The organism is Luteimonas abyssi (assembly GCF_001482195.1).
In the GTDB taxonomy this organism is placed as follows: Bacteria; Pseudomonadota; Gammaproteobacteria; order Xanthomonadales; family Xanthomonadaceae; genus Luteimonas; species Luteimonas abyssi.
Map to the genome: position 1 here is coordinate 2,791,705 of NZ_KQ759763.1, position 57,671 is coordinate 2,849,375.

Sequence of the window (57,671 nt, forward strand, 5' to 3'; positions counted from 1 at the left end):
GCGCGCCGGACGATGGCGCCGACACCGGCCGCGACGCAACGGATCAGCCGTCGCCCCCGTCATCCCGACCGTGAGCCGCGGGCGACGGTCTCGCCCGCAGGGTTGGCCTGCGATCGGGGTGACGGCGACGACGCATCGCGATCGCCGACCGCGAAAGCGTCACGAACCGGTGACCGCTCCGCGTACCGTCCTCCGACCCGATCCAGGCGGACTGGATCCGCGCGTCCGGTAGCTCGCGGCCGGCAGGGCCGGCTGCGTTCAGCCCTTGCCGAACACCAGCGCACCGCCGTCGGCATCGACCCGGATCGTGTCGCCACCGACGAATTCGCCGGACAGGATCTTCTGCGCCAGCGGGTTCTCCAGTTGCTGCTGGATCGCGCGCTTGAGCGGCCGTGCGCCGTAGACCGGGTCGAAACCGACATTGCCCAGCAAGTCGAACGCCCGTTCGGCGATGTCCAGATGCAGGCCGCGCTCGAGCAGGCGTTGTTCCAGACCGCGCAGCTGGATCCTGGCGATCTCGCGGATCTGCGCCTTCTGCAGCGGGTGGAACACCACGATGTCGTCGAGCCGATTGATGAACTCCGGCCGGAAATGCGCCTGCACAACGCCCATCACGGCGGCCTTCATCTGGGTGTAGGCCTCCGCCGAGTCGTCCCCGCCCAGTTCCTGGATCATCTGCGAACCCAGGTTGGACGTCATGACGATGACGGTGTTGCGGAAGTCCACCGTGCGGCCCTGGCCGTCGGTGAGGCGGCCGTCGTCGAGCACCTGCAGCAGGATGTTGAACACGTCCGGGTGCGCTTTCTCGACCTCGTCGAGCAGGATCACGCTGTAGGGGCGCCTGCGCACCGCCTCGGTGAGGTAGCCGCCCTCCTCGTAACCGACGTAACCCGGGGGCGCACCGACCAGCCGCGACACCGCATGCTTCTCCATGAATTCGCTCATGTCGATGCGCACCATCGCATCGGCCGAGTCGAACAGGAACTCCGCCAGCGCCTTGCTGAGCTCGGTCTTGCCCACGCCCGTGGGCCCCAGGAACAGGAACGAGCCGCTGGGCCGGGCCGGATCGCTCAGGCCGGCGCGCGAACGGCGCACGGCATCCGACACGACCTTGATCGCCTCGTCCTGGCCGACCACGCGCCCGTGCAGCGCGTCCTCCATCTTGAGCAGTTTCTCGCGCTCGCCCTCGAGCATCTTGCTGACCGGGATGCCGGTCCAGCGCGCGACCACCTCGGCGATTTCCTCGTCGGTGACCTTGTCCTGCAGCAGGGTGAAGCCGGTCGTCTCGGCTTCCTGCGCGGCGGCCAATTGCTTTTCCAGCGCCGGCAGTGTGCCGTACTGGATCTCGCTCATCTTCGTGTAGTCCTGCGCGCGCTGCGCGGACTCGAGCTGCAGTTTGGCGGCCTCGATCTGCTCCTTGATCCGGGTCGCGCCCTGTACGGTCGCCTTCTCGGCCTTCCAGACCTCTTCGAGATCGTTGTACTCGCGTTCGAGCGTGGCGATTTCGGACTCCAGGTCGGCCAGGCGCTGCTTCGACGCGTCGTCCTTTTCCTTCTTCAGCGCCTCGCGCTGGATCTTGAGCTGGATGAGGCGGCGCTCGCGACGATCCAACGCCTCGGGTTTGGAGTCGATCTCCATGCGGATGCGGCTGGCCGCCTCGTCCATCAGATCGATGGCCTTGTCGGGCAACTGGCGATCCGCGATGTAGCGGTGCGACAGCGTCGCCGCGGCCACCACCGCGGGATCGGTGATCTCCACCCCGTGATGCACGGCGTACTTCTCCTTCAACCCGCGCAGGATGGCGATGGTGTCCTCCACGCTGGGCTCGCCCACGAACACCTTCTGGAAGCGACGCTCCAACGCGGCGTCCTTCTCCACGTACTTGCGGTACTCGTCGAGCGTGGTCGCGCCGATGCAGTGCAGTTCGCCGCGTGCGAGGGCCGGTTTCAGCATGTTGCCGGCGTCCATCGCGCCCTCGGCCTTGCCCGCACCGACCATGGTGTGCAGTTCGTCGATGAACAGGATGATTTGGCCTTCGTTCTTCGACAGGTCGTTGAGTACCGCCTTCAGCCGCTCCTCGAACTCGCCGCGGAACTTGGCGCCGGCGATCAGCGCGCCCATGTCCAGCGACAGCACGCGCTTGTCGCGCAGCCCCTCCGGGACCTCGCCGTTGACGATGCGCTGGGCGAGGCCCTCCACGATCGCGGTCTTGCCCACGCCGGGCTCGCCGATCAGCACCGGGTTGTTCTTGGTCCGGCGTTGCAGGACCTGGATGGTCCGGCGGATCTCCTCGTCGCGGCCGATCACCGGGTCGAGCTTGCCGCTCTCGGCGCGTGCGGTCAGGTCGACGGTGTACTTCTCCAGCGCCTGCCGCGCCTCTTCGGCGTTCTCGTCGGCGACCTTCTCGCCACCGCGCATGGCCTCGATGGCCGTTTCCAGCCGACGCTTGTCCGCACCGGCGGCCTTCAGCGCCCGGCCGGCGTCGCCGTCGTCGTCCAGGGCGGCCAGCAGGAACAGTTCGGAGGCGATGTAGGCATCGCCCTTCTGCTGGGCGAGCTTGTCGGTGACGTTGAGCAGGCGCGACAGACCGTTGCCGACCGACACGTTGCCGGCCTGCCCCGACACCTTGGGCAGGCGCTCCAGCGCCTCGCCCAGGCGCTCGCGCAGTACCGGCACATTGACGCCGGCCTGGGTCAGCAGCGGCCGGGTGCCGCCGCCGGCCTGGTCGAGCAGCGCCACCAGCAGGTGGACCGGTTCGATCAGATTATGGTCGCGCCCGACCGCCAGCGACTGCGCATCGGCGATCGCCTGCTGGAAGCGCGAGGTGAGCTTGTCCATCCGCATCGGAGAGTCCTCGAAAAAGGCGGGGCCGGCCGGGCCGGCACATACCTTTCACATGCGGTTGCGGGCGGGGGTTTCAAGCCCGCGGCCGATGTACGGTCGGCCGCGGGTCGCCGTGATGATGATCCGCAGTCGCCAGCAGCGCGTCCGTGCGGGGCGGCGGCACGACATCGCCTCAGTCGACCAGGAACCGGTGCCGTTCGGCGGGCGCCGGCAGGCGACACGCCTGTCGCCGCCCGAACCAGCGGTAGCGCCGGCGCGCGAACGCCCGGTAGACGCGGTCGCGCCAGCCGCGCGGCATCGCGCGTGCCAGCGCGACCAGACGCCAGACGCCCCCGAGCCCGGTGAGCACCCGGATGATCGCCTCGCTGTCGAGGTGTGGGCCGTCGTGGTCGAGCAGCAGCAAGGACACCGGCGCCTCCGGATCGAGCCCATGCGCCAGCGCCAGCCGGCGGCCCGCCGGTGCCTGCATCGCGGCGAATCGGTAACGGGCGTCGCGGTCGCGGGCGATCAGCGCGTCCACCCAGCCGTTGCACAGCACGCAAGTACCGTCGAAGACGAGCGTGGCGTGGTCGGCGCCGAGGTCCGCCCCCGACGCAGGCTCGTTGCCGGCGCGAGGATCGGCTGCCATCAGCGGAACGCCGCCGCGCGGGCGTGAGCACGCCAAGCGCGAGCGGCGGACACCATCGTCAGTCCAGCGGCGTGGGCTGGATGATCTCGACCCAGTAGCCGTCGGGATCCTTGATGAAGGCGAGTGAACGCATCCGACCGTCGGTCAGGCGCTTCTGGAAGTCCACTCCCAGCGTTTCGAAGCGTGCGCACGCGACCACGACATCGGGCACGCTGACGCAGAGGTGGCCGAAGCCACGCGGGTCGCTGTTGCCGTCGTGGTAGACCGGGCCGTCCTGATCCTCGGTGCCGTGGTTGTGGGTGAGTTCGAGGACCCCACGCTGGCGGGCGAGCCATTGCTTGCGGCCGGCATCGTCGTCGGGGATGTCGCTGTCGTCGTCGACCAACACCAGGAAGAACAGGCTGAACTTCGCCTCGGCGAAATCGACCTTGCGCACCAGGGTGAAGCCGAGCACGCGGGTGTAGAAGTCCAGCGAAGCCCGCGCATCCTTGACCCGCAGCATGGTGTGGTTGAAGACGAAATCGCGGGTGGCGGCGTCGCGCTCGCTGGCGACACCGGGCACCTGCGCCAGTGCGTCGCGGGTGGAAGCGGTCATGTGGCACTCCGGAAAAAGGGGCCGCCCATTATCGACGACGGCCGCGAAGACCGGGTCGGCGTCGCGCCCGGCGCAGAGGCCGCGGCATCGGGATCGTCCATGTCGGCCGCGAGGGGAGCGATGTCCGCTTCCGGCCGCAACCAGCCGCTGTACCGCACCACGGATCCGGCGAGCGGCATGCGCGCCTCGACCTGAAACCGGTAGATCCCTTCGATCTCGCGTTCCTCGCAACGCACCCGGCGGAACAGCGCGACGGGCATCGGCAACACGCCAAACAGGCGTGCACCGACGACGTTCCAGTAGATGGTCCCGTCGTGCGTGTGCAGGAGGAAATGAAGCTGCACGCCGCCGAGCCGCTCGCGCAGTTGTCCATCGTGATGCCAGAGCCGCGACTGCATCGGCCTGCCGCCGAAGTCGCGCCGCCACACCTCGCCGTTCGGCCCGCAGTCGATCTCGACCGTCGCCGGGGCGTCGTCCATCGCCTTCGGCAGACCGGCCACGCGGCCGCACAGGCGCGACAGCAGGCCACGCCCGCGGGTCAGGCTGACCCGCCCCACATAGCGCGTGTGGCCACCGGCACTGTGCATCGCGCGCAGCGAATCCGGCAGCCGGAAGAACGCCGCGCCGAGCAGGGTCTGATAGAGGGTCGGTGTCATCGGAACATGCGTGGGCGCCGGGCGTGCAGGATAGCGCCAAGCAGGCGCGTCCGGCGCCGGCGCACGGTCGCCATCGCTGCACGCCTGGCGTAGCGGCGTGCGCGCAACGGCGTGCGTGTGCTGATGGCGGCGGCCCTCCCACCGATTCCACGGGGCGGGCCGCCGGAAAGCGCCGCCGGTCAGTCTGCGCCGGATCGCTCGCCCGGGTCCGGCGCCGATGTCGCGCGGTACCGCCAGGCCAACCCGGTCGCCCACAGGGCCAGGAACGCATAGGCGCCGGCGAACTGGAGGGCGATCGCGCCACGCAGCCCCTCGAGCGTCCACGGCACGACCAGTGCGCCGGTGGGATGGACCGAATGGATGACACCGAACAGTGTCGCCACCGCCGCGATCGCCAGGGTGCCCGCCGCCAGCCCGTGGCGCCGGTCGACCAACGCCACCAGCGCGGTGGCCCACAGCATCGCGGTGATGATGAAGCCGTTGCCGAGCACCAGCAGCGCGGCCATCTCCGGCAGGCCATGGCCGGCGTCGATCTGCGCGTACAGTGCGGCCAGCCGCTCCGGGTCGACCCAGGCCGGGTTGCCGAGCTTGATCGCCAGCAGATAGGCAATGGCGGGCAGAAACGCCAGCGCCACCGCCATCGCGTGTTCGCGCCGGGTGCTCTGGAAGGCCTGCACGGCGATGTCGAGGCCGACGAACACGATGATCGGCGCCAGCACCGCCACCGGCAGCCACTGCACCAGGCCGGCCACGAGTCCGAGCATGCCGCCCAGGCCGACGAACAGCCCGGTCAGGAGGGTGTAACCGGTGCGCGCTCCCATGTGCTTGTAGGCGGGCTGGCCGATGTAGGGCGTGGTCTGCGCCACACCGCCGCACACACCGGCCACCAGCGTGGACACCGCCTCGACCAGCAGCACGTCGCGGGTGCGGTAATCGTCGCCCGCCGCACGCGCGCTCTCGCTGACGTTGATGCCGCCGACCACCATCAGCAGCCCGAACGGCAGCAGCAGCGACAGGTACGGCAGCGTCGCCGGCATGCCCTCGACGAAGCCGAGGCTCGGCCACGGCAATGCGGGCGCGGGCCAGGCGGCGTCCGGCACTGCGAACCCGGGCGCCCAGCCGGCGAGCCCGAACGCGTAGTAGAGCAGCAGCCCGACCAACAGGGCGAACGGCACGCCCGGCATGCCGAACGGCGCCCGTCCCCGTGCGGCCAGCACGTACAGCAACAAGCCGAGCGTCGCGAGACCGGCGACCGGGAAGCGCAGCGTCTCGATCAACGGAAGGAACCCGAGCAACATCAGCGCGGCACCGCCGATCGAGCCCAGCAGCGCCGCGCGCGGCACGACGCGGGTGATCCAGTCACCGGCGAACGACAACACCAGCTTGAGCACACCCATGACCACCAACGCAGCCATGCCGAGCTGCCAGGTGGCGATGCCCGCGGCCTCGGGATCCAGCCCCTGCTGCCGCAGTCCGGCGTACGCCGGACCGAGCACCAGCAGCGCCATGCCGATGCTGGTCGGCGCGTCCAGCCCGAGCGGCATCGCGGTGACGTCGTCACGTCCGGTACGTGCCGCCAGCCGTCGCCCCATCCAGGTATAGAGCAGGTTGCCGATCAGCACGCCCAGCGCAGTGCCGGGAAACATGCGCCCGAACACGATATCGGCCGGCATGCCGAAGATCCCGATGAGCGCGGCGGCGATGAAGCCGAGGATCGACAGGTTGTCGACGACCAGACCGAAGAAGCCGTTGAGATCGCCCGCGACGAACCAGCGCGGGGACATGCGGCGAGGAGAGGTCTGCGTGGAGGCGGGTCGGGACATGGGCGCTCTAAGGGGTGACGGCGATCAGGGGAGCGCGCCGGGCTGGGCGCAGGCCCTCATCGCCCTTCGGGCACCTTCTCCCGCGAGCGGGAGAAGGAACAGGCCGGGTCATGTCGGGGCAACTTCGCCCGCGTGCGGGAGACAGGCGTCGGACATGGCACGTCCGGGTTCAGAACCGAGCGGTGAACTCCACGCCCCACGTGCGCGGCTCGTTGATGAAGCCGGTGAGGTTGTTGAAGTCGATACCGCCGACGATCCGGGTGGTGTCGGTGATGTTGCGCCCGAACGCAGCCAGGTCGTAGTCGCCGTTGTTCCAGGCATAGCCGACACGCACGCCGCCTTCGAGCAGCGAACGTCCACGGAATTCCTCGGACTCGTACAGGAAGAAGTTGACCTCGCCGCGGTAGGCCCAGTCGGTGTAGACATAGACCTCGCCGCCGGCGGTGCCGACCGGGATGCCGTAGCGCGCGGTCAGGTTGTGGATCAGCTTCGGCGCCTGCGGAAGCGGATTGCCGTCGATCAGGGCCTGCGTCTGGCCGATGCCGATCAGGACCGGATCAGTGACGGTGCAGCCGCTGCCGCACACGGCCACGCCCAGATCGCTGTCGCGGATCTCGGTGTCGTTCCAGCTGCTGCCCCAGGTGACCAGCAGGTTGTCCGTCAGCCAGGCCTGCAGATCGAGCTCGATGCCCTGGCCCAGCGTCTTGTCGGCGTTGAGCAGGATCGCCTGGTTGGTCGCGCCACCGACCGCGATCAGCTGCTGTCCGTCGACGTCGTAGCGGAACAGGTTGAGACCGGCGCGGGCGCGGCCATCCCAGAAGTCGGTCTTGAAGCCGACCTCGTAGGAGATCACTTCCTCGGAATCGGCCGTGGAGACGCCACCGAAGGCGAGCCGGCCCTGGATCGACGGCGCGCGGAACCCCTTGGCGACGCGCGCATAGAGATTGGTGTCGTCGTTGACGGCGTAGACCGCGCTGGCGTCCCAGCTGATGTCGTCGACATCGGTATCGACCAGGAACGGACCGCCGACCGGGGTACCGCCCGGCACCGCCTGCAGCACGCTGGCGCTGAAGTCCTTGCGATCCTGGGTGTAACGCAGGCCACCGCGCAGGGTCAGCCGCTCGGTGACGTCGTACTGGCCCGAAGCGAACACGGCCCAGGCGGTGTTGCGCTGCTCCTGCACCGCGTGCCCGCTCTGCGGATTGCCCGGCGCGAGCGTGTCGTAGTTGAGGCTGTCGATGGTCAGGTCCTCGCGGAACCAGAACGCACCGGCCTGCCAGTTGAACGGTCCGGCGAGGTTCGACTCCAGGCGGATCTCCTGCGACAGCTGCTCGTGGTCGGAAATGCCGTCGGCCGACTCGGCGGGAAACGGAATGAAGCCCGGGCCGGAATCCGGCAGGAACGCGGCGCCGTAGCCACCGTCGATGTCGCCGCGATTGAGCGATTCCAGCGTTTCGTAGCCGGTGATCGAGTACAGGCTGTACTGGCCGAAATCCCAGCGCAGGCGCGCACTGCCTCCCCAGGTTTCGAGATCGGAGAAGTTCACTCCGTCGTTGGACACCACGTTGCGGTCGAAGCCGGGCACGAAGCGGTTGCTCCCCGGCTCGATGATGTTGGCGCGGAACAGGCGCGCGGTGCCGTTGAGTTCGCGACGATGTAGGTTGAACAGACCTTCGAAGCCGTCGCCCTCGTACAGGAACTGCACCCGGCCGGCGGTCTCGTCGTAGCCTTCGAAACCACGGTTGGGCGCGTCTTCCTGGGTATTGCGGACCCAGTCGTCGCGGCGCTGGTACAGCACCGAGGCGCGGGCCGACCAGCGCTCGCTGAGGGCACCGCCCACCGCGCCCTCCAGGTTCCACATGTCGTGGCTGCCGTAGGCCACCCGGCCGTAGCCGTCGAATTCCTGGCTCGGCCGCACCGAGTCGAACTTCACCACGCCGGCCGGGGTGTTGCGGCCGAACAGCGTGCCCTGCGGACCGCGCAGCACTTCCACCGCGGCGATGTCGAACACCGGGAAGCCCTTCAGCAACGGGTTCTCCAGCACCACGTCGTCGTAGATCAGCGACACCGGCTGCGAGGCGTTGAGATCGAAGTCCGTATTGCCCAGGCCACGGATGTAGAAACGCGGGAACGCGCGGCCGTAGGAGGATTCGATGTTGAGGCTCGGCACCCGCCCGGACAGGACGCGGATGTCGCCGCCGCCGCTGCCGAGCACGCCGAGCGTTTCGGCATCCAGGGTGGTGATGGAGATCGGCACGTCCTGGATGTTCTCCACCCGGCGCTGCGCGGTGACCTGGACCGCATCGAGCGTGGTCGCCGACGGCCTGCCCGCCTCCTCGCCGACAGGCGTCTGGGCGGTCGCCACGACTGGCAGGGCCAGGACGAGGGCGAGAGCGAGCGGCCGCAGTCGCGGCATGGGGCGGGGGGAACGGGGCATCGCGGGGCTCCTGGCGGGCGGGCGCTGGGGAAGGGTGAAGGGGAACGGCATCGTCAGAAGGATACGTCCGCGCGCAGCCGGGATCGCAGCACCGAACGGTGACCCGTTTCGCGCTTCCAGGCCAGGCGGATGGCCTCGATGGCCTCGTGGCGCTCGGGGGTGTCGGGATGCTGGATCACCAGCTCCTTGGAGCGCAGCCGCGTCGGCACGCTCGCGCCCGGCGGCAGCCATTGTCCGTAGGCGTCGATCACGCTCAGGCCCTCGGGGAAACGTGGCGTGACTTCACGGTCCAGGAAGTCGAGCCAGCGTTGCTCGGCGGCCTCGGCGGCGGCCGGGGCCGCGTCCCACTCGCCCGCGGCGAAGTAGAGCTCGGTGCGGACCCAGTCCAGCGCCTGCGCCGGGCGGGCCGCATCGCCGTGGTAGGCGGCCGTGACGGCCTCCGGGCGGGATACGGCGTCGCGCGCGGGCGTGGCGGCGCACGCCGCCAGCGCCAGCACAGGCAGGAGAACGAGAACAGGACGGAACGTCGACACGCGGACTCCGGACCGGACAACGGGAATGCATCGTAGTCAGCACGATGCCCGAATTTGTTGCAGTGCCGCAACACTGTATCGCTTCATCCCGATGGACGCACGTCCGCACGCCGGGCCCTAATGGCACGCGCTCCGTGCACCGCCATCATTCGTCCCGAGGCCTCTCCGCATGCCCCCGTCCGTTCCCGGCGCCTCCACCGCTTCCAGGCTCACGTGGTCCTTCGCGACACTCTTTGCCTTGGCGGCGACCCACGATGCGCGCGCCGACGACCGGGACGCCGGCACCACCTCGCTGGATGCGGTGATCGTGACCGGCACACGCGCACGCGACCGCACCGTGCTCGAGTCCACCTCGCCCATCGATGTGCTCGACCAGGAGGACCTGCGCAGGGCCGGCGCCGTCAACGGTGAGCTCGGCAGCGCACTGCAGGCGTTGCTGCCGTCGTTCAATATGCCCCGCCAGTCGAACTCCGGAGGCGCCGACCACGTCCGGGCCGCCCAGTTGCGCGGCCTGGCGCCCGACCAGGTGCTGGTCCTGGTCAACGGCAAGCGCCGTCACGTGTCGTCGCTGGTGAGCACCGGCGCGAAGATCGGACGCGGCAGCACGCCGGTGGACTTCAATGCGATTCCGATCTCGGCCATCCGCCGCATCGAGGTGCTGCGCGACGGCGCCGGTGCGCAGTACGGTGCCGATGCCGTCGCCGGCGTCATCAACGTGATCCTCGACGACGCTCCCGAGGGCGGCAGCCTGGATGCCAGCTACGGCGCCCACCACACCCGGCTCGACCCGATCGACCGCCGCTTGACCGACGGCCAGAGCGCGTTCGTGGCCGGCACCGTCGGCACGGGCTTCGGCGAGGATGGCTTCCTGCGCGTGGGCCTGGAGTACAAGCATCTCAGCCCCACCAACCGTGCCGGCTTCGACGAGATCCCGCCATGGGACCAGACCCCGGACAACCTCGCGCTCTAGGGCCGACGCAACTACCACCAGGGCAACGGCGAGGCCGAGGACCTCAACGGCTGGTTCAACACCGAGGTGGCCATCGGCCGGGCCGCCACCCTCTACGGCTTCGGCACCTGGCACCAGCGCGAAAGCGAGGGCGCGAACTACTTCCGCTATCCCGATGGCGAGGCCAACTGGCGCGAGGTGTATCCGGACGGGTTCCGCCCGGTGTCGATCGGCGAGAACCGCGACGTCGCGGTGGTGGCCGGTGTGCGCGGCCAGGCCGGCGCCTGGGACTACGACGCCAGCCTCAACCACGGCCGCAACGACTTCACCTTCCGCCTGCGCGATTCTCTCAACGCCTCGCTCGGCCCCGGCAGCCCCACCCGCTTCAGGACCGGGGACTACGCCTTCCGGCAAACCCTCGCCAACCTCGACCTCAGCCGCGGCTTCGAACGCGGCACTGCGTTCCACACCGCCGGAACCGGTCTGGAACTGCGTCGGGAGGATTACGAAACCGGTGCGGGCGACCCGGCCAGCTACGCCGCCGGCCCCTTCACGGACCGCCCCACCGGCTCGCAGGCCGGCGGCGGGCTGACGCCGCAGGACGAGGCCGACCTCGACCGCGATGTCGCCAGCGTCTACGTCAGCCTGTCGAGCGCCTTCGGCGAGCGGCTGACCACCGACGCGGCGCTGCGCTACGAGGACTACAGCGACTTCGGCGGCGAGGCCACCGGCAAGCTCGCCGCCCGCTACGAATTCGCGCCGGCGTTCGCGCTGCGCGGCGCGGTGTCGCGCAATTTTCGCGCACCGGCGCTGGCACAGTCGGGATACGAATCCACCGGCACCGGCTACGATGCCGCGGGCCGCCTGATCCAGAGCCGGCTGCTGTCGGTGAACAACCCGATCGCGCGCGCGCTCGGGGCCACCGATCTCGGACCCGAGCAGTCGACCAACGCCAGCTTCGGCTTCACCAGCCGCATCGGCGAACACTTCGACGTGTCGCTGGACCTGTTCCAGATCGAGATCGACGATCGCGTCGCATTGTCCGAGGCGATCACCGGTGGTGCGCTCACCGACTTCATCGATCGCGAGTTCGGCGTGCCCGGGGTGGAGAGTGTGAGCTTCTTCGTCAACGCCGCCGATACCCGCACCCGCGGCGCGGAACTGGTCGCGAACTGGCGCCGGCCGTTGGCCGGCGGGGACCTGCTGCTCAACGGCGCGTGGAGCTACGCCAAGACCGACCTGAGACGGATCGTCGAGACACCGGCCGAACTGGCCGCACTGGATCCGGACTACGTGCTGTTCGGGGTGGAGGAACGCAACACGCTCACCGATGCCGCGCCGCGCACGCGCGGCGTGCTGTCCGGCGCATGGCGCACCGATCGCCTGAACCTGCTGGCCCGCGCCACCCGCCACGGCAGCACGCGACGGGTGTTCGACTTCGGCGGCGGCTTCGAGCCGGAACAGACTTACGGCGCGAAGTGGCAGCTCGACCTGGAAGCGGAACTGCGTCTCGGCGACCGCTGGGCATTGGCGGTCGGCGGCCTGAACGTCGCCGACGCCTATGCCGACCGCTCCAACGAGGACATCCACTACTTCGGCAACCTGCCCTACGACGTGTTGTCAGGCGTCGGCAGCGGCGGCGCGTACTACTACTCGCGGGTCCGCTACCGCTTCTGAGCGGGCGCGTCGTCGTCCGGCGCACGGACCGCACACCGCAGAGAAGACGCACGCTCCGCGGCGACACGGTGCGGATCCGCACTCCGCGCGCGCCGAGATCGACATCGGGATCGCGGGCGATACGCTGCACTCGACGCGCGGCACCGCGCGTCGAGCAGTCATCACGCACGCTGCGGCAGAATGACCTCATGGCAGCCGAGTCCCCCACCCGACCGCCGCCGCCCGCAGTCGACGAGGCCTGGGCCTTGTTTCTCGACGTGGACGGCACTCTTCTGGAATTCGCCGCCGATCCCGCATCGGTCCAGGTGAGCGATGCGCTGCGCACCACGCTGGAGCGTCTGCACCGCCGGCTCGACGGGGCGCTCGCACTCGTGAGCGGGCGACCGCTCTCGGTACTGGACGGACTCTTCGCGCCATTGCGCCTGCCCTCGGCGGGTCTGCACGGCCTGGAACGCCGCAATGGCGCACGCCGGGCTCCGCCACCGCATGTCCCCCCGGCCCTGGCCCGCATCCGCGCCGAGGCGGAACGCCTCGTCGAGCGCCTGCCGGGCACCCTGGTCGAGGACAAGGGAGTCGGCATCGGCCTGCACTGGCGTCGCGCGCCGCGGCACGGTCCGGCGATGCGTACGTTCGCGGAGCGCGTGCTGCCAAGGCTGCCGGGCTACCGCCTGCAACACGGCGACCATGTCGTCGAACTGCGCCCCGGAGGCGCCGACAAGGGCGACGCGATCGCGGCGATGTTGCAGGAGCCGCCGTTCCAGGGGCGCACCCCCGTGTTCGTCGGCGACGATCTCACCGACGAACACGGCTTCGCCATCGTCAACGCCCGTCACGGCCACAGCATCCTGGTGGGCGCACGCGACAACAGTGCCGCGCACTTCGCGCTGCCGGATGTCGCCGCCGTCCACACCTGGCTCGAGGAGACCCCGTCCGCATGACCCCTGCACCAGACACCGAACTCGCCGCCGGCACTTCGCTCCCACCCGATACCGCCGCCACCCTCGACCTGGGCGTGATCGGCAACGGCAGCTTCGGCGCCTTGCTCGATGCGCGCGCGCGCGTGGTCTGGAGTTGCCTGCCGGCCTTCGACGGCGACCCCGCGTTCTGCGCGCTGCTGTCGCCGCGCGACCACGACGCCGGCGATTTCGCCATCGAGCTCGAGGACTTCGATCACAGCGAGCAGGCTTACCTCAACAACACCGCCGTGCTGCGCACGGTGCTGCACGATCGCCACGGCGGGGCGGTCGAGATCGTCGATTTCGCCCCCCGCTGGCGCGCCCACGGCCGTCTCTACCGGCCGGTCTCCATCATGCGTCGGGTCACGCCACTGGCCGGCAACCCCCGGATCCGCGTGCGCCTGCGACCGCTCACCCACTGGGGCGAGCATCGCGCCGAAACCACCTGGGGCAGCAATCACGTCCGCTATCTGCTGCCCGATTTCACCCTGCGCCTGACCACCGACGTCCCGGTGCGCTACGTCCGCGAGGAAACGACGTTCGTACTCTCGCATCCGGTGCATCTGCTGCTCGGCGCCGACGAGAGCCTGACCCGGTCGCTGCCCGGCTTCATGGACGAAGCGCTGGACCGCACCACCGAGTACTGGCGCGAATGGGTCCGCTACCTGTCGATTCCGCTGGAATGGCAGGCAGCGGTGATCCGCAGCGCGATCACGCTCAAACTGTGCCAGTACGAGGACAGCGGCGCGATCATCGCGGCGATGACCACCTCCATCCCCGAGGCGCCCCATACGCCGCGCAACTGGGACTACCGCTACTGCTGGCTGCGCGATGCCGCCTTCGTGGTGCGCGCGCTCAACCGGCTCGGCGCCACCCGCAGCATGGAGGAGTTCCTGCGCTACATCTTCAACATCGCCACCCACGATGGCAGCTTGCAGCCGCTGTACGGCATCGACTTCGCCGAGCGACTGGAGGAACACGAGGTCGAAGCGCTGCAGGGCTACCGCGGCATGGGGCCCGTCCGGCGCGGCAACCTCGCCTGGATCCAGAAGCAGCACGACGTCTACGGCAGCGTGGTGTTGACCTCGACCCAGCTGTTCTTCGACCAGCGCCTGGCCGACCCGGGCAACCGCGACGATTTCGCCCGCCTGGAACCGCTGGGCGAGCAGGCCTACGCCATGCACGACGTACCCGATGCCGGGCTGTGGGAGTTCCGCGGACGCACCGAAGTCCACACCTACACCGCGGCGATGTGCTGGGCGGCCTGCGACCGCCTGTCCAAGATCGCCGCCCACCTGGGTCTCGACGAGCGCACCGCATACTGGCGCGAGCGCGCCGACACCATCCATGCTCGGGTGACCGGCGAAGCCTGGAACGAGGGCCTGGGCCATTTCACCGACACCCTGGGCGGACACCGCCTCGACGCTTCGTTGCTGCTGCTGGCCGACATCGGCTTCATTGCGCCCACCGACCCGCGTTTCGTCGCCACCGTCGAGGCGATCGGCCGCGACCTCAAGCGCGGCGACGGCCTGTTCCGCTACATCGCGCCCGACGATTTCGGCGCGCCGGAAACCAGCTTCACGATCTGCACGTTCTGGTACATCGACGCCTTGGCCGCGATCGGCCGCAAGGACGAAGCCCGCGCCATGTTCGAACGCATCCTGGCACGCCGCAATCCACTGGGTCTGCTGTCGGAAGACCTGTCGTTCGAAGACGGCGAGGCCTGGGGCAACTTCCCCCAGACCTACTCGCACGTCGGGCTGATCGTGGCGGCGATGCGCCTGTCCCGCTCCTGGGAGGAGGCGTCATGAGCCGACTGGTGGTGGTGTCCAACCGGGTCGCGATTCCCGGCGAGAACCGGGCCGGCGGCCTCGCCGTCGCCCTGAACGCCGCGCTCAAGGAGCAGGGCGGCATGTGGTTCGGCTGGAGCGGGCGCACCGTGCGCGGCGACAGCGGGGACACCCACGAAACCGTGGACGGCGACATCCGCTACCTGACCATGGACCTCAACCGCGCCGACCTCGACGCCTACTACAACGGGTTCGCCAACCGGACGTTGTGGCCGCTGCTGCACTTCCGGCTCGACCTGGTCGACTACGACCGCAGCACCCGGGAGGGCTACGCCAAGGTCAACGCACTGTTCGCCGAGAAGCTGGCACCGCAGTTGCGCGACACCGACATCCTGTGGATTCACGACTACCACCTGATCCCGCTGGGCGCCTTGCTGCGCGAGCGCGGCGTCGGCTGCCGGATGGGATTCTTCCTGCATGTGCCGATGCCCTCTTCGGACCTGTTGGCGGCGATGCCCAACCACAACCGCCTGTTGTCGTCGTTGTACGCCTACGACCTGGTCGGCATGCAGACCCGGCGCGACGTGGAACGTTTCCAGGATTATGTGCGCCTGTTCGGCGGCGGCAAGATTCTGGCCGACGGCCAGATGGAGGCGCCCGGCGGCCGCAAGTTCCGCGCCGGCGCGTATCCGATCAGCATCGATACCGAGACCATCGCGCGTCAGGCCGAGGCCGCCGTGAACAAGCCCGCGGTGCGGGATCTGCAGGCCAGTCTGGACCGACGCGGGCTGGCGATCGGCGTCGACCGGCTCGATTACTCGAAAGGCATGCCGGAGCGCTTCCGTGGCTACGAGCGCTATCTGGAGAAGCACCCCGATCAGCGCGGTCAGCTCACCTATCTGCAGATCGCGCCGGTCTCGCGCGGCGATGTCACCGAGTATCAGGCCCTGCGGCAGGAGCTCGAGCAGATTGCCGGTCACATCAACGGTGCGTGGTCGGAACCGGATTGGACGCCGCTGCGCTACGTCAATCGCAACTTCGCCCACAGCACGCTCACCGGCTTCTACCGCGCCGCCCAGGTCGGGCTGGTGACGCCGCTGCGCGACGGCATGAATCTGGTCGCCAAGGAATACGTGGCGGCGCAGGACCCCAAGGATCCCGGCGCCCTGGTGCTGTCGCTGCTGGCCGGTGCGGCCTACGAACTGAAGGAGGCGCTGCTGGTCAATCCGCACGATCTCGACGGCGTGGCCGATGCGATCGCGATCGCCTCGACGATGCCGCGGGAAAAGCGCATCGAGCGCTGGCAGGCCATGATGGCGTACCTGCGCGAAAACGACATCCATGCCTGGCGGCGCAACTTCCTGCACGACCTGCAGAACATCCCCGCGACCGGCTGAGCCCGGAGGTGAGCCCGGAGGCCGCCACCGTCGCCCTCAATCGAGCGCCTTCCGCCAGACGAGGGTCGCCAGGCGACCGGTCCGTCCGTCGCGACGGTAAGAGTAGAACCGCCCGGGATCCGAGATCGTGCACAGGCCGCCGCCGTGGATCGCGCCGGGGCGCAGGCCTGCGGCGACCAGCCGCCGCCGCGCGAGCGCGTACAGGTCCACCCGCCAATGCCCGGGACGCGTGCCCGTGAAGGCGGATGCCGCGCCGGGGTCGATCCCGACGAACGCATCGCGCACCTCGGCGCCGATTTCGTAGGCGTCGGGACCGGCGGCCGGGCCCAACCAGGCCTGCAGCCTGTCTGGCGGGGTGTCCATCGCCGCCACCGTTGCCTCCAGCACGCCCGCGGCGAGCCCGCGCCACCCGGCATGCGCGGCACCGATGTCGCTGCCGTCGCGCGCGGCCAGGACCACCGGCAGGCAGTCCGCGGTCAGGATGGCGAGCACCACCCCGGCTGCGCCGGTGACCGCGGCATCCGCCTCGGGCGCTTCGGCCGCGGCAGCGGGCGGCGGGCCTGCGCCCGCGACGGGATCCGGATCGTCCGACGACGTGGCGCCGCCGGGCACCCGATCGCCCTCGCCGAACCGCCGGACCTCGACCCCGTGCACCTGCCGCAGCCAGCATGGCGACGACGGCAGACCGGCCTGCTCGGCCAGCAGCGCGCGGTTGTGCGCGACCGCAGCGACGTCGTCGCCGGATCGGTCACCGAGATTGAAGCGGTCGAACGGTGCCCGCGAGACGCCCGCCCCGTGACGCAGCGTCGAGAACGCGACCACGCCGGGAGGCGCCGGCCAGTCGGCCGGCAACGCGAAGGCCGCCCCCTGACGGCCGGTCGGCCGCATCTCAGCGGTGCCCGGCCACGTCGGCATGAGCGCGCGCATCCTCGCGCAACAGCCGCATTAGGGACTGCATGTCGGCCGGCACCGGCGCGCTGGTGCGCACCGGCTCGCCGGTGCGCGGATGCACGAACTCCAGGGTCTCGGCATGCAGCGCCTGACGCCGGAACGCGCGCAGCGCGGCGACCAGCGCCTCGGACGCGGCCTTGGGCAGCTTGAGCGAGCCGCCGTACAACGGGTCGCCGATGATCGGATGCCGCAGGTGCTGCATGTGGACGCGGATCTGATGGGTGCGCCCGGTTTCCAGCCGGCACTCCAGCGCGGTGTGCGCACGGAAACGTTCGCGCAGGCGGTAATGGGTCACCGCCTCGCGCCCGTCCTCGCGAACGGCCATGCGCAGGCGGTCGCGCGGATGGCGGTCGATCGCCGCGTCCACGGTGCCGCCGCTGACCAGCGGGCCGAGCACGATCGCCAGATACTGGCGGTGCACCTCGCGCGCCGACAGTTGCTCCACCAGCGCGGCGTGCGCCTGCACCGTGCGTGCGACCACCATGACGCCCGAGGTGTCCTTGTCCAGCCGGTGCACGATGCCGGCGCGCGGCAACAGCGCCAGCGCCGGATCGCGGAACAGCAGGCCGTTGACCAGGGTACCGGTGCGATTGCCCGCGCCGGGGTGGACCACCATGCCGGCGGGCTTGTCGAGCACCAGCACGTCGGCGTCCTCGTAGAGCACGTCGAGCGGAATGTCCTCGGGGGCGTCGTGGGTCTGCTCGTCGAGCACCACGTCGAGCGTCACGGTCTCGCCGCCTACCACCGGGTCGCGGGGGCGCACGTGGCGCCCGTCCAGCAAGGCGTCGCCCGACTTGATCCATTCAGCCAGGCGCGAACGGGAGAATTCCGGGAACACCTCCGCCAGCACCTGGTCGAACCGGCGCCCGGCCAGGGCGTCCGGCACCTCCACGCTGCGCGGCTCGAACTCGTCGTCGGGGGTGTCCTGGGCGGGGGCCGGTGGGGCGTCGGGGCGGGACTGGGTCATCGGGAAGGGTCACAGGGGGGAAAGGTTCAGGCGGTACAGGCCGGGCGGCCGGCGCGGACTGCTATTATCGGCCCTTCGTGCCGTTCACGCCCAACGCCCCATGACCCGAGCCCGTTCCGCTTTCCGTATCGCAGTGATCCTGTCGCTGCTCGCCGTGTTCCTCGCCAGCGGCTGCTCGCGCTCGCGCGGCGACCGGGACGACGCCAACGAGGGCGTTCCGGCCAACGAACTGTACGACCGCGGTCACCAGTCGATGCGCTACGGCAACTGGAACGCGGCCGCGACCACGTTCCGCCGTCTGGTCGCGCAGTACCCGTACGGCCCCTACACCGAGCAGGCGTTGGTGGAGACGGCCTACGCCCAGTACAAGATGGGCAACAACGAGGAGGCGATCTCCAGCATCGACCGCTTCCTGCGCACCTACCCGACCCACAGCAACACCGCCTACATGTATTACCTGCGCGGCTTGGTCAACGGCAACCGCGACACGGTGTTCCTGCAGCGCGTGTGGCGCCTGGATGCCAGCCGCCGCGACTTGGCGACGCCCAACCAGGCGTACGCGGATTTCGCCATCGTGGTCGAGCGGTACCCCGACAGCCGCTACGCCGCCGACGCGCGCCAGCGCATGGCGTCGCTGACCAACATGTTCGCCCGTCACGAGGTGGACTCCGCGCTCTACTACCTGCGCCGCGGCGCATTGGTGGCCGCCGTGAACCGGGCGACCTACGCGCTGGAGACCTATCCGCAGAACGAGTACCAGAACGACGCGGTCGCGGTGCTGGCCGAAGCCTATCCCCGCCTCGGCAACGAGACCCTCGCCGCCGATGCCCGGCGCGTGCTGGAACTGAACGAGCCCGACCATCCGTGGCTGCGCAGCAACTGGCCGAACGACCGCTGGAGCCGCGGCCTGCGGACGATCAACCCGTTTGCCGGCGAGCGCTCGCCGCTGGAAGACCGGGACTGAGTCGCGGCGGCACGCGATGCGACCACGAAAAACCGGCCTCGAGGCCGGTTTTTTCGTATGGAGCTCGGGCCCCGCCGCGCCGGGTGCGCGCTCGTCGCTACGACACGCCGATGAGAGCACGCCGATGAGAGCACGCTGACGACGGCACGGCGATGTCGCGCGCCCGGCAGCAGCCCCACCCGAGCGTTGAAGTCCCGCGGGACCGGACCCGCTGCGCACGCCGCATTGCCCGGCCCTAGCGGCGGTTCGCCCGCTCACGCAGGCGAAGCAGATCGCCGACCCCGACGAATTCGAAGCCGGCTCGCCTCAACCGCGGCACCAGGCCGCGCACGATCTCAAGGATGCCGTGGCGGACGACGTGGCCGTCGTCGCCATCGTGGAGCAACACGATGGCGCCGGGGTGGGCCTGCGCGACGACCGTATCGATCACGCGCCGGACATGGTCCGGCGCGTCCGGCTCGGACCAGTCGCCGGGATCGATCGACCAGCCCACCACGGTATGGCCGGCAGCGCCCAGACGGCGGACCTGCCCGGGCGAAATCTCGCCATAGGGCGGGCGGTACAGACGCACCGGCCGGCCCGCCAGGCGCTCGAGCTGGACCGTGGCCGGCACGACATCGCCATGCCAGAACGCTTCCAGCGACTGCGTGGTGGCGTCGACATGCGAGAACGAATGGTTGCCGAGGTCGTGCCCGTCGCGGACGATCTCGGCGATCACCTCCGCGCGGCGCGCGACCGCGGTCCCGACGCAGAAGAACGACGCCTTGACCCGCACGTCGCGCAGCAGGGCCAGCAACGCCGGGGTCGCGGCGCCGGGGCCGTCGTCGAACGTCAACGCGATGCGTGGCGCGTCGGCAGGCCCGACACCGAGATAGGTATCCGGAAAGTCCGCGAGAAACGCGTGGTAATCCAAATGCTTCCGCCAGGTCGAGTGTCGAGCACGCGCCCCGCTAGCGCGTGAGCCAGGTTTTCCGCTGCCCCGTCAGCTCATCCATTAATCCGATGAGATTGGCCGGCAACAACAGGACGTCGATGCAGGTGTTGTAGACCGAGACCAGGGCGAGGTCGACCAGATCGAGCCGCAGTTGGTTCCGTGCCCGCATGCACGAGATGCAGTTCAGCGCCGCCATCAGCGCCCAGTTCGCCGCGGCCATGCCGAGCAGCCACGGGCTCCGGTAGACCAGGCCGCCGACGATCAGCAGCAGCAGCGTCGGCACCAGCGCGGACTGCGCCCACAGCAGCCACCACGGCAACATCTTGACCGTCCGCGTACGGGAGATCGCCCAGGCGACCTTGAACGATTCCAGCCGCCCGCGCGCCCAGCGCCGCCGCTGCTTGAACAGGCCGCGCAGCGTGGTGGGACAGACCGTATAGGCCACCGCATCGGGCGCGTAACCGATCGTGTAGCCGTGCGCGAGCGCGCGCCATGTCCAGGCGATGTCCTCGACCAGCCACTCGCCCCAGCCACCCAGCGTCCGGATCGCATCGGTACGGTGCAGGGAAAACGCCCCGGCCACGACGTTGACCGCGCCGATCTTCCCCTGCACGTAGCGGATCGCGGCCAACGCGCCGATGTGTTCGTAGAACTGCAAACGATGCAGCCACGAGACGTGCCTGCCGGCGGGCACGATGAGCCCGCACGCCGCCGCGTGCGAGGGCGACGCATACAGCGCCTCCACCGCCTTGCGCAGCGCGCCCGGCAGGATCACGGTGTCGCTGTCGATCACCGTCACCACATCCGAATGCAGCGACAGCTTCGGCAGGGCTGCGTCCAGCGCCAGTCCCTTGGCGCCGGTGTTGCGCTCCAGCGTGTGCAATACGTAATGCTTGACGCGCGCCTGCGCCAGCCATCCGGAGACCGCATCGGGCGTCGCGTTGGTCGAGCCGTCGTCGATCAGCAGGACTTCGATGCGGCCGGGGTAGTCGGCGTTCTCGATCGCGTCGAGCGTCATCAGAAAGGACGCGATCGGCTCGTTGTAGAACGGCACCAGGATCGAAACGAACGGATAGGACGCGAGCGCATGCTCGGGCGGTCGTCGGCGCAGGCCGTTGAACAGCAGCCAGCACCCGAAGGCCAGCAAGCAGAACAGCAGAACGAAGGTCGAACAGCAGAGCAGGATGAGCAGGAGGGTCTGACCGATCATCGCGTGGACCGTGCCTGGATGCGCGTCGCCTCGCCCGCGCAGCGGGCCAGGCACGCGCCTTCGCCCTCAGCGGCAGACCACGCCCGTCGCCGCCCCGGTGTCGGCGGGACGTGGAGCGAACGGACGCCCTTCGAATCGACGCGCATCGGACACGACACTGTTGGCAGGCAGGGGCGCACGCTATCCGACAACGCCCGCCAACAATGCGACGCCGGCCTCCAATCGGCGGATTGTCCAACACTTGGCCGAGCGGCATCGCATGGCGACATCCCTGCTTCCGGATGCTTGACCGCTCCAGCTACAACCCGCCCCGCGGGATGTCCGTGTCCGCTCCAGCAGGAACGATTTCCGGGACATTCGATGTCCTGAGAAACGCGGCTGCGCATGCATCGGCCCAAGCAGCGGACATACGCTTTTCAAGGCGTAGCACGTCGCTTAGGCTGCGGAAAATTCTCCCCCGAAGAACGCCCGCATGCCATGAGCACGCCCCTTCCGTCGCCCGCCTTCGACCGTCCCTTCCGTCCACGTTTCCATCTGGGGGCCACCCGCATGGACTGCGGCGAAGAGCCGAGAGTGGACAGTTACGATGCGGCCGAGCAGGCCACCGGCTGGCCGCTCTTCGACTACTCCGCGTGCGACCCGACGATCGACCAGGCCGCCATCAACCGGTGGCTCGCGCGGTCGGTGCTGGACGGCAAGGACATCCTCCACATCGGCGCCGGCAACTCCTCCGTCGCCCGACTGGCGTCGGGACGCGCGAATCGCGTAGTCGCGTTGACGGTGTCGCAGGCCGAGTTCGAACATGCGCGAAACCTCGGACTGCCGGACTACGCGATCCACCTGATGAACAAGCACGCCACGGCGTTCGCGGATCGCTTCGGATCGGACGAGTTCGATCTCGTCCTGGACAACAACCTGACCAGCTTCGTCTGCTGCCAACGCCATGCCGAGCGTTACCTGGCGACGCTGACCGGCCTGCTCAAGGCGGATGGCACGATCGTCACCCACTGGGCGGGGATGCAGTGGACGCTGGATGTCGGCGTGGGCGACGTGGAGCCCGCATGGCAACTGGACGAGACGAAGCTGAGCTCGATCGCCGACGCATACGACCTGCACGTCCGCCGCGAGGAAGATCTTTTCTTCCTGTCGCGCATCCCCGCTTGAGCCCCGACCTCACGCGTCGGGAGGCCGCATCCACATCGCGGCATGTGGCAACGGATCGAGGTCGTTTCGACGGGGATCGGGCATCCGATTGCGAGAGCGACCCATCGCAACGTGCCGGGCGGGGGAGCCGGTGTCGACGCCCCTCACGAGGGGGCGACGCGCATCATTCCGCGCTGCGCGAACGCTCCCAGATGTAGCCCGACAGCTGCGCCAGTTCCTCCGGCGTCTTCAGCCCCTGGTGCTCCAGGCCGTGGATGACCCAGGTCGGATAGGCGCTGACGCCGGCGCGCCGGCACTCCGAAGCCACCGCGCCGCCGCGCCCCTCAGGCGCGCACTCGACATAGGGCAATTGCCCGGCCGAAGCACCGAACATCCGGGTCTGGCGGCGGCAGTTCGCGCACCACGACGCGCCGTAGTACTTGGCGCCGATACTGTCCAGGTGCGTGACGAGTCCCGCCACCCGCGGATCGGCCGGCCGCCTGTCGATCAGGTTGGTGCCGCTGACCGTCAGCAGCACCGCGACCACCAGCGCTGCCAGACCGTTGCCGAGCCACCAGTGGCTCCAGCGTGTCGAAACGCCGGGCGCACCGGCCGGACGGCGCAGATGCACCCGCGCGAACAAGCCCGCGAACAGCGCCAACGACGCCAGACACCAGATGCAGGTGGCACGCACGTCGACCCAGCCGGCGACCGTCAGGAACAGACTCAGTGCCAGCCCGAGACCGGTGAAGCGCGACAACCAGCGCCAGCGGGCCACCGCACTGCGACCCGTGGCGGCAGCCAGCGCGATCAACGCATACAGCCCGAACCCCCACGTCGCCAGCGGCAGGCCGAGAAAGCTCGACCAGGCGCTGGACTGGATCGCCGCGCAGCCGCTGTTTTCGTCGCAGAGGGCCGGCGCCGCACCGGCATGCCAGGCCAGATAGGCCGTCAACAGCAGACCGAGCCCGGCACCGACCAGCACCGGAACATCGGGTGGCAGGCGTGCCGGGCGCCGGCCCGCAGCCGCGGTCGACGGTTCGGGCCTGCGTCCGGACGGACGGCGCTTCTTCTTCGCCATGGGAATCCCTGCAATGGACCAGCGTGGATTCTAGCCGCGCGCCGGGCCATCGGACGCAGCGGCGGTGCATGCCCGGTCGACGGGCGGCGCCGGCACGGATCGATCTCAGCCGGTATAGCCGTTGCTGATCGGATACCGCCGCTCGCGCCCGAACGCACGCCGCGAGACCTTCGGCCCCGGCGCGGCCTGGTGCCGCTTCCACTCGCTGATCCGCACCAGCCGCAGCACCTTGTCCACGACACCGGCTTCGAAGCCGGCGGCGACGATCTCGTCGCGCGACTGCTCGTAGTCGACGAATCGCAGCAGGATCGCATCGAGCACGTCGTACGGCGGCAGCGAATCCTGGTCGGTCTGGTCGGCACGCAGCTCCGCCGACGGCGGTCGGGTGATGACCCCGCGCGGAATCACCGGCGCGCCACCCACCGTGTTGCGCCATTTCGCCAACCCGTAGACCTCGGTCTTGTAGAGATCCTTGATCGGCGCATAACCGCCGCACATGTCCCCGTAGATCGTGGCGTAACCCACGGCGTACTCGCTCTTGTTGCCGGTGGTCAGCAACAAGCCGCCGAACTTGTTCGTCATCGCCATCATCATCGCGCCGCGGATGCGCGACTGCAGGTTCTCCTCGGCGACATCGGGCTCCAGACCGTCGAAGGTCTCGGCCAACGTGTCCAGGAACCCCTGGAACGGCTGCTCGATGGGCAGGGTCAGCATGCGCACGCCGAGCGCCTTGCATTGCTCGTCGGCGAGATCGTTGCTCAACCCGGCGGTGTAGCGCGAAGGCAACCGTACCGCGGTGACGTTCTCCGCACCGAGCGCGTCGACCGCCATCGCCAGCACCACCGACGAATCGAGACCGCCGGACAGGCCGACCCAGACCTTCGAAAAGCCGTTCTTGAAACAGTAGTCGCGCACACCGCGGGTGACCGCGCGCCAGGCCAGCGCATCCATGCTCTCGTCGCCGTCGTCGACCCAGACCACCGGCGAGAACCTGCGCGCCTCCGCGTCGTAGTCCACCACCAGCCACTGGTCGGCGAACGCCACCGCCGCCGGATGCACACTGCCGTCGGCGTCGGCCACCAGGGAGGCGCCGTCGAACACCAGCGCGTCCTGCCCGCCGACGACGTTGAGGTAGGCGATCGCCGCACCGGACTCGCGGATGCGCTCGAACAGCATCGCGTCACGTTCGGCGTGCTTGCCGCGCTCGTACGGCGAGGCGTTGGGCACCAGGACCAATTGCGCACCGGCCGCCGCGGTCTCCACGATCGGTTCGGCGAACCACAGGTCTTCGCAGACCAGCACGCCGACCGGCACGCCCTTGATCTCGAACACGCAGGCGCCGCCGTCCGGATCGACGTGGAAATAGCGGCGCTCGTCGAACACGTTGTAGTTGGGCAGCTCGCGCTTGCGATAGGTGTGCGCCACCTTGCCGTCGCGCAAGACGCTGGCGGCGTTGTAGAGCACGCTGCCGGCGGACTCCGGCCAGCCGACGACCGCGACGATGCCCGTCGCCTCCTTCGCCACCGCGTGCAGCGCGCGTTCGCAATCGGCCAGGAACGCCGGCCGCATCAGCAGATCCTCGGGCGGATAACCGCTGATCGCCAGCTCCGGGAACACCACCACGTCCGCGCCGAATTCCTCGCGTGCCTCGCGGATCATCATGGCGATGCGCTCGGCATTGCGGGCCACCGCGCCGACCGGAAAGTCGAACTGGGCCATGGCGATGCGCAGGGAGGTGGGCATGGACGCGGAACTCCTTCGGGGGTCCCGCATTATTTCAGATCCCTCGCCACAGGCAGGCCGTGGACGACGGGACCCGAAAGCGTTCACCGACGAAACGCATCGCGCCCCGGAAATGCCGGCGCCGGGAAGCGCGGCTCAACCGCGCTCGAACTCGGCCACCTCCTCCATCAATCGGCGGGCCTGCCGGATCGCATTGGCCTCGTCGAGCGGGCCCCTGCCGCTCCCCGCCCTCACCCGCCGGTAGCGCAAGAACACCCCGGCAGCGGTGGCGACCCAACCGACCAGACTGACGACGAGACTCGCCAGGATCCACCGCGGCGCGCCATCGCCTGTCGCGACCGGACCCGGGACCGTGAACGCGATGGTCACCGGCAACCACATGATCCACCAGGGCAACCCGCAGAGCAGCACGTTGAGGAGGTAGACCCAACGCAAGCGCGACAACTGCTTCTGGATCCGCAACACGGGCGCGGCATAGTCGATCGTCCCGGCCAGCCCCAGCGTCACGCCCGCGAATCCCGCGGTGAGCGCACCGAACACGTGCACGAGGACGCCGGTCGCCAGCAATGCCGGCACCTCGGCGGAGCGGGTCCAGCAGGCGACGCCGAGCAGGATCAGTCCGATCCCGAGCACGACCTGCAGCGTCTGCGCCCAGATCAACGGCCGCAACCCGCGGCGCGCCCGCTCCGTCGCGTGGTCCCGCAGCAAGCGGCGCTGCAGGACGTCCTGTCGCTCCAGCCGCTCGCCGAGCGCATGCCAGGCGTGCCTCAGTTCATCGAGTTCCATGGTGACTCCTCAGGTGATGCGGTCAACGCGCGACGAAGGCGCGCAGGCGTTGTTTGAGCCGATTGATCCGGGTGGTGACGTTGCTCTCGCCGATGCCGAGGATGTCGGCGATGTCCCGGCCGCTGTGCGCTTCCAGATAGAGCACCAGCAGCGCCCGGTCGAGCGGCCCCTGGGCCTGCATGAAGCGCTCGAGTATCTGGATCCGCTCGTGGGTCTCGGGATCGAGCGCGGTGTCGTCGACGAGGCTGTCGATGCAGCTGTCCAGAGGCACCACGCGCGCCTGTCTGCGTGCATGGCCGCGCAGGAACGAAATCCCGGTATTGAGGGCGATGCGATACATCCAGGTCGCGAACGGGCGCGCCGGATCGTAGGACGGCCAGGCCTGCCACAGCCGGGCGGCGATCTCCTGCGCGAGGTCCGCGCGATCCTCGCGGCTGGATGCGTAGCTCCCGGCCACCTTGTGGACGATGCCGCGATGGCGCTGGAGCAGCGCATCGAAATCCTGGGAGCCCGCATCCGTCATCGAGGTGTCCGGGTGGTCATCCGGGCTGCAAGCATGTGTGTCCATGCCCGGTGATTCGCACGAGGACGGGAATTGTCACACCACTGCCGGGCGGACTTGCGAATCCCGCGACCCACCCGAAGCAGGCCCTCCGGGCCGCGCGTCCTGCTTCGTCGTCAGCGCATCTCGGGCGGCCGCTCGTCCAACGCCGCGAGGATCGATTCCAGCACCGACGCCGTACGGACCAGCACGTCATGGTTCCAGACCCGCAGCACGCGGTAGCCACGCCGCTCCAGGAAGTGGGTGCGCGAAGCGTCCGCGTCTTCGCCGTGCTGGGAACCATCGACTTCGACGATCAACCCGGCATCGGCGCACAGGAAATCGGCCACGAACGGACCGATGGGGCATTGCCGCCGGAACTTGAGATCACCGAGCCGACGGTTGCGGAGGTGGAACCAGAGCAGGCGCTCGGCATCGGTCATATCCCGGCGCAGGTGCCGGGCGAATGCAGTCTTGGCGGCGTGGCGCATCCTTGCGCTCCATCGATAGGTCAGGCCAGCCTCGCGCATTCCCCGGCACGGGCACATCGGCCAACTGCCCATCCGTCTGTCGGACGACCCGCAACAACCCGTGGCCGCCGCCCCTCTCCCGCACACGGGAGAGGGATTCCACAGCCCGCCGCGCCCCGCCCTTGCGAATGAGGGCCGCCCTGCCGTCACGCCACCGCCCTCACCCCTGCCCCTCTCCCGCACACGGGAGAGGGGTTCCACAGCCCGCCTCGCCCCGCCCTTCTCCCGCTCGCGGGAGAAGGTGCCCCGCAGGGGCGGATGAGGGCCGCTCTGCCGCCACCTGAAAACGCAAAAGGCCGCCCGGAGGCGGCCTTCTGGCGGATGCCTAAGCATCCGTGCGCGTGCCGGCCTTACTTCACCAGCGCCGCGATCGCCTCACCGAGGTCACCCGGCGAACGCACGGTCTTCACGCCCGCAGCCTCCATCGCCTTGAACTTGCCTTCGGCCGTGCCCGAGCCGCCCGAGGCGATCGCGCCGGCGTGGCCCATGCGCTTGCCCGGAGGGGCCGACGCGCCGGCGATGAAGCCGACGACCGGCTTCTTGACGTGCTGCTTGATGTACTCGGCACCGGCCTCCTCGGCGTCGCCGCCGATCTCGCCGACCATGATGATGCCCTCGGTCTGCGGGTCTTCGTTGAACAGCTTCAGGCAGTCGACGAAGTTCAGGCCGTTGATCGGATCGCCACCGATGCCGATGACGGTCGACTGGCCCAGGCCCGCGGCGGTGGTCTGCTTGACCGCTTCGTAGGTCAGCGTGCCCGAACGCGAAACGATGCCGATCTTGCCCGGCTGGTGGATGTGGCCCGGCATGATGCCGATCTTGCACTCGCCCGGGGTGATGATGCCGGGGCAGTTCGGGCCGACCAAGGTGACGTCCGGATGCGACTTGAGCACGTTCTTGACGCGCAGCATGTCGAGCACCGGGATGCCCTCGGTGATGCAGACGATGACCTTGATGCCGGCCGCGGCCGCTTCCAGGATCGCATCGGCCGCGAACGGCGGCGGCACGTAGATCACCGAGGCGTTCGCGCCGGTGGATTCCACCGCCTCGCGCACGGTATTGAACACCGGCAGCTCGATGTGGGTGGTGCCGCCCTTGCCGGGGGTCACGCCGCCGACGACCTGGGTGCCGTATTCCACCATCTGGGTGGCGTGGAAGGCGCCCTGCTGGCCGGTGAAGCCCTGCACGATCACCTTGGTGTTCTTGTCGATCAAAACGGACATTCGTTAAGTCCTCGAGTCTCTGTGAGTTGCCCGGCTCCGGGCCGGCGCGGATTCCGCCATGCGGAATCCGCTTGCGTCATGCCTCCACAACCCCGCATCGCCTTCGGCGATGCCGCCCCCTTGACTCAAGGGGGCTCCGGGGTGCGGCGATCCGACGCTGCGCGATCTCCGGAACCGGTGCGGAATCAGGCGGCGGCGGCGACGGCTTTCTTGGCGCCGTCGTTGATGTCGTCGGCCGGGGTGATGGCGAGGCCGGATTCGGCCAGCAGCTTCTTGCCCGCTTCGACGTTGGTGCCTTCCAGGCGCACGATCACCGGAACCTTGACGTCGACTTCCTTGACCGCGGCGATGATGCCCTCGGCGATCATGTCGCAGCGCACGATGCCACCGAAGATGTTGACGAAGATCGCCTTGACCTTGTCCGAGGACAGGATGAGCTTGAACGCCTCGGTCACGCGCTCCTTGGTCGCGCCACCGCCCACGTCGAGGAAGTTGGCCGGCGAGCCGCCGTTGAGCGAGATCACGTCCATCGTCGCCATGGCCAGGCCGGCGCCGTTGACCATGCAGCCGATGTTGCCGTCCATGGTCACGTAGTTGAGGTCGTACTCGCTGGCGCGCACCTCGGCCTCGTCTTCCTGCGAGACGTCGCGCATCGCGGCGAGGTCCTTGTGGCGGAAGGTGGCGTTGTCGTCGGAGTTGACCTTGCCGTCCAGCGCGTAGAGATCGCCGGAGTCGAGGATCGCCAGCGGGTTCAGTTCGACCAGCGCCAGGTCCTTCTCGTTGAACAGCTTGAACAGGCCGCCCATGATCTTGGCGAGCTGGTTGGCCTGCTTCGCGTTCAGGCCGATCTTGAAGCCGATGTCGCGGCCCTGGTAGCCCTGGAAGCCTTCGACGAAGCCGACGTTGAGGGTCTCGATCTTCTCCGGCGTCTCGGCGGCGACCTGCTCGATGTCCACGCCGCCCTCGGACGAGACGATGTAGGTGATCGACTGGGTGCCGCGGTCGACCAGCACCGACAGATACAGTTCCTTGGCGATCTCGCCGGCTTCGGTCACCAGCACCAGATTCACCGGCAGGGCGACGCCCGCGGACTGGTAGGTGGCCATGTGGGTGCCGAGCATGCCGGCCGCAGCGGCCTTGACGTCGTCGGTGGTCTTGCAGAACTTCACGCCGCCGGCCTTGCCGCGGCCGCCCGCGTGGATCTGGGCCTTGACCATCCAGGGGCCGGCGCCGAGGGCCTTGGCCGCCTCGACCGCTTCGTCGGCGGTGGACGCGACGCGCCCGGCCGGCACGGGAATGCCGTAATCGGCGAACAGCTGCTTAGCCTGGTACTCGTGGAAATTCATTCGGAATCCTACGTGGGGTGACGGGCCGCGCACGGGGATTCGCTATCCGGGGGACCGGGGCGACGAGGGCGCGGGCAGACCGCCATTGTCGCCCATGCTGCAGTGCGGGGCAAAATCCTGACCCACCCGCGCCCGGCGCGATGGCGGCCATCAATTGGGCTGATGGCCGATTCCGTCCCCGTCGCGTGCGCGGTGGCGCCGTGACGCGAGCGCTGAGCCCGCCTGGCGCCTGCTGGGGCCTGGCGTCTGGCCTGCCTTCCGTCGGACGTGGCCCGGGCATGGAGCAACACCGCGTCGCCCGCCGGCGCCTCCACCCACCGCGAGGAGGGCTCTCCGGTCACAAAGTCAGGCACCACCCGCACGCTGCCGGGCCGCGCGAGGGATCGGGGGCGACCTGCCCCCTATACTCGCCCCGTCCGTTGGGGAGAGCTTCATCCTGTTCCAGTTGCCGGCCAGCGTCGTCTACACCGATCGCGTGCTGCGGCGCGAACTGCATCTGCTCGCCCTGTACCGTCTGCTGGAAGCCAGCCTGGTCGCGTTGTTGGCATTCAGCCCGTTCGGCCCGCTGATCGGCGAGCTCCACAACGAACACCTCGCACGCGCCGTGGCGCTCGCCGCGCTGCCGGCCGGCCTGGTGCTGCTGTGGTGGGCACGGCGCCCCGAAGCCGACCTGGGCGAACTCGCGCTGATCGGCGTGACCGCCGACATCGTCATCGCCATGCTCGTCACCCACGCGATGCCGGCCGCGGGCCCTGGCGTGGCGTTGCTGCTGCTCACCAACATCGGCGGTGCGGCGCTGTTCTTGCGCCTGCGGGTCGCGCTCTTGGTGGCCGGCGTCGCCGCGGCCGCCACGGTCGGCGAGTACGCCTGGTCGCTGTTCGAGGGCGACGGCACGCGCCCGCTGGCCGAAATCGTCATGTTCGGCGTCAGCTTTCTCGCCGTGGCGGTGCTGACCAACCTGCTCGGCGAGCGCATGCGCGAAAGCCACGCCCTGGCCGAACGTCGCAGCGAGGAGGCCGCCGGCCTGGCCGGACTCAACGAGCTGATCCTGCGCCGGATGCGCACCGGCGTATTGATCGTGGACGCCGACGACCGCGTGCAGCTGGCCAACGAGGCGGCGGGCGCCGTGCTGGGTGAAGGGCCAACCTCGATCGAAGGCGCGCTGTTGCCGGCACTCGCCCCGGAACTCGCCACCCGGTTGGCGACCTGGCGGCTCGACGACCGCAACGACGACACCCCCCTGCACTGCGGCCCCGACCGGATCGAGACCCAGCCGCGCTTCACCCGCCTGCTGCCGGGCCGGGACTCGGTGCTGGTGTTCCTGGACGACGCCTCGGTGGTCGCCCGGCGCGCGGAATCGCTCACCCTGTCGACCATGGGCCGCTTCTCGGCCAGCCTGGCCCACGAGATCCGCAACCCGCTGGCCGCGATCAACTACGCGACCCAACTGCTGGAAGAAGCCGAGCTCAGCGACGGGGATCGGCGCCTGCTGCAGATCATCCATCAGCAGTGCCAGCGCACCAACGGCATCGTCGAGAGCGTCCTCGGCCTGGCGCGCCGCGAGCGCGCGCGGCCGGAGCGGATCGCGCTGCAGGCCTTCGTGCGTCACTTCATCGAGGACTTCCAGCTGACCCTGGCCCCCGAGAACGGCAGCCTGCGCCAGACCGGCGACGCGCCGCCGATGGAAGCCCTGTTCGACCCGCGCCACCTGCACCAGATCCTCACCGTGCTCGCGCACAACGCGATCCACCACGGCCGCCTGCCCGGTGAGGCGGCACGGGTCGCGATCGCCGTCGAACTGCGCGACGGCCGCCCGGCGATCGAGGTCTCCGACCGCGGCCCCGGCATCCCGGACGCCACCGCGGCCCAGATCGGGCGCCCGTTCTTCACCACCTCCGAGCACGGCACCGGCCTGGGCCTGTACATCGCCCAGGAACTGGCCCGCGCCAACAGCGCCGCCCTGGATTACGTGCCCGTCCCGGGTGGCGGCGCCTGCTTCCGCCTGGGGATGGCGGGACGCAATCCGCTGCTTCCTGCATAATTCGTCATTAGATGACACCGGCGGGCAATCCATGCCCGTCTGCCAGCGAAGCGAGCGCACCGGCCGGAGACTCCATCACGGCCTTTCGTGTCGTCGCGGTCATGGGGGCTGCACCAGGCGCGTAGCCGGACCCCGACCACGGGACACGGGCAGGGGACGCGCGTGCTTTGCGACCACCCCGGGTGCACGGGACGCCCGACGCCCTACGAGGATCACCGCCGCCCATGTCCAGCGAACCACGCAGTGTCCTGATCGTGGACGACGAGCACGACATCCGTGAACTGCTCGTCCTCACCCTCGGCCGGATGGGCCTGCGCACCGACACCGCCCCCACCCTCGCGGCCGCACGCGAGCTGCTGTCCACGGCCAGCTACGACCTGTGCCTGACCGACATGCGCCTGCCCGACGGTTCCGGCCTGGAGCTGGTGTCGGAGATCGCCACGCGCTTCTCGCGCACACCGGTGGCGGTCATCACCGCTTACGGCAATGTCGAGGCCGCGGTGGAGGCGTTGAAGGCCGGCGCTTTCGATTTCGTCAGCAAACCGGTGGACATCCACATGCTGCGCGGGCTGGTGCGCCAGGCGCTGGACCTCGGCACCGCCGCGGCCGCGGCCGGTCACGACGACCCGTCGAGCCGGCTGTTCGGCGAATCCGAGGCGATGGTCGAACTGCGCCGGACGATCGGCAAGGTCGCGCGCAGCCAGGCCCCGGTGCACATCAGCGGGGAATCCGGCACCGGCAAGGAGCTGGTCGCACGCACCATCCACGCCCAGAGCCCGCGCGCCGCCGGCCCGTTCATTCCGGTCAACTGCGGCGCGATCCCGGCCGAACTCATGGAGAGCGAGTTCTTCGGCCACAAGAAAGGCAGCTTCACCGGCGCCCACGCCGACAAGCCCGGCCTGTTCCAGGCCGCCGACGGCGGCACCCTGTTCCTCGACGAGGTGGCCGAGCTGCCGCTCTCGATGCAGGTCAAACTGCTGCGTGCGATCCAGGAAAAGACCGTGCGCCCCGTCGGCGCGTCCAGTGAAGTGTCCGTGGACGTGCGCCTGCTCTCCGCGACCCACAAGGACCTGGCTCGGCAGGTGGATCTCGGCAGCTTCCGGCACGATCTCTATTACCGGATCAACGTCATCGGTCTGCACGTGCCGCCGCTGCGCGAGCGCGCCGGCGACCTCAAGCTGCTGTCCACCGCGATCCTCCAGCGCCTGGCCCAGGCCATGAAGCGCCCCACCCCGATCCTGGCCCCGGGCGCCCTTTCCGCGCTCGAGGACTACCCGTTCCCCGGCAACGTCCGCGAACTGGAGAACGTGCTCGAGCGCGCTCTGGCCCTGGCCGAAGGCGACACCATCCAGGTCGATGACCTGCACCTGCCGCGCCTACAGCGCGCCGGCGTGCCCAGCACCTCGTCGCCCACCGTGTCCGGCGTCATCCCCGCGATCAACGCCGGTCGCCCGCAGGCGGCGACGCCGGCCGCCAAGCCTTCGCCGGCCGGCGCGGATCCGCGCACCCTGAGCCCCTACGACACCGCCTCCAGCGCCCTGCCCTCCTACATCGAGGAGATCGAGCGCGCCGCGATCCAGCAGGCGCTGCAGGAAAACCGCTACAACAAGACCAAGACCGCGGCCGCGCTGGGCATCACCTTCCGGGCGCTCCGGTACAAGCTGAAGAAGCTGGGGATCGATTGATCATCGACTGTCCGGACGGCCCTCGGGCACCCGGGCCTCGCACCGCTAGGCTGGCGACCGTTATCCGTAAGCGCGGGTCAACAGTTCGTCCATCGCGGCCAGGATGTCGTCGCCATGGTCCGACAGCGAAGCGACCGGCTCGCCGAACGACTGGATCGCGACGGCCGTGGTCTCCAGCGGATGCAGCACCACCGCATCCCCCATCACGACGAACGTCGGATTGAAACGTTCGCTGGCGACCCGGACGTCGGCGGCCCGTACCAGGGGCACCACCACCCGCGACCTGCTGTCGTCGAAAACCGCCGACTGCACCACGACTACGTAGGGAATCGCGTGCCGGGTGCGTCCCGGATTGCGATGAACGTCGAACTGCGCCACTACAGTCGGGAGAATTCGTCGGTGAAGCTGCCGTGCCGTTCGGCGAACGCGTTCCAGGCCACCGCGGTGCGACGCAACCCGGCCGCATGCGCATCCCGTGCTCGACGCTCCCGCTCCACGTATTCGGTCAGAAGGATCTCGACCTGCGCGGACAGGTTGTCGGTCAACTGCCTTGCCTCGGCCACCAGGGTCTCGCTGAGCGACAGGTTCACGGGGCGCCTGGCCCCCCGGGCATGCAAGGGTGTACCCATCGGAAGACTCCATCGCGGGCGGATCATGCGCATACCATGCGCATGATCGGGAATGAAGTCAATCGGGTCGATCTCCGGAGGACGCCCGCGCCTTCCCCAGGGTCAGCGGTCGCTACATACCCTGACGCATCCACCACCTGCTCCAACGCGTCACCCGCCTCGCAGAAAGTGACGCATAGCGTCACGCCGTTCTCACGCGATCGGCTCGATCTGTGATTGCGTCGAGCAGAACCTGCCCGTAGGGGATTCCCCGACACGGTTGGCACGGGTGTTGCGTAATCCCTTCTGCACGTGCGGTGTCGCACGGCTGCCCACGGACGGCCAACCACCAACCACCGGCACGTGGATTCAATCACTCCTAGGGGATACACCATGAAGAAGATGCAGCAGGGCTTCACCCTGATCGAACTGATGATCGTCGTCGCGATCATCGCCATCCTGGCCGCTATCGCGCTGCCGGCGTACCAGAACTATGTCGCCCGTGCACAGGCGTCGGAAGCGCTGACGGCCACCGCTGGCGTTCGCGCCGACATCGGTGTCACCTTGGCGGAGACCGGTGGTTTCCCGGCTGCGGACAGCTCGATCGGGGAAGCGATCGAAACGCTGGAAGGTCGTTACTTCGAGGCGGGCGGCGCTGTTATTGGAGAGGACGGCGCTATTGAAGTGACCTTCAACAATGGCGCGCTTGACGAGCAGACCATGGAAATTACGCCCAACCTCAACGAGGCCGGCGACCAGATCGCCAGCTGGACCTGCTCCGGCCTGGCTAACGTCCAGCACATCCCGTCGGGCTGCCGCGAAGACTGATGTAAAGCGAAATTTCTCTTTCGTGAAGCATCATCAGACCCCGCCTCGGCGGGGTCTGTTTTTTTGGGGCACTGGGGCCTTGCCACTCTGATAGGCCGCCCAGAACTTTTCGCCCCATTCCAACCAGCCTCATACTGGACCCAAGATGCAACAGGAGCGACATCCATGAACGCCATTCCGACCGCCAACCTTGTAGGCATTACCGGTATTGCCCGCCGTCTGGTACAGGACGGCGCATTGGATGAAGCAAGCGCACGCGAGGCGCTGGACAGGGCATCGACCGAAAAAAAGCAGGTTGGCGCCTGGCTGCGGGAACACCGTAAAGTAAGTGGCGCACAGCTCGCATCGGCAAACTCCATCGAGTTCGGGATGCCGATCTTCGATCCATCTGCAATGGATGCAAGCCAAAGTGCAGTGAAGCTCATCAAAGAGGAGCTTCTTCGCAAGCACAGCGTCTTGCCACTGTTCAAGCGTGGCGGGAAGCTCTTCGTGGGCACTGCAGAGCCTACTGATACCCGTGCTCTCGATGAAATCAAATTCCACACCAATCTGGTTGTCGAGCCGATTCTTGTCGATGACGACCTTCTCCGGCGAACCCTAGAGCTGTGGCTCGATGCCAATGATTCGTTCGGTCAGGATCTTGAAGGCACCGATGGCCTCGAGAACCTTGATGTCGGCACGGATGACGATGGAAAGAGCGATAGCCTCGCCGACGGCAAGGGCGACGACACCCCCATCGTCAAGTTCGTCAACAAAGTTCTGGTCGATGCAATCCGCAAGGGCGCGTCCGATATCCACTTCGAACCCTACGAAACCGATTACCGCGTCCGCCTGCGCATCGACGGCATCCTCAAGCAAGTCGCCAAGATGCCGGTCAAGCTCAACAGCCGGATCACCGCGCGCCTGAAGGTCATGGCGCAGTTGGATATCGCAGAGAAGCGCGTACCCCAGGACGGCCGCATCAAACTCAACCTGTCCAAGACCAAGCAGGTCGATTTCCGCGTGAGCACGCTGCCGACGCTGTTCGGCGAAAAGGTAGTGTTGCGTATCCTCGACGGCAGTGCGGCCAAGCTGGGCATCGAGAAGCTGGGCTACGAGCCGGACCAGCAGAAGCTCTTCCTGGACGCCGTCCACAAACCCTACGGCATGGTCCTGGTCACGGGCCCGACCGGCTCGGGCAAGACCGTGTCGCTTTACACAGCGCTGGGCATCCTCAACAACGAGGAGCGCAACATCTCCACCGTGGAAGACCCGGTAGAAATCCGCCTACCCGGCGTCAACCAAGTCCAGCAGAACACCAGGCGCGGCATGACCTTCGCCGCCGCACTGCGCTCGTTCCTGCGACAGGATCCGGACATCATCATGGTCGGCGAGATCCGCGACCTGGAAACCGCCGAGATCGGCGTGAAAGCGGCGCAGACCGGTCACATGGTGCTGTCGACCCTGCACACCAACGACGCGCCGCAGACGATCTCGCGTCTGATGAACATGGGCATTGCCCCCTACAACATCACCTCGTCGGTGACCTTGGTCATCGCCCAGCGCCTGGCACGCAGGTTGTGCGAGCGCTGCAAGAAGCCGATGGAGCTGCCCGAGGCCGCGCTGCTGGCGGAAGGCTTCAGCGCCGCCGAAATCGAGGCCGGGCTGAAGCTGTTCGACGCCGTGGGCTGCGACGAATGCACCAACGGCTACAAGGGCCGTACCGGCATCTACCAAGTGATGCCGATGACGGAGGAAATCCAGGAGATCGTGCTGGCGGGAGGCAATGCATTGCAGATCGCCGAGGCCGCGCAGCGCTCGGGCATCCGCGACCTTCGGCAGTCCGCCCTGAAGAAGGTCCAGCAAGGAGTCACCAGCCTGGCCGAGATCAACCGCGTCACCAAAGATTAGGGCGAACAGGGTGTTCGCCCTGTCGTTCTCCGGAACGAAATCCCGGGTGATCCGGGCCAAAAGACCGCCGGCGGCGCCCCATCACATGGGGCCGCCGACCAAAACAGGCAGCCGATCACACCCGGGAATGCCGCGCTCGGGGCGGACGCGCTACCATCCGCAATGCATTCCGGCCCGGGGAGGCCGGCCAAGGGGATTGAACGATGTCCGTGAGCCGTTCCGCCGCCAAGACGGCGGCCCGCAAGTCTGCCGCGCCCGCCCGTCAGGGCGTGACCCTCGAAACGTTCGTCTGGGAGGGCACTGACAAGCGCGGGACCAAGATGAAGGGCGAGCAGCAGGCCAAGAGCGCCACGCTGCTGCGTGCCGAGCTGCGTCGTCAGGGCATCAACCCGTCGCTGGTCAAGACCAAGCCCAAGCCCCTGTTCGGCGGAGCCGGCAAGAAAATTACCTCCAAGGACATCGCCGTCTTCAGCCGCCAGATCGCCACGATGATCAAGTCGGGCGTTCCAATCGTGCAGGCTTTGGAAATTATCGGGAGCGGTCACAAGAACCCGAAGATGGCGCAGATGATCAACGCCATCCGCAGCGACATTGAGAACGGCAATGCATTTGCTGAAGCATTGGGCAAGTACCCGGTCCAATTCGACGAGCTGACCCGCAACCTGGTTCATGTGGGCGAGGCTGCGGGTGTCCTGGAGACCGTGCTCGACAGCATCGCGACTTACAAAGAGAACATCGAGTCGCTCAAAGGCAAGATCAAAAAGGCTCTTTTTTACCCGCTGACGGTCATCGCGGTCGCGATCATCGTGAGCGCCATCCTTTTGATCTTCGTGGTTCCCCAGTTCGAATCTGTATTCTCCAACTTCGGCGCAGACCTACCCGCGTTCACCCAGCTGATCGTGGCCGCAAGCCGCTTCATGGTGTCCTATTGGTGGGCGATACTTGGAATCGTCGTCGCGACAGCCACAGGCTTTGTTTTCAGCTACAAACGCTCTCCAGCGATGCAACACACCGTCGATCGATGGATGCTCAAGGTTCCGGTGATCGGCCAGATTCTTCACAATGCGGCTATCGCACGCTTCAGCCGCACGCTTGGCACGACGTTCAAAGCCGGTGTTCCTCTCGTGGAGGCTCTGGAGTCGGTAGCCGGTGCGACAGGCAACACCGTGTACGAGAAGGCAACGCTGCGGGTTCGGGAAGACGTCTCGGTCGGTTACCCAATGAATATGGCGATGAAACAGGTCAACCTGTTTCCACACATGGTGATCCAGATGACCGCGATCGGCGAAGAAGCGGGCGCGCTCGACACCATGCTGTTCAAAGTGGCGGACTTCTATGAGGAAGAAGTCAACAATGCTGTGGATGCGCTATCGAGCTTGATCGAACCCATGATCATGATCTTCATCGGCGTGGTGGTCGGTGGCATGGTGATCGGCATGTATCTGCCCATCTTCAAATTGGCGTCGGTCGTCTGACGCCCCTCCGCTAGAATCCCCCCATGGCATTCCTCGACCAGAACCCGCTGCTCGGGTACCCCGCGGCTGCGCTGTTCGGGCTCGCGCTCGGCAGTTTCCTCAACGTCGTCATCCTGCGCATGCCCCGGCGGCTGGAGTGGGAGTGGAAGCGCGATGCGCGCGAGGTGCTGGAGCAGCCCGAACTCTACGATCCCCCGCCACCGGGGATTGTGGTGGAACGCTCGCACTGTCCGCACTGCGGCCACCAGCTGTCGTGGTACGAGAACATTCCGTTGTTCAGCTGGCTGGCCCTGCGCGGCAAATGCCGGGCATGCAAGACGCCGATCTCGATCCAGTACCCGCTGGTCGAGGCGCTGACGATGCTGTTGGTGCTGGCCTGTGTGTGGAACTTCGGGTTCGGCTGGCAGGGCTTCGGCGCGATCGTGCTGACCTGCTTCCTGATCGCGCTGTCGGGCATCGACCTGCGCACGCAACTGTTGCCGGACCAGCTCACCCTGCCCTTGATGTGGCTGGGGCTGATCGCCGCGGCGGACAACCTCTACATGCCGGCCAAGCCCGCCCTGCTCGGGGCGATCGCCGGCTACGTGGCGCTGTGGTCGGTGTGGTGGGTGTTCAAGCAGCTCACCGGCAAGGAAGGCATGGGGCACGGCGATTTCAAGCTGCTGGCCGCGCTGGGCGCCTGGTGCGGGCTGGCGGGCGTGTTGCCCATCGTGCTGCTGTCGGCGGTGGCCGGGGCGATCATCGGCTCGATCTGGTTGGCCACCCAGGGCCGCGACCGCGCCACGCCGATCCCGTTCGGGCCGTACCTGGCGATCGCCGGCTGGATCGTCTTCATGTGGGGCGACGAGATCATCGGCACCTACCTGCGCTACGCGGGCATCGGCGGCTGAGCGGCGGAGTCGCGCGTCTCCGCCTCAGGCGTCGGCGACGCCGCAGCATGGACATCACGGTCGCACCGGGGACAATGGTGCGATACCCGCCCCGAGCCGCCCGACATGATGCCAAGCGCGTCCACGCCCGTCCGCAGCCGTGCCGTGCCCCGGACACCCAGGCACGGGTGGATGGCAGCGCTTCTCGTCGTGGCGACGCTGTTCACGACGCTGCCGGCGCTGGCGCAGGTCGCTCCGACCGCCTCGGCGGCGGCGACCGGCCCGGCGGCGGACACGCCGCCGGCCTCCCCCGTCGACACCGCGACCGCCACCCTGGCCCAGGCCGCGGACGATCTTCGAGCGCTGGAAGAACGTCTACCCGACGCACGCGACACCGGCGACTTCGTGCAACTGCGCGATGCGGCGGTCGCACTGGATGTCCGAGTCCAGGACGCGGTCCGCACGCTTGAAGCCGAGCTCGCCGGCGCCCAGAGCCGCCTGGACGAGCTTGGCGCCGCGCCGGATGATCCCGACAGCGAAGGCGAGGACATCCGCGACCGGCGCGCGGAACTGTCCGCACGCGCGGCCAGCATGGACGCCACGATCAAGCGCGGACGCCTGCTCTCGATTGATGTGCGCGATACCCGCGAGGCGATCACCGCCGAGCAGAACCGCCGCCTCGGCGCACAGCTGTCGGAGCGCTTCGGCTCTCCGCTGGCGCCGCGTCTGTGGCGTGCCGTCGCGGAGGACTTCCCCACCGACCGCCAGCGCGTGCAAGCGTTTCTCGGCCTGGCCGAGCGCAGCCTCCGCGATGCGCTCGGCCGCATGGGCCTGGCGGGCGCCGCCGCCGTCGTGCTCGTCGCGTTCGTGCTCGCCTGGCCGCTGCGCCGCTGGCTGCGGCGGATCGGCCGTGGGTACGCGATCCGCCACACCCCTGGCGGCCGCCTCCGGCGTTCGGTCCTGGCGATGTGGCTGGTGGTGTCCGGCACCCTGTGCATCGGCTTGGCGGCCTGGCTGCTGAGTCACTTCCTGCGCTGGGGCGACCCGCCCGCGGATGCGATGGACCAGCTCGCCAACGCGCTGGTCGCGGCCTCGGTGTTCGGCGCGCTCGCGGCCACGCTGGGCAACAGCCTGCTGCTGCCCAACAACGCCAGCTGGCGCCTGCCGCCCCTGCCCGACGCGATCGTCGACCGCCTGCGCCCCTATCCCTGGCTGGCCGGCGGCCTGATCTTCATGGACCGGGTCGTCGAAGCCGTGGTCCAGGCGATCAATCCGCACGATGCATTGGCCGCGACGATCACCGGCGCCGTGGCCTTGAGCTACGCGCTGCTCGCGATCAGTGTGCGCCGCCAGCACGTCCAGGCCGACGGCACGGCGGACGCCATCGCATTGCCGCTGGCGGCGGGCGTGCGCGTATTGCTGGCGGCGATCCGGCTGGCGGTGGTGGTCCTGGTCGTCGCACTGGCCCTGGGCTACTTCCAGTTCGCGCTGCTGATCGGTCGCGAGATCGTCTGGGTGAGCGTGGTCGCGGCGGGCCTGTACCTGTTCTGGGTCGGGGTGGACGACCTGTGCGGCATGCTGTTCGGCGGCGACAGCCGGGTCGCGACGGCGGGGGCCAGCGCCACCGGGATGTCGCCCCAGCGGATGCAGCAGGCGGGCCTGATCGTGGCCGCGGTGATGAAGATCGCGCTGGCCCTGATGGCGATCGGGCTGATCCTGGGGCCCCTGGGCACCAGTTTCTCCGGCTGGCGCGAGCTCATCTCGGCCGCGGCCGGTGGGCTGCGCATCGGCGAGGTCGTGATCACGCCGTCGGGTGTGGCCAAGGCGCTGTTGATCCTCGGCGGCGGCTGGATGCTGGTGCAGGCCGCGCACACCTGGCTGGTGGAGCGCTATCTGCCGGCCACCGATCTCGACGTGGCCGCACGCAATTCGGTGGCCACCGTCGCGCGCTACTTCGGAATCACCGTGGTCCTGGCACTGGGGCTGGCCGCGCTGGGCGTGGGCATCCAGCAGATCGGGCTGGTGGTGGGCGCGCTGTCGGTGGGTATCGGCTTCGGCCTGCAGGCGATCACCCAGAACTTCATCTCCGGCCTGATCCTGCTGGCCGAGCGCCCGGTCAAGATCGGCGACTGGGTCCGTGTCGGCGATTTCGAGGGCGACGTGCAGAAGATCAACGTGCGCGCGACCGAGATCCGCGTGGCCGATCGCTCCACCGTGATCGTGCCCAACTCGGAACTGATCACCAAGCCGTTCCGCAACATGACGCTGGCCGACCCGCTGGGGCGGATCCTGTTGCAGTTCTCGGTGCCGCTGGACACCGATGTGGACGCGGTCCGCGACGTGCTGCTCGAGGTATTCGGCGAGCATCCGGACGTCCTGGCGGAACCAGCGCCCTCGGTCACCCTCGACGGCATCGCCAATGCCAGTATCGGGATCACCGCGGTCGCCTTCGCCCGCTCGCCACGCGTGGTGGGCGGCATCCGCAGCGCCCTGCTGTTCGCGCTGCTGCGCAGGCTGCGTACCGCCGGCATCCAGCTGGCGCCCACGGCGCAGAACATCCGCCTGCTGCGCGAGGAGGACGCGCCCGGCGGCACCACCGCATCGCCCTCGCCCGGCACTTCGCACGATCGGGCCGGCGCCGACCCATCCGGCACGGCGGAGCCGTCGCCGTGAGCCGCTACGTCATCGGGCTGACGGGCGGAGTCGCATCGGGCAAGAGCGAGGTCGAGGCGCGCTTCGTCTCCCTCGGCACGACCGTCGCGGACGCCGATGTCGCCGCACGCGAGGCGGTGGCGCTCGGCAGCCGGGGACTGGCGGATGTGGTGGCAGCCTTCGGCCGCGACGTGCTGCTGGACGACGGCGGTCTGGACCGGGCACGCATGCGCCGGCTCGTGTTCGACGACCCCACCGCTCGCCAGCGCCTGGAAGCCATCGTGCATCCCCGCGTCCGCGCACGCCTGCAGGCGATGTGCGAAGCGGCGCCGGGGCCGTATGCGATCGCGGCGATCCCGCTGCTGGCCGAAGGCGGTCGCACCCACTACCCCTGGATCGATCGCGTGCTCGTCGTCGATGTGCCGCGCGCGGTCCAGTTGGCGCGCCTGCAGCGGCGCGACGGGATCGATGCCGGGTTGGCCGAACGCATGCTGGCGGCCCAGGCCACGCGCGAGTCGCGGTTGGACATCGCCGATGACGTGCTCTACAACGACGGCCCGCTGGACGCACTCGACCCGCACGTTGCGGCGCTCGACGCGCAGTATCGCCGTCTGGCCGCGATGGACTGAGGCGCCTCAGCGATCCGACCCGGCCCCGCCTCGGTTGGCACGACGCCCACCCCGGTTCGTCGCAGGTGCGTCCCAGAATCGTCGGATCGCCGCGATGCCTTGCGCGCCGTGCGCACGGGCGATGTCGAAATCGTCGGGCCCGAGGCCGCCGATGGCGTAGATGGGCAATGCGACGATCTCGCGCAAGGCGGCGAACCGCCCCCAGCCGATCCCATCGACGCCCGGATGACTGGCGGTCTCGGCCACGGGCCCCAGCACCACGAAATCGCATCCCAGCGACTGGGCCGACCGCAGCTCCTCACCATCGTGACAGGATGCGGCCAGCGGCATCTCCGCCGGCACCGGCCGCTCGTGCAGCGTGCGCAGTTGCGCCGCACGCAGATGCAGACCGCAACCGTGCTCGTTGGCGAGATCGGCCTCGCCATTGATCAGACACTGCGCACCGACCGCGCGCGTCAGCACCGCGGCACCGGCCACCAGTCGCCCTCGGCGCGCCGCATCCAGCCCGGGCAGGCGCACCTGCAGGCGCCGCACGCCACCGGCCAGCAGCCGCTCGATGCCGGCCAGCCAATCCTCGTCGCGCGTATCCGCATCGGGCTCGGGCGTGACCGCATAGCGTGCCGGCTGCAACAGCGCGGCGACCACAGGCTTGTCGGCAGGCGGCATGTCGTAGCGGACGAGCTTGTCCCGAGGCACCCAGGCCATGGCCTGACCTTCGCGTCCCTTGGGCGTTCCCCGCCAACGATCGATCCGGCGCACATCCAGGCGCAGGCGCTTGCCCGGATAGCGCTGCGGCACCGCGATCAGCGGATCGCCGATGTCGACGCGGATACCGAGCTCCTCGTCGAGCTCGCGCACCAGGGCGGCCTCGGCGCTCTCGCCGGGTTCGCGCTTGCCACCGGGAAACTCCCACAACCCGGCCAGGTCCCGCCCCTCGGTTCGCCGGGTCAGCAACACCCGGCCCCGCGCATCGCTGATCACGCCCGCCACGACTTCGACGGCGGCGACATCGTCCTGTTCACTCATGACGACATCATCGGCAACAACCGCGCCATCGGCAATCGCCGGTCCCGGCAAGGCACGACACGGCACCGAACCAGCGCAGCGTACCCGCAGGCAGAAGGGTCTTCGTCCCGGATCGACGCGAGACCGACGACGGCGACAGCGCCGGGCGGCTCCCAGCCGCCCAGCCATCGGGCGCGAAAACCCGCAGCTCCCCCCAAAGCAAAGCCCCCCTTGGTAAGGGGGGCGCGCCGAAGGCGCGGGGGATCGGAAGAAAACACCGTATATCCAGGTCCGCAACGCGGATCTGGGTATGCAGCCCGTATCGCGGGCTGCATCACGGGCAGCTCAGCTAGCTGAGCTGCCCGTGGCAGTGCTTGTACTTCTTGCCGCTGCCGCAGGGGCACGGGTCGTTGCGGCCGACCTTCGGCTCGTCGCGGGTGATCGGCGCCACCGGTGCGGCGAGGCCGCCTGCCGGCGCCTGCCGAGCCTGTTGCGCCCGCTGCACTTCGGCGGCTTCCTCGTCGGCGCCGTAACCCCCGGCCTCGGCATGCTGGAACTGCGCCTGGTTGAGCTTGGCCTCGATCTGGCGTCGCTCCTCGGCCTCCATCGCCGCGATCTCCTCCTCGCTGCGCACACGCACGCGGGCCAACATCGCGATGACCTCGCGCTTGACCTTGTCGAGCATCTCCGAGAACAACAGGAACGCCTCGCGCTTGTACTCCTGCTTCGGCTGCTTCTGCGCGTAACCGCGCAGGTAGATGCCTTGGCGCAGGTAGTCCATGCGCGCCAGATGCTCCTTCCAGCTCTGGTCGAGCACATTGAGCATCAGGTGCTTCTCGAGCGTGCGCATGGTGTCGCTGCCGATCTGCTGCTCCTTCGCCGCGAACAGCGCATCGACCTCCGCCTGCACGCGCTCGGCGATCCCCTCGGCGTCGATGTCCTCGGCCACCAGGTGCTGCAGGTCCATGCGCAGGCCGAAGTCGGACTGCAGCGCGGCTTCCAGCCCCGGCAGGTCCCACTGCGAATCGATGGAGTCCGGCGGCACGAAGCGCGCCACCGCCTCGGCGACGACATCGGCACGGATGCCGTCGACGGTCTCGCCGACGCTTTCGGCGTCGAGCAGCTCGTCGCGCTGGCCGTAGATCACCTTGCGCTGGTCGTTGTTGACGTCGTCGAAGTCGAGCAGGTTCTTGCGGATGTCGAAGTTGTGGGCCTCGACCTTGCGCTGCGCGTTGGCGATCTGCTTGGTCACCAGCGGCGACTCGATGATGTCGTCTTCCTGCAGGCCCATGCGCGCCATCACCCGCTGCACCCAGTCGGCAGCGAAGATGCGCATCAGGTTGTCTTCCAGCGACAGATAGAAACGGCTGGAACCGGGGTCGCCCTGGCGGCCCGAACGGCCGCGCAACTGGTTGTCGATGCGGCGCGATTCGTGGCGCTCGGTGCCGATGATGTGCAGACCGCCGGCAGCGGTGACCGCGTCGTGGCGCTCCTGCCAGGCGGCGCGCACGGCGGCCTTCTGGGCGTCGTCGGCGTCTTCGCCGAGCTCGTGAAGCTCCGCTTCCAGCGAGCCGCCGAGCACGATGTCGGTGCCGCGGCCCGCCATGTTGGTGGCGATGGTCACCGCCTGCGGGCGCCCGGCATTGGCGATGATCTGCGCCTCGCGCTCGTGCTGCTTGGCGTTGAGCACCTCGTGGGCGATGCCTTCGGCCTTGAGCTGCTGCGCCAGCAGTTCCGAGACCTCGATCGAGGTGGTGCCCACCAGCACCGGCTGACCTCGCTCGTGCGCTTCCTTGATCTCACGCGCCACCGCCCGGTACTTGCCGTTGCGGTTGAGGAACACGGCATCGGGGTGATCCTTGCGGATCATCGGGCGATGGGTCGGGATCACCACCACCTCGAGCCCGTAGATCGACTGGAACTCGTAGGCCTCGGTGTCGGCGGTACCGGTCATGCCGGCGAGCTTGTCGTACATGCGGAACAGGTTCTGGAAGGTGATCGAGGCCAGCGTCTGGTTCTCGCGCTGGACCGGCACGCCTTCCTTCGCCTCGACCGCCTGGTGCAGGCCGTCGGACCAGCGACGACCGGCCAGGGTGCGGCCGGTGAACTCGTCGACGATCACCACCTCGCCATCGCGCACGATGTAGTCCACGTCGCGCTGGTAGATCGCGTGCGCGCGCATCGCAGCGTTGAGGTGATGGACGACGTGGATGTTGCTCGGGTCGTACAGCCCCTCGTCCTCGCCCAGGATGCCCGCCTTGCGCAGCAGCTCCTCGGCGTGCTCCTGTCCGGCCTCGGACATGTGCACCTGCTTCTGCTTCTCGTCGACCCAGAAGTCGCCCTCGCCGTCCTCGGTCGCCTGCCGCTGCAGCGACGGCACGATGCGGTTGACCTTGATGTAGAGATCGGGCGTCTCGTCGGCCGGACCGGAGATGATCAACGGGGTACGCGCCTCGTCGATCAGGATCGAATCGACCTCGTCGACGATCGCGAAATTGAGCGCGCGCTGGAACCGGTCGGCCCGCGACAGCGCCATGTTGTCGCGCAGATAGTCGAAGCCGAACTCGTTGTTGGTGCCGTAGGTGATGTCGGCACCATAGGCGGCGTGCTTGTCGGAATGCGGCATCCCCGGGTAGACCACGCCGACGGTCAGGCCCAGCCAGTTGTAGAGCTTGCCCATCTGCGCGGCGTCGCGGCGGGCCAGGTAGTCGTTGACGGTGACCACGTGCACGCCCTTGCCTTCCAGGGCGTTGAGATACACCGGCAACGTGCCGACCAGGGTCTTGCCCTCGCCGGTGCGCATTTCGGCGATCTTGCCCATGTGCAGCACCATGCCGCCGATCAGCTGCACGTCGTAGTGGCGCATCCCCAGCACGCGGCGACTGGCCTCGCGGCAGACCGCGAAGACTTCCGGCAGCAGCTTGTCGAGGGTTTCGCCGTTGGCGATGCGCTCCTTGAACGCCGGCGTCTTCGCCTGCAGGTCGGCATCGGAGAGTTGCTGCATCTCCGGCTCGAGCGCATTGACCTTCTGGGCGATCTTGTCGAGCTGTTTGACGGAGCGGTCGTTGCGGCTGCCGAAGACGCTGGTGAGCAGGCGATTGAGCATGAAGGTACCGAAGTCTTGAGTTCAGGACGCGGATCGGGCCGACGGCCGGGATCCGCAACGAAAAAAGGGCGCGGGGCGCCCTTTCTCATGGCAACGCGGATTGTACCGTGGGGACGCTGGGGGTGCGTTTCAAGCGGCGGCGGGGAGCTGCGCGGGCGTGCCGCGGCCGTCTCCCGCCTACGGGGAAGGTGTCCGGGACAGACCGCCGCCTGTTCCTAACCGTCCACGGGGGAGGTGCCTGAAGATGCCGCGACCGGCTCCCTTCTCCTGCGGGAAAAAGCGCTCCGAGCATGTCGCGCCCCCCTTCTCCCGCTCGCGGGAGAAGGTGCCGCAAGCATGCCGCGACCGGCCCCCTTCTCCCGCTCGCGGGAGAAGGTGCCCCGGAGGGGCGGATGAGGGCGCTTTCCATGCGTGCAACGCCCCTCGCCCCAACCCCCGCTCCACGCCCAGGCCCTCGCGTTGCCGGGAGCGCGTTCACCGGCACGCGCGCCCACGGCTCGCAAGCGCGCCGCCTCGCCCCGCACGCGGGAGAGGGACGATCGTGCCGGGCGGGAGTCGCTGCGGGGACGACGGCCGCGAATCGGGTTCGCGGGCGTCGAAGGCGACGGGTTTACTGGCGGCTTACGCCCATGTCGTCCAGGAACTGCCGCGGATTCAACGCGCGACCGTTTTCCCAGACTTCGAAATGCACGTGCACACCCGTCGAGCGGCCGGTGGAGCCCGCCTTGGCCACCTCGGTGCCGGCACGGACGAGATCGCCGACCTGCACGGAATTGCGGCTGTTGTGGGCGTAACGGGTGACGTAGCCGTTGCCGTGATCGACCTCGACCACATTGCCGTAGCCGGCGCGACGGCCCGAATAGCTGACCACGCCATCGGCCACCGACATCACCGGGTCGCCGCGCCGGGCGTCGAAGTCGATGCCGCGGTGGAACGCGCGTCCGCCGCTGAACGGATCAGCGCGATACCCGTAGTGCGAGGTCACGAAGCTGTTGGCGATCGGCGCCCGCGACGGCAGCGCCGCGCGGTCCATTTCCTGTCCGAGCAGCAACGCTTCGAGCACGGACAACTGGTCGCCCGAGACGCGGAACTGGGCCTCGAGATGGTCCATGCCACCCTGCAGCACACGCGGCGGCATATCGGACACCGGCCCGGGACCGCCCATGCCGACGGCGGCGTTGAAATCGAACTCGCCGTCTCCGAGCTTGCCGATCCGGGTCAGGCGCTCGCCGAGCGCGTTGAGCCGGTTGGCCTGGGCCTGCAGCTCGCCGAGCCGCGCGGCGAGCGCGTTGATCTCGCGCTGCGCCTCGCTGCGCGTCGCCTCGACGCGCGCCTGCTGGTTCGCGTTCGCGGCATGCAGCCGGGAGATTTCAGTGGCGCCGAGGCCGGCTCCGAGCATCAGGCCGGAACAGGCCAGAACGGCGGCGGCGGTACCGGGGCGGCGTACGATCAGCGCGCGGCCCTCCTGCAACCAGTGCATGATGCGGTGCCGCGCCTGCTGGGTCATGTTGTTTAAGGTCATGCGCTCGATGTCTGGTAAACGTTCGAAACCACCGGTGCCCTCCGGTCCGCGCCCCGCCCAGCCCGCAGTCGATGCGGCGATGGACGGCGCCTCCGGAGGTCCGCTCCGCCGCGCCCTGTGGCTCGACGGACTGGACCGGCGCTTGCGTCCCCTGCTGCCCTCGCCGCTCCCCGCGCATGCGCGGCTGGGCAACGTCGATGGCCACAGGCTCGTCCTGCTCGTGGATGCCGCGGTCTGGCATGCCAAGGTCCGGCTGGCAGGTCCGCAGATCCTCGAATCGGCTCGTTCCCTCGGCCTGGAAGTCACGGAACTGACGGTCAGAACCTCGACACGCCCGGCCCATGCGCCACCTCCCGCGTCGCCTGCGCCGCGCGTTCTGTCGACGCGCGCCCAGGCCGCCCTGCGGGAGGCCGCTGCGCTCCTGCCGCCTCCCAAGAAGGCCGGCACGGGGCGCTCCCCCTGACCCTGCCAGGCGGCGGATCTTCACATATCCTCCACCAGCAGGAGGGGGCATGCTATCGGCATGCGGCATGGAGAGAGTTAAATCAGAAGCAAAATAGCGTGATTTAATTATTAATTTTTCATTAAAATATCACGCGCCATTCACCTGAACAGGCGATTTCTCGAGGGATACCAACGGGCCTGGAAACACATTCGAAGCGCCTGCTCGCGCCCTCTGGTTTCCGGGCCTCCGCCCAAAAAAAACGGCCCCGAGGGCCGCCATGGGCTCAGGCGGTGGCCGGCACGCCGTAGACCAGCGGCGACGCCTTGCCGACGTCGAACGTCACTTCTTCCCACGCCGCCGGCTGGGCGAGCACGGCCCGGACCAGCTTGTTGTTGAGCGCGTGGCCCGACTTGAAGCCTTCGAAGGCGCCGATCACCGGGTGGCCCGCCAGATAGAGGTCGCCCACCGCGTCGAGAATCTTGTGGCGGACGAATTCGTTGGCGTAGCGGAGCCCATCGTCGTTGAGGACCCGGAACTCGTCGAGGACGATCGCATTGTCCATCGATCCGCCCAGGCCGAGGTTGCGCTCGCGCATGAACTCCAGGTCGCGCATGAAGCCGAACGTGCGCGCACGGCTGACCTCGCGGATGTAGTTTTCGGTGGAGAACTCCACCACCGCCCGCGACTGCGTGGCCGGGATCGCCGGATGGTCGAACTCGATCGTGAAGTCGAGCTTGAAGCCGTCGTACGGCGTGAAGCGCGCGACCTTGTCGCCATCGCGGACCTCGATCGGTTCGATGATCCGGATGAAGCGCTTCGGCGCGGCCTGCTCCACGATGCCGGCGGACTGCAGCAGGAACACGAACGGCCCCGACGAGCCGTCCATGATCGGCACCTCGGCCGCGGACAGCTCGACATAGATGTTGTCCACGCCGAGGCCGGCCAAGGCCGACATCAGATGCTCGACGGTCATGACCTTGCCCTCGCCGCGGGTCAGGCCGGTACACAGCATGGTCTCGGTGACCAGGTCGCCGCTTGCGGGAATGTCCACCACCGGCTCGAGATCGATCCGGCGGAACACGATGCCGGTATCGACCGGGGCCGGGCGCAAGGTCAGATAGACCTTCTCGCCGCTGTGCAGGCCCACGCCGGTGGCGCGGATGGTGTTCTTGAGGGTGCGTTGTCTGGGCATGGGGGCTGCCGGATGCGTGAAGAACGCGCGAATGGATCGCATTCTGAACGGCGGAAGGTTAGCACGCGCGGCTGAATCTGAACGAAAGTGGCGAACTGCGGGCCCATTGGAGCACCCCGGATCGCTCTGGCGATATCGGGCCTCGACGCCTGACACTCAAGGGCGCATGCACGCGGCCTCGCAGCGTCGAGAAGGCCACCGGGCCGGCGCGCGGCCCGGTGGCAAGAGGGTGGATCCACGGCCGCGGGCGGGCGGCCGTGTGCTGGTCGGTACGGACGGCCGACCGGCCGATCCGCAGCCGCGGTCAGTCCGCCTGCCGACGCAGGAAGGCGGGGATGTCCAGGTAGCTGCTGTCGCTGCCGAAGTCGGCCACCGCCGGCTTCGACGCGGTGTCGTCGCTACGGCCGCGCAGCGCCGAAGCGATGCTCGGCGCTTGGGCCGGCTCGGCGACCATGTCGTCGATCGCCAGGCCGGTGGTGCCGTCGCGCTTGGCCTGGGTGTGGATCAGCTGCACCTGCGGGCGACGCGCCTGCTCGCTGCCGCCGGCGAAGTCGCCGCCGCGCACGCTCTGGCGCGCGCTGCCGCGGTTCAGGCCGGTGGCGACCACGGTCACCCGCACCTCGTCCTGCATGTCCGGGTCGAGCACGGTGCCCAGCACCACGGTCGCGTCTTCGCTGGCGAAGTTCTCGATCGTGCGGCCGACCTCGTCGAACTCGGACATGGTGAAGTCCGGACCCGCGGTGATGTTGACCAGGATGCCGTTGGCGCCGGCCAGGTTGACGTCGTCGAGCAGCGGGTTCTGGATGGCGGCCTCGGCGGCGGCCTGCGCGCGGTCGTCGCCGCGGGCGTGGCCGGTGCCCATCATCGCCAGACCCATCTCGCTCATCACGGTGCGCACGTCGGCGAAGTCGACGTTGATCAGGCCCGGACGCACGATCAGGTCGGCGATGCCCTGCACCGCGCCGAGCAGCACGTCGTTGGCGGCGCGGAACGCCTGGATCATGGTGGCGTTGCGGCCCAGCACGGTGATCAGCTTCTCGTTGGGGATGGTGATCAGCGAATCGCAGTGCGCGGACAGGTCCTCGATGCCCTTCAGCGCCACCTGCATGCGGCGCCGGCCCTCGAACGGGAACGGCTTGGTGACCACGGCCACCGTCAGGATGCCCATTTCCTTCGCCAGCTGCGCCACCACGGGTGCGGCGCCGGTACCGGTGCCGCCGCCCATGCCGGCGGTGATGAACACCATGTCCGCGCCCTGCAGCGCGTCCATGATGATCTCGCGATCCTCCAGCGCGGCTTGACGGCCGACCTCCGGATTCGCGCCTGCGCCCAGGCCCTTGGTGACGTTGCCGCCGAGCTGCAGCTGCATTTTCGCGCCGCAGTTCTTGATCGCCTGCGAATCGGTGTTGGCGGTGATGAATTCCACCCCGTCCACGCTGCTGTTCACCATGTGAGCCACGGCGTTGCCGCCGCCGCCGCCCACGCCGATGACCTTGATGACGGCATTGGGTGCCATCTTCTCGACCAGTTCAAAGTGCGCCATGTCCGTAATCCTCGTAAGTAGGTAAGTCGTTCGTTCTTGATCTATGTGTGAAACGTGTCGCTTGTGTCCGCCCTGCTCCGCCCCGCTTCCTCCGGCCGACCCGCTGTCGCGAGCCGGCTCAGAATTCGCCGCGATACCACTCCTTGAGCTTCTTGAAGAAGCTCCCTGCGCGCCCGGTGGAGATCACCGGCCGCCGCGGATGCTCGATCTGGCTGCCCATCAGCAGCAGGCCGATGCCGGTGGCGTGCACCGGGTTGCCGACCACCTCGCCCAGACCGGTGACGTGCTGGGGGATGCCCACGCGCACCGGCATCTGCAGCATTTCCTCGGCCAGCTCGACCACGCCCTCCATCTTGGCCGCGCCGCCGGTCAGCACCATGCCGGCACGCACGTGCTGCTCGAAGCCCGAGCGGCGCAGTTCGGCCTGCACCATCTCGAAGATCTCCTCGTAGCGCGCCTGCACCGCCTGCGCGAGCGATTGCCGCGGCAGCCGCCGCGGCGGCCGGTCGCCGACGCTGGGCACCTGGATCGATTCCTCGCTGGTGGCCAGCTGCGCCAGCGCGCACGCGTAACGCACCTTGATCTGCTCGGCTTCCGGGGTGGGCGTGCGCAGCATGTGCGCGATGTCCTCGGTGACCTTGTCGCCGGCGATCGGCAGGCTGGCGGTGTGGCAGATCGCGCCCTGCACGAACACCGCGAGGTCCGTGGTGCCGGCGCCGATGTCGACCAGCACCACGCCCAGCTCGCGCTCGTCGGCGGTCAGCACCGCGGTGCTCGACGCCAGCGACGACAGCACCAGATCGTCGATCTGCAGCCCGCAGCGCTGTACGCACTTGCTGATGTTGGCCGCGGCCGACTGCGCGCACACCACCAGGTGCGCGTGCACCTCCAGGCGCACGCCGGTCATGCCGACCGGGTTGCGGATGCCTTCCTGCGAATCGTCGAGCACGTACTCGCGGGGGATCGCGTGCAGGATCTTCTGATCGGCCGGGATCGCCACCGCCTTGGCCGCGTCGAGCACGCGGTCGAGGTCGGCCCAGGTCACCTCGCCATCGCGGATCGGCACGATGCCGGGCGAGTTCTTGCACTGCACGTGGTTGCCCGAGATCGATGCATAGACCGAGCGGATCTCGCAGCCGGCCATCAGCTCGGCTTCCTCGATCGCGCGCTGGATCGATTGCACCGTGGATTCGATGTCCACCACCACGCCGCGCTTGAGGCCGCGCGATTCGTGGCTGCCGATGCCGATGACCTCGATCGGATTGCCGGGCGAATACTCGCCCACCAGCGCCACCACCTTGGAGGTGCCGATGTCGAGGCCGACGATGAGCGCCTTGTCGCCCTTGCGGTTCATGAGTGTGTCCGTGTGGAAAGTGGGGCCAGAGACGCGGTGGCGCCGCCGCGCGTGCGTGCGGCGTCGTCCTCGTCGGGGGTCTCCGGAGGAATCTCGCCCCAGGTGAGGGCGAAACCGTTCGTGTAGCGCAGGTCGGCGCGTTCCAGGCGCTCGGGGCGATCGCTGGTCAGACGCGGCAGCAGACGGGCGAAACGCTCCAGACGCGGACGCGCCTGCTGACCGCCGACGACGACCTCGATCCCGTCCGACAGCGCGGCCGAGGACAGCGTCATCGACCAGCTCCCGCGCGAGTCCACGGCCAGCCGCTCGACCTCGTATCCCATCGGGGTGAACAGCGCGCGCGACTCGTTGTACAGCGCGACCACGTCCGGGATCCGCGCCTCGGGGCCGTCGAAGCGAGGCATCTCCGGCAGCGTGTCCACCTCCGGCACCGGGAACAGGCGGCCGTGCGAGGACAGCAGACGCTCCCCGCCCCAGTGCGCGAACGGCCGGAACTCGGACAGGGTCACTTCCAGCACGTCCGGCCAGCGCTTGCGCACTTCGGCGTGTTCCACCCACGGCAACGCGCTCACCGCCGCCTGCGCGCCGGCGAGATCGACCGCGAAGAACCCGTGCTGCGCGTACGGCACCACCGCACGGCGCAGGGTCGCGTCCTCGATCCACTCCAGATCGCCGGTGACGCGCAGGGTTTTCAGCGGCCAGCGGTCGGCGCCGATCCAGCCCTGCAGCACCGCCACCACCGGCAGTGCGACCAGTGCCAGCGCCAGCGTCCAGGCGAGGATGCGCAGCAAGGCGCTCACAGCGTCGTCTCCAGGATGCGCCAGCACAGCGTCCCGAAGTCCAGGCCGACCTGTCCGGCCGCCTTCGGCACCAGCGAGTGGCTGGTCATGCCCGGCGCGGTATTGATCTCCATCAGCACGAAGTGGCCGTCGGCGTGGCGCATCACGTCCACGCGCCCCCAACCCGAGCACCCCGCCGCACGGAACCCGGCCAGCGCGAGGCGACGGATGTCGACCTCGTCCTCGCCTTCCAGGCCAGGGCACACATATGTGGTGTCGTCGGCGACGTACTTGGCGTGATAGTCGTACCAGCCGCGCCTGGGCACGATCCGGACCGACGGCAACGCCATCTCGCCCAGGATGGCCACGGTGTATTCGCCGCCGGTCATGAGCTCCTCGGCCAGCAGTTCCTGCGGGTACTCGCGGGCGAAGGCCACCGCCTCGGCGAGGCCGCCCGCATCGGCCACCCGGAACACGCCGACACTGGAGCCTTCCGCCGACGGCTTGACGAAGGCGGCCCCACCGACGGCGTCCACGGCCGCGGCGACGTCGCCTCCCGGCGGCAGACGCACGAAGCGTGCGGTCGGCAGGCCTTCGGCCATCCACACCTGTTTGGTGCGGATCTTGTCCATGGTCAGCGCCGACCCGAGCACGCGGGGGCCGGTATAGGGCACGTGCAGCGCGTCGAGCACGCCCTGCAGCACGCCGTTCTCGCCGTCGCCGCCGTGCATGACGTTGAACACCCGCGCGACGCGCCCCTCGCGGATTTCGGCCAGCAACGCATCGATGCCGTCCACGGCATGCGCATCGACGCCACGCGTCTGCAGCGCACGCAGCACTTCGCCTCCGGACGCCAGCGACACCTCGCGCTCGCTGGACCGGCCACCCAGCAGCACCGCGACGCGGCCGAAATCGGCGGCATCGCGGGTGCGCAGCGGCGGCAGCGTGGTCGTCATGCCTGGTCTCCGAAGCCGTCCTGCGCCAAGGACTGGGCGAACTGGCCGATGTCGCCGGCACCCATCACCAGCAGCAGATCCCCGTCCTGCAGCACATCGGGCAGGACCGCCCGCAACTCCTCCACGTCGGCGACGACCACCGGATCGATGCGGCCACGCGCGCGGATCGTGCGCGCCAGCGACTTCGCATCGGCATTGGCGATCGGGGCTTCGCCCGCGGCGTAGACCTCGGTCAGCACCAGCGCATCGACATCCGACAACACGCCGGCGAAGTCGTCGAACAGGTCGCGGGTGCGGCTGTAGCGATGCGGCTGGAACGCCACCACCAGGCGCCGCTCGGGCCAGCCGCCGCGCGCGGCCTCGAACACCGCCTTGAGTTCCTTCGGGTGGTGACCGTAGTCGTCGACCAACTGCACCGTCGCGCCCTGCGCGGTGGTCACCTCGCCCAGCAGGTTGAAACGGCGACCGATGCCCTGGAAACCCTCCAGCGCGCGGGCGATCCGCGCCGGGGCGACACCGAGCTGCCAGCCGATCGAGGCGGCCGCCAACGCGTTCTGTACGTTGTGCCGACCCGGCAGCGCCAGCGCCACCGGGGTCCGGCTGCCGTCGGGCAGGCACAGGGTGAAGCGCATGCGCGGGCCGTCCTGGGCGACGTCCTCGGCGCGCACGTCGGCATCGGCGCTGAACCCGTAGGTGGCGACGTGCCGCGGCGTGTCCTTGGCCAACCGGGCCGCTTCCTCGTCGTCGATGCACAGTACCGCGAGCCCGTAGAACGGCAGGCGGTGCAGGAATTCCGAGAACGCCGCCTGTACCCGCGCGAAATCGCCGCCGTAGTTCTCGAGGTGGTCGGCATCGATGTTGGTGACCACGGCGACCATCGGATTGAGCCGCAGGAAACTGCCGTCGCTCTCGTCGGCCTCGGCCACCAGCCAGTCGCCGCTGCCCAGGCGCGCGTTGGCACCGGCGGCGAGCAACTGCCCGCCGATGACGAAGGTCGGATCCAGATCGCCCTCTGCCAGCACGCTGGCGGTCAGCGAGGTGGTCGTGGTCTTGCCGTGCGTGCCCGCCACCGCGATGCCCGGGCGGAAGCGCATCAGTTCGGCCAGCATTTCCGCTCGCGGCACGACCGGGATGCGCTGCGAGCGGGCCTCCATCAATTCCGGGTTGTCCGGCTTGATCGCGCTCGACACCACCACGCAATCGGTGCCGAGCACGTTCGCGGCGGTGTGTCCGCGCTGGATGCCGATGCCCAGGCCCTGCAGGCGCCGGGTCACCGCGTTGTCGGCGAGGTCCGAGCCGGACACCTGGTAACCGAGCGACGCCAGCACCTCGGCGATGCCGCTCATGCCGGCGCCGCCGATGCCGACGAAATGCACCCGGCCGAACGCGCGCGCGAGTTCGGCGCCGGACAGCGCACGGGCATCGAGCAGACGGCGGATCATGCGGGCCTCCCGAAGGTCGGTTCGACCCGCGGTTGCAGGCGACTGGTGCCGCGGCGCGCGGCCGATGCCGCCCGCGCGACGGGTGCCGCGGCCGGCGGCGTGACGGAGGCCGCGGGGTCGGGCGCGGCTTCGGCAGTCGGCGCGTCGCCACGCAGGCGCGCGACCTGGCGCTGCGCACGGTCGAGCTCGTAGGACACGCGCAGAAGCAGGCCGACGGCCACGCAGGTCATCAGCACGCTCGAGCCGCCGGAGGAAATCAGCGGCAGGGTGAAGCCCTTCGTCGGCAGCAGTCCGAGATTCATCCCGATCGAGACCATGCTCTGCAGGCCGATCGCCAGCGCCATGCCGAAGGCGCAGTAGCCGGCGAAGTGCCGGCGCATCTCCACGCACTTCAGCCCGATCCACAGCGCGCGCCCGATCAGCAGGGCGTACAGGCCGATCACCAGGCACACGCCGACGAAGCCGAGTTCTTCCGCGATCACCGCGAGGATGAAGTCGGTATGCGCCTCGGGCAGGTAGTTCAGCTTCTGGATCGAGCCGCCCAGCCCGACACCGAAGAACTCGCCGCGCCCCACCGCCATCAGCGCGTTCGCGAGCTGGTAGCCGCTGTTGAACGGATCCGCGAAGGGGTCCATGAACGAGGTGATGCGACGCATGCGGTAGGGCTCGGCGATGGCGATGATCGCCAGCACCGGCAAGCCGACCACCACCGGCGCGGCCATGCGCGGCAGGTGCACGCCGCCCAGCACCAGCATGCCGGCGGTCACGCCCAGGATCAGCGCGACCGAGCCGAAGTCCGGTTGCATGAGCAGCATCGTCATCAGCACGATGGCGACCACGATCGGTTTGATCATCGCGCCCCAGGTGGCGTTGACCTCGTCGCGGAAGCGCACCAGGTAGCTCGCGAGCCACACGATGTACATCAACTTGACCAGCTCGACGACCTGGAAATTGGACACGCCCAGGTTGATCCAGCGCCGCGCGCCGTTGACCGTGTGTCCCAGGCCGGGGATGAACACCAGCAACAACAGCACGAAGCAACCCAGCAGCATCAAACGGTCGTACTTCTCCACGTTGCGCAGCTCGGTGCGCATCACCAGTGCGCACAGCACCGCGCCGATGCTCAGGAACACGACGTGCCGGGCGAGGAAGTAGAACGGCCCGACATGCAGCTCCTCGGCGATGGCGATCGAACTGGAGCCGACCATCACCACACCCAGCACGGCCAGCGCGATCGCCGCGCCCATCACCCACGGGTCGAAGCGGCCCTGAATGGCGTCGAGCCGCGTCGCCTGGCGGGCGTCGTGGTCGAAGGCGCTGTCGTAGGACCGGGCCATCAGCGCACCTTCAACGTGGCCAGGCCGACCAGGACCAGGATCACCGAGATGATCCAGAAGCGCACGATCACCCGCGGCTCGGGCCAGCCCTTGAGCTCGAAGTGGTGATGGATCGGCGCCATCCGGAACACACGCTTGCCGGTGAGCTTGAACGACGCGACCTGGATCATCACCGACAACGTCTCGATGACGAAGATGCCCCCCATGATCACCAGCACCAGTTCCTGGCGCACGATCACCGCGATGGTGCCCAGCACCGCGCCCAGCGCCAGCGCGCCGATGTCGCCCATGAACACCATCGCCGGGTAGGTGTTGAACCACAGGAAGCCGAGGCCGGCACCGGCGATCGCCGCGCAGATGATCACCAGCTCGCCCGCACCGGGAATCTGCGGAATCTGCAGGTAGTTCGAGAACACCGCGTTGCCCGAGGCGTAGGCGAACACGCCCAGCGCGCAGGCCACGAGCACCGTGGGCATGATCGCCAGCCCGTCCAGGCCATCGGTCAGGTTGACCGCATTGGAGAAGCCCACGATCCAGAAATAGGCGATCGCGACGAAGGTGATCGACACCAGCGGCAGCGCCACCGCCTTGAACAGCGGGATGTAGAAC

General features: G+C 68.7%; 46 protein-coding genes and 1 pseudogene (2 of these 47 only partly in view). 16 read left to right on the forward strand and 31 right to left on the reverse strand.

Annotated features, from left to right (window positions below):
- Positions 1–74 carry the end of an MFS transporter gene (locus RG19_RS12115; protein ID WP_157515371.1) on the forward strand. It extends 1,210 nt beyond the left edge of the window, so 74 of the gene's 1,284 nt are visible here — the last part of the coding sequence; its start codon lies beyond the left edge, outside the window; it ends in the stop codon at positions 72–74.
- 184 nt (positions 75–258) lie between these two features.
- On the opposite strand, the gene clpB is transcribed toward RG19_RS12115, so the two are convergent.
- The 7 genes from clpB to RG19_RS12150 all read right to left on the reverse strand — a co-directional run bounded on the left by clpB (position 259) and on the right by RG19_RS12150 (position 9,516).
- Positions 259–2,844: an ATP-dependent chaperone ClpB gene (gene clpB / locus RG19_RS12120; RefSeq protein ID WP_058835489.1), complete on the reverse strand. Its 2,586-nt coding sequence runs from the start codon at positions 2,842–2,844 to the stop codon at positions 259–261.
- 172 nt (positions 2,845–3,016) lie between these two features.
- Entirely contained in the window at positions 3,017–3,472 is a 456-nt protein-coding gene (locus RG19_RS12125) for a thiol-disulfide oxidoreductase DCC family protein (protein WP_058835490.1), read from the reverse strand.
- Between the two features lie 58 nt (positions 3,473–3,530).
- Positions 3,531–4,067 (reverse strand): lactoylglutathione lyase, encoded by a 537-nt coding sequence (gloA, locus tag RG19_RS12130; protein WP_058835491.1) that lies wholly within the window; start codon positions 4,065–4,067, stop codon positions 3,531–3,533.
- Positions 4,064–4,723 (reverse strand): DUF4166 domain-containing protein, encoded by a 660-nt coding sequence (locus RG19_RS12135; protein WP_082672642.1) that lies wholly within the window; start codon positions 4,721–4,723, stop codon positions 4,064–4,066. Before RG19_RS12135 ends, gloA begins: the two co-directional genes overlap by 4 nt.
- A 179-nt stretch (positions 4,724–4,902) precedes the next feature.
- Positions 4,903–6,546: a hypothetical protein gene (locus RG19_RS12140; protein ID WP_058835492.1), complete on the reverse strand. Its 1,644-nt coding sequence runs from the start codon at positions 6,544–6,546 to the stop codon at positions 4,903–4,905.
- Positions 6,547–6,715: 169 nt separating this feature from the next.
- Complete coding sequence (locus tag RG19_RS12145; RefSeq protein WP_058835493.1) at positions 6,716–8,983, reverse strand: TonB-dependent receptor; 2,268 nt, start codon at positions 8,981–8,983, stop codon at positions 6,716–6,718.
- 53 nt (positions 8,984–9,036) lie between these two features.
- The gene (locus RG19_RS12150; RefSeq protein WP_058835494.1) at positions 9,037–9,516 is read right to left on the reverse strand and encodes a DUF3574 domain-containing protein; all 480 of its coding nucleotides are present in this window, start codon (positions 9,514–9,516) and stop codon (positions 9,037–9,039) included.
- Positions 9,517–9,685: 169 nt separating this feature from the next.
- On the opposite strand from RG19_RS12150, the pseudogene RG19_RS12155 reads away from it, so the two are divergent.
- The 4 genes and pseudogenes from RG19_RS12155 (at position 9,686) to otsA (ending at position 16,285) form a co-directional block, all read left to right on the forward strand.
- Positions 9,686–12,142, forward strand: a pseudogene (locus RG19_RS12155) (TonB-dependent receptor plug domain-containing protein).
- 188 nt (positions 12,143–12,330) lie between these two features.
- On the forward strand, positions 12,331–13,080 hold the full coding sequence (otsB, locus tag RG19_RS12160; protein WP_058835495.1) for a trehalose-phosphatase: 750 nt from the start codon (positions 12,331–12,333) through the stop codon (positions 13,078–13,080).
- On the forward strand, positions 13,077–14,909 hold the full coding sequence (locus RG19_RS12165) for a glycoside hydrolase family 15 protein (RefSeq protein ID WP_082672644.1): 1,833 nt from the start codon (positions 13,077–13,079) through the stop codon (positions 14,907–14,909). Before otsB ends, RG19_RS12165 begins: the two co-directional genes overlap by 4 nt.
- Complete coding sequence (gene otsA / locus RG19_RS12170) at positions 14,906–16,285, forward strand: alpha,alpha-trehalose-phosphate synthase (UDP-forming) (protein WP_058835496.1); 1,380 nt, start codon at positions 14,906–14,908, stop codon at positions 16,283–16,285. The genes RG19_RS12165 and otsA overlap by 4 nt, the downstream gene beginning before the upstream one ends.
- A 36-nt stretch (positions 16,286–16,321) precedes the next feature.
- Here otsA and pgeF read toward each other — a convergent pair whose 3' ends face one another.
- Together pgeF and rluD are read right to left on the reverse strand one after the other, a co-directional pair.
- Positions 16,322–17,173, reverse strand: coding sequence for a peptidoglycan editing factor PgeF (gene pgeF, locus RG19_RS12175; RefSeq protein ID WP_058836589.1), 852 nt, complete (start codon positions 17,171–17,173; stop codon positions 16,322–16,324).
- Between the two features lies 1 nt (position 17,174).
- Positions 17,175–18,203 (reverse strand): 23S rRNA pseudouridine(1911/1915/1917) synthase RluD, encoded by a 1,029-nt coding sequence (rluD, locus tag RG19_RS12180; RefSeq protein WP_082672646.1) that lies wholly within the window; start codon positions 18,201–18,203, stop codon positions 17,175–17,177.
- 100 nt (positions 18,204–18,303) lie between these two features.
- Here rluD and RG19_RS12185 point away from each other — a divergent pair, with 100 nt between their 5' ends.
- Positions 18,304–19,167, forward strand: a complete 864-nt coding sequence (locus RG19_RS12185) for an outer membrane protein assembly factor BamD (RefSeq protein ID WP_058835497.1) — start codon at positions 18,304–18,306, stop codon at positions 19,165–19,167.
- 235 nt (positions 19,168–19,402) lie between these two features.
- Here RG19_RS12185 and RG19_RS12190 read toward each other — a convergent pair whose 3' ends face one another.
- Positions 19,403–20,080, reverse strand: a complete 678-nt coding sequence (locus tag RG19_RS12190; RefSeq protein WP_058835498.1) for a polysaccharide deacetylase family protein — start codon at positions 20,078–20,080, stop codon at positions 19,403–19,405.
- Between the two features lie 37 nt (positions 20,081–20,117).
- Complete coding sequence (locus tag RG19_RS12195) at positions 20,118–21,311, reverse strand: glycosyltransferase family 2 protein (protein WP_058835499.1); 1,194 nt, start codon at positions 21,309–21,311, stop codon at positions 20,118–20,120.
- Positions 21,312–21,695: 384 nt separating this feature from the next.
- Between RG19_RS12195 and RG19_RS12200 the strand changes: the two genes are divergently transcribed.
- Entirely contained in the window at positions 21,696–22,475 is a 780-nt protein-coding gene (locus RG19_RS12200) for a class I SAM-dependent methyltransferase (protein ID WP_082672647.1), read from the forward strand.
- 163 nt (positions 22,476–22,638) lie between these two features.
- Here the strand turns inward: RG19_RS12200 and RG19_RS12205 are convergent, their stop codons facing one another.
- The 7 genes from RG19_RS12205 to sucC form a co-directional block, all read right to left on the reverse strand.
- Positions 22,639–23,535, reverse strand: coding sequence for a vitamin K epoxide reductase family protein (locus RG19_RS12205; RefSeq protein ID WP_058835501.1), 897 nt, complete (start codon positions 23,533–23,535; stop codon positions 22,639–22,641).
- Between the two features lie 105 nt (positions 23,536–23,640).
- Positions 23,641–25,278 carry an NAD+ synthase gene (locus RG19_RS12210; RefSeq protein WP_058835502.1) on the reverse strand — a complete coding sequence of 546 codons (1,638 nt, stop codon included), beginning with the start codon at positions 25,276–25,278 and terminating at the stop codon, positions 23,641–23,643.
- A 135-nt stretch (positions 25,279–25,413) separates the two neighbouring features.
- The gene (locus tag RG19_RS12215) at positions 25,414–26,064 is read right to left on the reverse strand and encodes a hypothetical protein (protein WP_058835503.1); all 651 of its coding nucleotides are present in this window, start codon (positions 26,062–26,064) and stop codon (positions 25,414–25,416) included.
- Between the two features lie 22 nt (positions 26,065–26,086).
- Positions 26,087–26,587, reverse strand: a complete 501-nt coding sequence (locus RG19_RS12220) for an RNA polymerase sigma factor (RefSeq protein WP_058835504.1) — start codon at positions 26,585–26,587, stop codon at positions 26,087–26,089.
- 155 nt (positions 26,588–26,742) lie between these two features.
- Entirely contained in the window at positions 26,743–27,096 is a 354-nt protein-coding gene (locus tag RG19_RS12225; protein WP_058835505.1) for an endonuclease domain-containing protein, read from the reverse strand.
- Between the two features lie 389 nt (positions 27,097–27,485).
- Complete coding sequence (sucD, locus tag RG19_RS12230; protein WP_058835506.1) at positions 27,486–28,358, reverse strand: succinate--CoA ligase subunit alpha; 873 nt, start codon at positions 28,356–28,358, stop codon at positions 27,486–27,488.
- Positions 28,359–28,543: 185 nt separating this feature from the next.
- Complete coding sequence (gene sucC, locus RG19_RS12235) at positions 28,544–29,704, reverse strand: ADP-forming succinate--CoA ligase subunit beta (RefSeq protein WP_058835507.1); 1,161 nt, start codon at positions 29,702–29,704, stop codon at positions 28,544–28,546.
- 445 nt (positions 29,705–30,149) lie between these two features.
- Here sucC and RG19_RS12240 point away from each other — a divergent pair, with 445 nt between their 5' ends.
- A complete protein-coding gene (locus RG19_RS12240) occupies positions 30,150–31,745 on the forward strand; it encodes a sensor histidine kinase (RefSeq protein WP_058835508.1) in 1,596 nt (531 codons plus the stop codon).
- Between the two features lie 224 nt (positions 31,746–31,969).
- Complete coding sequence (locus tag RG19_RS12245; protein ID WP_058835509.1) at positions 31,970–33,430, forward strand: sigma-54-dependent transcriptional regulator; 1,461 nt, start codon at positions 31,970–31,972, stop codon at positions 33,428–33,430.
- 60 nt (positions 33,431–33,490) lie between these two features.
- On the opposite strand, the gene RG19_RS12250 is transcribed toward RG19_RS12245, so the two are convergent.
- Complete coding sequence (locus RG19_RS12250) at positions 33,491–33,808, reverse strand: CcdB family protein (RefSeq protein ID WP_058835510.1); 318 nt, start codon at positions 33,806–33,808, stop codon at positions 33,491–33,493.
- Complete coding sequence (locus RG19_RS12255) at positions 33,808–34,020, reverse strand: type II toxin-antitoxin system CcdA family antitoxin (protein WP_238376632.1); 213 nt, start codon at positions 34,018–34,020, stop codon at positions 33,808–33,810. The genes RG19_RS12250 and RG19_RS12255 overlap by 1 nt, the downstream gene beginning before the upstream one ends.
- A 411-nt stretch (positions 34,021–34,431) precedes the next feature.
- On the opposite strand from RG19_RS12255, the gene RG19_RS18385 reads away from it, so the two are divergent.
- The 6 genes from RG19_RS18385 to coaE all read left to right on the forward strand — a co-directional run bounded on the left by RG19_RS18385 (position 34,432) and on the right by coaE (position 42,381).
- Entirely contained in the window at positions 34,432–34,866 is a 435-nt protein-coding gene (locus RG19_RS18385; protein WP_058835512.1) for a pilin, read from the forward strand.
- 165 nt (positions 34,867–35,031) lie between these two features.
- Positions 35,032–36,756, forward strand: coding sequence for a type IV-A pilus assembly ATPase PilB (gene pilB / locus RG19_RS12265; protein WP_058835513.1), 1,725 nt, complete (start codon positions 35,032–35,034; stop codon positions 36,754–36,756).
- Between the two features lie 203 nt (positions 36,757–36,959).
- Positions 36,960–38,231: a type II secretion system F family protein gene (locus RG19_RS12270; protein ID WP_058835514.1), complete on the forward strand. Its 1,272-nt coding sequence runs from the start codon at positions 36,960–36,962 to the stop codon at positions 38,229–38,231.
- Between the two features lie 23 nt (positions 38,232–38,254).
- Positions 38,255–39,121 carry a prepilin peptidase gene (locus RG19_RS12275; protein ID WP_058835515.1) on the forward strand — a complete coding sequence of 289 codons (867 nt, stop codon included), beginning with the start codon at positions 38,255–38,257 and terminating at the stop codon, positions 39,119–39,121.
- 171 nt (positions 39,122–39,292) lie between these two features.
- Complete coding sequence (locus RG19_RS12280; RefSeq protein WP_058835516.1) at positions 39,293–41,773, forward strand: DUF3772 domain-containing protein; 2,481 nt, start codon at positions 39,293–39,295, stop codon at positions 41,771–41,773.
- Positions 41,770–42,381, forward strand: coding sequence for a dephospho-CoA kinase (gene coaE / locus RG19_RS12285; protein ID WP_058835517.1), 612 nt, complete (start codon positions 41,770–41,772; stop codon positions 42,379–42,381). Before RG19_RS12280 ends, coaE begins: the two co-directional genes overlap by 4 nt.
- A gap of 6 nt (positions 42,382–42,387) precedes the next feature.
- Here the strand turns inward: coaE and RG19_RS12290 are convergent, their stop codons facing one another.
- The 3 genes from RG19_RS12290 to RG19_RS12300 all read right to left on the reverse strand — a co-directional run bounded on the left by RG19_RS12290 (position 42,388) and on the right by RG19_RS12300 (position 48,014).
- Positions 42,388–43,407: a Nudix family hydrolase gene (locus RG19_RS12290; RefSeq protein ID WP_058835518.1), complete on the reverse strand. Its 1,020-nt coding sequence runs from the start codon at positions 43,405–43,407 to the stop codon at positions 42,388–42,390.
- A 328-nt stretch (positions 43,408–43,735) separates the two neighbouring features.
- Positions 43,736–46,492 carry a preprotein translocase subunit SecA gene (gene secA / locus RG19_RS12295; RefSeq protein WP_058835519.1) on the reverse strand — a complete coding sequence of 919 codons (2,757 nt, stop codon included), beginning with the start codon at positions 46,490–46,492 and terminating at the stop codon, positions 43,736–43,738.
- Between the two features lie 610 nt (positions 46,493–47,102).
- Complete coding sequence (locus RG19_RS12300) at positions 47,103–48,014, reverse strand: M23 family metallopeptidase (protein WP_082672650.1); 912 nt, start codon at positions 48,012–48,014, stop codon at positions 47,103–47,105.
- Positions 48,015–48,021: 7 nt separating this feature from the next.
- Between RG19_RS12300 and RG19_RS12305 the strand changes: the two genes are divergently transcribed.
- Positions 48,022–48,477, forward strand: a complete 456-nt coding sequence (locus tag RG19_RS12305) for a DciA family protein (RefSeq protein WP_157515252.1) — start codon at positions 48,022–48,024, stop codon at positions 48,475–48,477.
- 265 nt (positions 48,478–48,742) lie between these two features.
- On the opposite strand, the gene lpxC is transcribed toward RG19_RS12305, so the two are convergent.
- The 8 genes from lpxC to mraY form a co-directional block, all read right to left on the reverse strand.
- A complete protein-coding gene (gene lpxC, locus RG19_RS12310; protein WP_058835521.1) occupies positions 48,743–49,651 on the reverse strand; it encodes a UDP-3-O-acyl-N-acetylglucosamine deacetylase in 909 nt (302 codons plus the stop codon).
- 304 nt (positions 49,652–49,955) lie between these two features.
- Positions 49,956–51,194 carry a cell division protein FtsZ gene (gene ftsZ / locus RG19_RS12315; protein ID WP_058835522.1) on the reverse strand — a complete coding sequence of 413 codons (1,239 nt, stop codon included), beginning with the start codon at positions 51,192–51,194 and terminating at the stop codon, positions 49,956–49,958.
- 118 nt (positions 51,195–51,312) lie between these two features.
- A complete protein-coding gene (ftsA, locus tag RG19_RS12320; RefSeq protein ID WP_058835523.1) occupies positions 51,313–52,548 on the reverse strand; it encodes a cell division protein FtsA in 1,236 nt (411 codons plus the stop codon).
- Complete coding sequence (locus tag RG19_RS12325; RefSeq protein ID WP_058835524.1) at positions 52,545–53,348, reverse strand: cell division protein FtsQ/DivIB; 804 nt, start codon at positions 53,346–53,348, stop codon at positions 52,545–52,547. The genes ftsA and RG19_RS12325 overlap by 4 nt, the downstream gene beginning before the upstream one ends.
- Positions 53,345–54,283 (reverse strand): D-alanine--D-alanine ligase, encoded by a 939-nt coding sequence (locus RG19_RS12330; RefSeq protein ID WP_058835525.1) that lies wholly within the window; start codon positions 54,281–54,283, stop codon positions 53,345–53,347. Before RG19_RS12330 ends, RG19_RS12325 begins: the two co-directional genes overlap by 4 nt.
- Entirely contained in the window at positions 54,280–55,725 is a 1,446-nt protein-coding gene (gene murC / locus RG19_RS12335; RefSeq protein WP_058835526.1) for a UDP-N-acetylmuramate--L-alanine ligase, read from the reverse strand. The genes RG19_RS12330 and murC overlap by 4 nt, the downstream gene beginning before the upstream one ends.
- A complete protein-coding gene (gene ftsW / locus RG19_RS12340) occupies positions 55,722–57,062 on the reverse strand; it encodes a putative lipid II flippase FtsW (RefSeq protein ID WP_058835527.1) in 1,341 nt (446 codons plus the stop codon). The genes murC and ftsW overlap by 4 nt, the downstream gene beginning before the upstream one ends.
- Positions 57,062–57,671, reverse strand: the 3' portion of a protein-coding gene (gene mraY, locus RG19_RS12345) for a phospho-N-acetylmuramoyl-pentapeptide-transferase (protein ID WP_058835528.1). 476 nt of this gene lie beyond the right edge of the window; only the last 610 of its 1,086 coding nucleotides appear in the window; the start codon falls outside the window, past its right edge; the stop codon is at positions 57,062–57,064. Before mraY ends, ftsW begins: the two co-directional genes overlap by 1 nt.

Excerpts from the sequence above, each read along its gene's own strand:
- clpB (WP_058835489.1), bottom strand. The coding sequence starts at position 2,844 with ATGCGGATGGACAAGCTCACCTCGCGCTTCCAGCAGGCGATCGCCGAT.
- RG19_RS12125 (WP_058835490.1), bottom strand. The coding sequence starts at position 3,472 with ATGGCAGCCGATCCTCGCGCCGGCAACGAGCCTGCGTCGGGGGCGGAC.
- gloA (WP_058835491.1), bottom strand. The coding sequence starts at position 4,067 with ATGACCGCTTCCACCCGCGACGCACTGGCGCAGGTGCCCGGTGTCGCC.
- RG19_RS12135 (WP_082672642.1), bottom strand. The coding sequence starts at position 4,723 with ATGACACCGACCCTCTATCAGACCCTGCTCGGCGCGGCGTTCTTCCGG.
- RG19_RS12140 (WP_058835492.1), bottom strand. The coding sequence starts at position 6,546 with ATGTCCCGACCCGCCTCCACGCAGACCTCTCCTCGCCGCATGTCCCCG.
- RG19_RS12145 (WP_058835493.1), bottom strand. The coding sequence starts at position 8,983 with ATGCCCCGTTCCCCCCGCCCCATGCCGCGACTGCGGCCGCTCGCTCTC.
- otsB (WP_058835495.1), top strand. The coding sequence starts at position 12,331 with ATGGCAGCCGAGTCCCCCACCCGACCGCCGCCGCCCGCAGTCGACGAG.
- RG19_RS12165 (WP_082672644.1), top strand. The coding sequence starts at position 13,077 with ATGACCCCTGCACCAGACACCGAACTCGCCGCCGGCACTTCGCTCCCA.
- otsA (WP_058835496.1), top strand. The coding sequence starts at position 14,906 with ATGAGCCGACTGGTGGTGGTGTCCAACCGGGTCGCGATTCCCGGCGAG.
- pgeF (WP_058836589.1), bottom strand. The coding sequence starts at position 17,173 with ATGCGGCCGACCGGCCGTCAGGGGGCGGCCTTCGCGTTGCCGGCCGAC.
- rluD (WP_082672646.1), bottom strand. The coding sequence starts at position 18,203 with ATGACCCAGTCCCGCCCCGACGCCCCACCGGCCCCCGCCCAGGACACC.
- RG19_RS12185 (WP_058835497.1), top strand. The coding sequence starts at position 18,304 with ATGACCCGAGCCCGTTCCGCTTTCCGTATCGCAGTGATCCTGTCGCTG.
- RG19_RS12195 (WP_058835499.1), bottom strand. The coding sequence starts at position 21,311 with ATGATCGGTCAGACCCTCCTGCTCATCCTGCTCTGCTGTTCGACCTTC.
- RG19_RS12200 (WP_082672647.1), top strand. The coding sequence starts at position 21,696 with ATGCATCGGCCCAAGCAGCGGACATACGCTTTTCAAGGCGTAGCACGT.
- RG19_RS12205 (WP_058835501.1), bottom strand. The coding sequence starts at position 23,535 with ATGGCGAAGAAGAAGCGCCGTCCGTCCGGACGCAGGCCCGAACCGTCG.
- RG19_RS12210 (WP_058835502.1), bottom strand. The coding sequence starts at position 25,278 with ATGCCCACCTCCCTGCGCATCGCCATGGCCCAGTTCGACTTTCCGGTC.
- RG19_RS12215 (WP_058835503.1), bottom strand. The coding sequence starts at position 26,064 with ATGGAACTCGATGAACTGAGGCACGCCTGGCATGCGCTCGGCGAGCGG.
- RG19_RS12220 (WP_058835504.1), bottom strand. The coding sequence starts at position 26,587 with ATGACGGATGCGGGCTCCCAGGATTTCGATGCGCTGCTCCAGCGCCAT.
- RG19_RS12225 (WP_058835505.1), bottom strand. The coding sequence starts at position 27,096 with ATGCGCCACGCCGCCAAGACTGCATTCGCCCGGCACCTGCGCCGGGAT.
- sucD (WP_058835506.1), bottom strand. The coding sequence starts at position 28,358 with ATGTCCGTTTTGATCGACAAGAACACCAAGGTGATCGTGCAGGGCTTC.
- sucC (WP_058835507.1), bottom strand. The coding sequence starts at position 29,704 with ATGAATTTCCACGAGTACCAGGCTAAGCAGCTGTTCGCCGATTACGGC.
- RG19_RS12245 (WP_058835509.1), top strand. The coding sequence starts at position 31,970 with ATGTCCAGCGAACCACGCAGTGTCCTGATCGTGGACGACGAGCACGAC.
- RG19_RS18385 (WP_058835512.1), top strand. The coding sequence starts at position 34,432 with ATGAAGAAGATGCAGCAGGGCTTCACCCTGATCGAACTGATGATCGTC.
- pilB (WP_058835513.1), top strand. The coding sequence starts at position 35,032 with ATGAACGCCATTCCGACCGCCAACCTTGTAGGCATTACCGGTATTGCC.
- RG19_RS12270 (WP_058835514.1), top strand. The coding sequence starts at position 36,960 with ATGTCCGTGAGCCGTTCCGCCGCCAAGACGGCGGCCCGCAAGTCTGCC.
- RG19_RS12275 (WP_058835515.1), top strand. The coding sequence starts at position 38,255 with ATGGCATTCCTCGACCAGAACCCGCTGCTCGGGTACCCCGCGGCTGCG.
- RG19_RS12280 (WP_058835516.1), top strand. The coding sequence starts at position 39,293 with ATGGCAGCGCTTCTCGTCGTGGCGACGCTGTTCACGACGCTGCCGGCG.
- RG19_RS12290 (WP_058835518.1), bottom strand. The coding sequence starts at position 43,407 with ATGAGTGAACAGGACGATGTCGCCGCCGTCGAAGTCGTGGCGGGCGTG.
- secA (WP_058835519.1), bottom strand. The coding sequence starts at position 46,492 with ATGCTCAATCGCCTGCTCACCAGCGTCTTCGGCAGCCGCAACGACCGC.
- RG19_RS12300 (WP_082672650.1), bottom strand. The coding sequence starts at position 48,014 with ATGACCTTAAACAACATGACCCAGCAGGCGCGGCACCGCATCATGCAC.
- RG19_RS12305 (WP_157515252.1), top strand. The coding sequence starts at position 48,022 with ATGTCTGGTAAACGTTCGAAACCACCGGTGCCCTCCGGTCCGCGCCCC.
- lpxC (WP_058835521.1), bottom strand. The coding sequence starts at position 49,651 with ATGCCCAGACAACGCACCCTCAAGAACACCATCCGCGCCACCGGCGTG.
- ftsZ (WP_058835522.1), bottom strand. The coding sequence starts at position 51,194 with ATGGCGCACTTTGAACTGGTCGAGAAGATGGCACCCAATGCCGTCATC.
- ftsA (WP_058835523.1), bottom strand. The coding sequence starts at position 52,548 with ATGAACCGCAAGGGCGACAAGGCGCTCATCGTCGGCCTCGACATCGGC.
- RG19_RS12330 (WP_058835525.1), bottom strand. The coding sequence starts at position 54,283 with ATGACGACCACGCTGCCGCCGCTGCGCACCCGCGATGCCGCCGATTTC.
- murC (WP_058835526.1), bottom strand. The coding sequence starts at position 55,725 with ATGATCCGCCGTCTGCTCGATGCCCGTGCGCTGTCCGGCGCCGAACTC.
- ftsW (WP_058835527.1), bottom strand. The coding sequence starts at position 57,062 with ATGGCCCGGTCCTACGACAGCGCCTTCGACCACGACGCCCGCCAGGCG.